This window comes from Massilia putida (genome assembly GCF_001941825.1).
Classification (GTDB): Bacteria; Pseudomonadota; Gammaproteobacteria; order Burkholderiales; family Burkholderiaceae_D; genus Telluria; species Telluria putida.
Map to the genome: position 1 here is coordinate 2,063,497 of NZ_CP019038.1, position 55,873 is coordinate 2,119,369.

The 55,873-nt window shown below is 66.8% G+C and carries 53 protein-coding genes and 4 tRNA genes (2 of these 57 running past the window's edge); 20 read left to right on the forward strand and 37 right to left on the reverse strand.

Annotated features, from left to right (window positions below):
• Positions 1-559, reverse strand: the 5' portion of a protein-coding gene (locus tag BVG12_RS11455) for a uracil-DNA glycosylase family protein (protein ID WP_075792498.1). The gene continues 200 nt to the left of window position 1, outside the view; 559 of the gene's 759 nt are visible here — the first part of the coding sequence; the start codon lies at positions 557-559; its stop codon lies beyond the left edge, outside the window.
• Between the two features lie 164 nt (positions 560-723).
• On the opposite strand from BVG12_RS11455, the gene BVG12_RS11460 reads away from it, so the two are divergent.
• Positions 724-1,182 (forward strand): CBS domain-containing protein, encoded by a 459-nt coding sequence (locus BVG12_RS11460; RefSeq protein WP_075792499.1) that lies wholly within the window; start codon positions 724-726, stop codon positions 1,180-1,182.
• Between the two features lie 51 nt (positions 1,183-1,233).
• Here BVG12_RS11460 and maiA read toward each other — a convergent pair whose 3' ends face one another.
• A complete protein-coding gene (gene maiA, locus BVG12_RS11465; protein ID WP_075792500.1) occupies positions 1,234-1,878 on the reverse strand; it encodes a maleylacetoacetate isomerase in 645 nt (214 codons plus the stop codon).
• Positions 1,875-2,900 (reverse strand): fumarylacetoacetate hydrolase family protein, encoded by a 1,026-nt coding sequence (locus tag BVG12_RS11470; RefSeq protein WP_075792501.1) that lies wholly within the window; start codon positions 2,898-2,900, stop codon positions 1,875-1,877. Before BVG12_RS11470 ends, maiA begins: the two co-directional genes overlap by 4 nt.
• A gap of 90 nt (positions 2,901-2,990) precedes the next feature.
• On the opposite strand from BVG12_RS11470, the gene BVG12_RS35055 reads away from it, so the two are divergent.
• The 5 genes from BVG12_RS35055 to BVG12_RS33495 all read left to right on the forward strand — a co-directional run bounded on the left by BVG12_RS35055 (position 2,991) and on the right by BVG12_RS33495 (position 6,592).
• Positions 2,991-4,043, forward strand: coding sequence for a LysR family transcriptional regulator (locus BVG12_RS35055; RefSeq protein WP_229503860.1), 1,053 nt, complete (start codon positions 2,991-2,993; stop codon positions 4,041-4,043).
• Between the two features lie 33 nt (positions 4,044-4,076).
• A complete protein-coding gene (locus BVG12_RS11485) occupies positions 4,077-4,649 on the forward strand; it encodes a gamma-glutamylcyclotransferase (protein ID WP_075792502.1) in 573 nt (190 codons plus the stop codon).
• A gap of 83 nt (positions 4,650-4,732) precedes the next feature.
• Positions 4,733-5,287 carry an ankyrin repeat domain-containing protein gene (locus tag BVG12_RS11490; protein ID WP_075792503.1) on the forward strand — a complete coding sequence of 185 codons (555 nt, stop codon included), beginning with the start codon at positions 4,733-4,735 and terminating at the stop codon, positions 5,285-5,287.
• 109 nt (positions 5,288-5,396) lie between these two features.
• Positions 5,397-6,131, forward strand: coding sequence for an acyltransferase family protein (locus tag BVG12_RS33490; RefSeq protein ID WP_083684916.1), 735 nt, complete (start codon positions 5,397-5,399; stop codon positions 6,129-6,131).
• Positions 6,132-6,145: 14 nt separating this feature from the next.
• Entirely contained in the window at positions 6,146-6,592 is a 447-nt protein-coding gene (locus BVG12_RS33495; protein WP_156895610.1) for a hypothetical protein, read from the forward strand.
• Here BVG12_RS33495 and BVG12_RS11500 read toward each other — a convergent pair.
• The gene (locus tag BVG12_RS11500) at positions 6,558-7,226 is read right to left on the reverse strand and encodes a PadR family transcriptional regulator (RefSeq protein WP_083684922.1); all 669 of its coding nucleotides are present in this window, start codon (positions 7,224-7,226) and stop codon (positions 6,558-6,560) included. The two genes, BVG12_RS33495 and BVG12_RS11500, sit on opposite strands and share 35 nt — an antisense overlap.
• A 146-nt stretch (positions 7,227-7,372) precedes the next feature.
• Here BVG12_RS11500 and BVG12_RS11505 point away from each other — a divergent pair, with 146 nt between their 5' ends.
• Entirely contained in the window at positions 7,373-8,701 is a 1,329-nt protein-coding gene (locus BVG12_RS11505) for a deoxyguanosinetriphosphate triphosphohydrolase (protein WP_075792504.1), read from the forward strand.
• Positions 8,702-8,716: 15 nt separating this feature from the next.
• Here the strand turns inward: BVG12_RS11505 and BVG12_RS11510 are convergent, their stop codons facing one another.
• The gene (locus tag BVG12_RS11510; protein ID WP_083684928.1) at positions 8,717-9,304 is read right to left on the reverse strand and encodes an AAA family ATPase; all 588 of its coding nucleotides are present in this window, start codon (positions 9,302-9,304) and stop codon (positions 8,717-8,719) included.
• 127 nt (positions 9,305-9,431) lie between these two features.
• Between BVG12_RS11510 and BVG12_RS11515 the strand changes: the two genes are divergently transcribed.
• Entirely contained in the window at positions 9,432-9,974 is a 543-nt protein-coding gene (locus tag BVG12_RS11515; RefSeq protein WP_075792505.1) for a GNAT family N-acetyltransferase, read from the forward strand.
• On the opposite strand, the gene BVG12_RS11520 is transcribed toward BVG12_RS11515, so the two are convergent.
• The 7 genes from BVG12_RS11520 to BVG12_RS11550 all read right to left on the reverse strand — a co-directional run bounded on the left by BVG12_RS11520 (position 9,971) and on the right by BVG12_RS11550 (position 17,195).
• Positions 9,971-11,122, reverse strand: coding sequence for a PA0069 family radical SAM protein (locus BVG12_RS11520; RefSeq protein WP_075796312.1), 1,152 nt, complete (start codon positions 11,120-11,122; stop codon positions 9,971-9,973). The genes BVG12_RS11515 and BVG12_RS11520 overlap by 4 nt on opposite strands.
• 96 nt (positions 11,123-11,218) lie before the next feature.
• On the reverse strand, positions 11,219-11,839 hold the full coding sequence (locus tag BVG12_RS11525; RefSeq protein WP_075792506.1) for a tRNA-uridine aminocarboxypropyltransferase: 621 nt from the start codon (positions 11,837-11,839) through the stop codon (positions 11,219-11,221).
• A gap of 30 nt (positions 11,840-11,869) precedes the next feature.
• On the reverse strand, positions 11,870-12,493 hold the full coding sequence (locus BVG12_RS11530; protein WP_083684931.1) for an NADPH-dependent FMN reductase: 624 nt from the start codon (positions 12,491-12,493) through the stop codon (positions 11,870-11,872).
• A gap of 33 nt (positions 12,494-12,526) precedes the next feature.
• Positions 12,527-13,903, reverse strand: a complete 1,377-nt coding sequence (locus tag BVG12_RS11535; RefSeq protein ID WP_075792507.1) for an efflux transporter outer membrane subunit — start codon at positions 13,901-13,903, stop codon at positions 12,527-12,529.
• Positions 13,900-15,018 (reverse strand): HlyD family secretion protein, encoded by a 1,119-nt coding sequence (locus BVG12_RS11540; RefSeq protein WP_075792508.1) that lies wholly within the window; start codon positions 15,016-15,018, stop codon positions 13,900-13,902. The genes BVG12_RS11535 and BVG12_RS11540 overlap by 4 nt, the downstream gene beginning before the upstream one ends.
• Before the next feature lie 15 nt (positions 15,019-15,033).
• On the reverse strand, positions 15,034-16,770 hold the full coding sequence (locus BVG12_RS11545; protein WP_075792509.1) for an MFS transporter: 1,737 nt from the start codon (positions 16,768-16,770) through the stop codon (positions 15,034-15,036).
• Entirely contained in the window at positions 16,767-17,195 is a 429-nt protein-coding gene (locus BVG12_RS11550; protein ID WP_075792510.1) for a MarR family winged helix-turn-helix transcriptional regulator, read from the reverse strand. The genes BVG12_RS11545 and BVG12_RS11550 overlap by 4 nt, the downstream gene beginning before the upstream one ends.
• 204 nt (positions 17,196-17,399) lie before the next feature.
• On the opposite strand from BVG12_RS11550, the gene BVG12_RS11555 reads away from it, so the two are divergent.
• Together BVG12_RS11555 and BVG12_RS11560 are read left to right on the forward strand one after the other, a co-directional pair.
• Entirely contained in the window at positions 17,400-18,644 is a 1,245-nt protein-coding gene (locus tag BVG12_RS11555; RefSeq protein ID WP_169926807.1) for a dienelactone hydrolase family protein, read from the forward strand.
• Between the two features lie 322 nt (positions 18,645-18,966).
• Positions 18,967-20,166, forward strand: coding sequence for an esterase/lipase family protein (locus BVG12_RS11560; RefSeq protein WP_075792511.1), 1,200 nt, complete (start codon positions 18,967-18,969; stop codon positions 20,164-20,166).
• Here BVG12_RS11560 and BVG12_RS11565 read toward each other — a convergent pair whose 3' ends face one another.
• From BVG12_RS11565 to BVG12_RS11575, 3 genes are all read right to left on the reverse strand, one after another.
• Entirely contained in the window at positions 20,167-22,071 is a 1,905-nt protein-coding gene (locus tag BVG12_RS11565; protein ID WP_075792512.1) for a hybrid sensor histidine kinase/response regulator, read from the reverse strand.
• Between the two features lie 191 nt (positions 22,072-22,262).
• Entirely contained in the window at positions 22,263-23,129 is an 867-nt protein-coding gene (locus BVG12_RS11570) for a helix-turn-helix domain-containing protein (protein ID WP_075792513.1), read from the reverse strand.
• A 28-nt stretch (positions 23,130-23,157) separates the two neighbouring features.
• Positions 23,158-24,006, reverse strand: a complete 849-nt coding sequence (locus BVG12_RS11575) for an alpha/beta fold hydrolase (RefSeq protein WP_083684933.1) — start codon at positions 24,004-24,006, stop codon at positions 23,158-23,160.
• A gap of 254 nt (positions 24,007-24,260) precedes the next feature.
• Here BVG12_RS11575 and BVG12_RS11580 point away from each other — a divergent pair, with 254 nt between their 5' ends.
• Together BVG12_RS11580 and BVG12_RS11585 are read left to right on the forward strand one after the other, a co-directional pair.
• On the forward strand, positions 24,261-26,504 hold the full coding sequence (locus BVG12_RS11580) for an ATP-binding protein (protein ID WP_075792514.1): 2,244 nt from the start codon (positions 24,261-24,263) through the stop codon (positions 26,502-26,504).
• 19 nt (positions 26,505-26,523) lie between these two features.
• On the forward strand, positions 26,524-26,982 hold the full coding sequence (locus BVG12_RS11585) for a response regulator (protein WP_075792515.1): 459 nt from the start codon (positions 26,524-26,526) through the stop codon (positions 26,980-26,982).
• Between the two features lie 2 nt (positions 26,983-26,984).
• On the opposite strand, the gene BVG12_RS11590 is transcribed toward BVG12_RS11585, so the two are convergent.
• The 5 genes from BVG12_RS11590 to BVG12_RS11610 all read right to left on the reverse strand — a co-directional run bounded on the left by BVG12_RS11590 (position 26,985) and on the right by BVG12_RS11610 (position 33,006).
• Positions 26,985-28,595 (reverse strand): response regulator, encoded by a 1,611-nt coding sequence (locus BVG12_RS11590; RefSeq protein ID WP_075792516.1) that lies wholly within the window; start codon positions 28,593-28,595, stop codon positions 26,985-26,987.
• 241 nt (positions 28,596-28,836) lie between these two features.
• Positions 28,837-29,169, reverse strand: coding sequence for an HNH endonuclease (locus BVG12_RS11595; protein ID WP_075792517.1), 333 nt, complete (start codon positions 29,167-29,169; stop codon positions 28,837-28,839).
• A gap of 41 nt (positions 29,170-29,210) precedes the next feature.
• Positions 29,211-30,305, reverse strand: a complete 1,095-nt coding sequence (locus tag BVG12_RS11600) for a tartrate dehydrogenase (RefSeq protein WP_075792518.1) — start codon at positions 30,303-30,305, stop codon at positions 29,211-29,213.
• A 26-nt stretch (positions 30,306-30,331) separates the two neighbouring features.
• Positions 30,332-31,717, reverse strand: coding sequence for an MFS transporter (locus BVG12_RS11605; RefSeq protein WP_075792519.1), 1,386 nt, complete (start codon positions 31,715-31,717; stop codon positions 30,332-30,334).
• Between the two features lie 71 nt (positions 31,718-31,788).
• Positions 31,789-33,006, reverse strand: a complete 1,218-nt coding sequence (locus tag BVG12_RS11610) for a YeeE/YedE family protein (protein ID WP_075792520.1) — start codon at positions 33,004-33,006, stop codon at positions 31,789-31,791.
• Positions 33,007-33,170: 164 nt separating this feature from the next.
• Between BVG12_RS11610 and BVG12_RS11615 the strand changes: the two genes are divergently transcribed.
• Positions 33,171-34,352: a GGDEF domain-containing protein gene (locus tag BVG12_RS11615; protein ID WP_075792521.1), complete on the forward strand. Its 1,182-nt coding sequence runs from the start codon at positions 33,171-33,173 to the stop codon at positions 34,350-34,352.
• A 46-nt stretch (positions 34,353-34,398) separates the two neighbouring features.
• On the opposite strand, the gene BVG12_RS11620 is transcribed toward BVG12_RS11615, so the two are convergent.
• The 3 genes from BVG12_RS11620 to BVG12_RS11630 all read right to left on the reverse strand — a co-directional run bounded on the left by BVG12_RS11620 (position 34,399) and on the right by BVG12_RS11630 (position 35,730).
• Positions 34,399-34,474: transfer RNA gene (locus BVG12_RS11620), tRNA-Asn, on the reverse strand.
• A gap of 22 nt (positions 34,475-34,496) precedes the next feature.
• Complete coding sequence (locus tag BVG12_RS11625) at positions 34,497-35,600, reverse strand: acyl-CoA dehydrogenase family protein (protein WP_075792522.1); 1,104 nt, start codon at positions 35,598-35,600, stop codon at positions 34,497-34,499.
• A 54-nt stretch (positions 35,601-35,654) separates the two neighbouring features.
• A tRNA-Asn gene (locus BVG12_RS11630) sits at positions 35,655-35,730 on the reverse strand.
• Positions 35,731-35,843: 113 nt separating this feature from the next.
• On the opposite strand from BVG12_RS11630, the gene purT reads away from it, so the two are divergent.
• Positions 35,844-37,055 (forward strand): formate-dependent phosphoribosylglycinamide formyltransferase, encoded by a 1,212-nt coding sequence (purT, locus tag BVG12_RS11635; RefSeq protein WP_075792523.1) that lies wholly within the window; start codon positions 35,844-35,846, stop codon positions 37,053-37,055.
• Between the two features lie 42 nt (positions 37,056-37,097).
• Here the strand turns inward: purT and BVG12_RS11640 are convergent.
• The 3 genes from BVG12_RS11640 to BVG12_RS11650 form a co-directional block, all read right to left on the reverse strand.
• Positions 37,098-37,173 (reverse strand) — tRNA-Asn (locus BVG12_RS11640).
• 66 nt (positions 37,174-37,239) lie between these two features.
• Positions 37,240-37,315, reverse strand: a tRNA-Asn gene (locus tag BVG12_RS11645).
• An 88-nt stretch (positions 37,316-37,403) separates the two neighbouring features.
• The gene (locus BVG12_RS11650; RefSeq protein WP_075792524.1) at positions 37,404-38,615 is read right to left on the reverse strand and encodes an amino acid aminotransferase; all 1,212 of its coding nucleotides are present in this window, start codon (positions 38,613-38,615) and stop codon (positions 37,404-37,406) included.
• 108 nt (positions 38,616-38,723) lie between these two features.
• Here BVG12_RS11650 and uvrB point away from each other — a divergent pair, with 108 nt between their 5' ends.
• The 5 genes from uvrB (at position 38,724) to BVG12_RS11665 (ending at position 42,844) form a co-directional block, all read left to right on the forward strand.
• A complete protein-coding gene (gene uvrB / locus BVG12_RS11655) occupies positions 38,724-40,820 on the forward strand; it encodes an excinuclease ABC subunit UvrB (protein ID WP_075792525.1) in 2,097 nt (698 codons plus the stop codon).
• 159 nt (positions 40,821-40,979) lie between these two features.
• On the forward strand, positions 40,980-41,276 hold the full coding sequence (locus BVG12_RS34005; protein ID WP_156895611.1) for a hypothetical protein: 297 nt from the start codon (positions 40,980-40,982) through the stop codon (positions 41,274-41,276).
• A 119-nt stretch (positions 41,277-41,395) separates the two neighbouring features.
• The gene (locus BVG12_RS11660; protein ID WP_169926808.1) at positions 41,396-41,839 is read left to right on the forward strand and encodes a C39 family peptidase; all 444 of its coding nucleotides are present in this window, start codon (positions 41,396-41,398) and stop codon (positions 41,837-41,839) included.
• Positions 41,840-41,855: 16 nt separating this feature from the next.
• The gene (locus BVG12_RS34010; RefSeq protein WP_156895612.1) at positions 41,856-42,005 is read left to right on the forward strand and encodes a hypothetical protein; all 150 of its coding nucleotides are present in this window, start codon (positions 41,856-41,858) and stop codon (positions 42,003-42,005) included.
• Positions 41,987-42,844 carry a hypothetical protein gene (locus tag BVG12_RS11665; protein WP_075792527.1) on the forward strand — a complete coding sequence of 286 codons (858 nt, stop codon included), beginning with the start codon at positions 41,987-41,989 and terminating at the stop codon, positions 42,842-42,844. The genes BVG12_RS34010 and BVG12_RS11665 overlap by 19 nt, the downstream gene beginning before the upstream one ends.
• A gap of 39 nt (positions 42,845-42,883) precedes the next feature.
• Here BVG12_RS11665 and BVG12_RS11670 read toward each other — a convergent pair whose 3' ends face one another.
• Positions 42,884-43,801, reverse strand: a complete 918-nt coding sequence (locus BVG12_RS11670) for a LysR family transcriptional regulator (RefSeq protein ID WP_075792528.1) — start codon at positions 43,799-43,801, stop codon at positions 42,884-42,886.
• Between the two features lie 100 nt (positions 43,802-43,901).
• Between BVG12_RS11670 and BVG12_RS11675 the strand changes: the two genes are divergently transcribed.
• Positions 43,902-45,005, forward strand: a complete 1,104-nt coding sequence (locus BVG12_RS11675; protein ID WP_075792529.1) for an aldo/keto reductase — start codon at positions 43,902-43,904, stop codon at positions 45,003-45,005.
• Here BVG12_RS11675 and BVG12_RS11680 read toward each other — a convergent pair.
• From BVG12_RS11680 to BVG12_RS11725, 10 genes are all read right to left on the reverse strand, one after another.
• The gene (locus BVG12_RS11680) at positions 45,002-45,544 is read right to left on the reverse strand and encodes a PEP-CTERM sorting domain-containing protein (RefSeq protein WP_075792530.1); all 543 of its coding nucleotides are present in this window, start codon (positions 45,542-45,544) and stop codon (positions 45,002-45,004) included. The two genes, BVG12_RS11675 and BVG12_RS11680, sit on opposite strands and share 4 nt — an antisense overlap.
• Before the next feature lie 20 nt (positions 45,545-45,564).
• The gene (locus BVG12_RS11685; protein WP_169926809.1) at positions 45,565-47,454 is read right to left on the reverse strand and encodes a S53 family peptidase; all 1,890 of its coding nucleotides are present in this window, start codon (positions 47,452-47,454) and stop codon (positions 45,565-45,567) included.
• A 337-nt stretch (positions 47,455-47,791) separates the two neighbouring features.
• Positions 47,792-50,047 carry an ATP-binding protein gene (locus BVG12_RS11690; RefSeq protein ID WP_075792531.1) on the reverse strand — a complete coding sequence of 752 codons (2,256 nt, stop codon included), beginning with the start codon at positions 50,045-50,047 and terminating at the stop codon, positions 47,792-47,794.
• A 105-nt stretch (positions 50,048-50,152) separates the two neighbouring features.
• Positions 50,153-51,376: a glycosyltransferase gene (locus BVG12_RS11695; protein WP_075792532.1), complete on the reverse strand. Its 1,224-nt coding sequence runs from the start codon at positions 51,374-51,376 to the stop codon at positions 50,153-50,155.
• A gap of 69 nt (positions 51,377-51,445) precedes the next feature.
• Positions 51,446-52,243, reverse strand: coding sequence for an AraC family transcriptional regulator (locus BVG12_RS11700; protein ID WP_075792533.1), 798 nt, complete (start codon positions 52,241-52,243; stop codon positions 51,446-51,448).
• 22 nt (positions 52,244-52,265) lie between these two features.
• Positions 52,266-52,721, reverse strand: coding sequence for an FKBP-type peptidyl-prolyl cis-trans isomerase (locus BVG12_RS11705; protein ID WP_075792534.1), 456 nt, complete (start codon positions 52,719-52,721; stop codon positions 52,266-52,268).
• 16 nt (positions 52,722-52,737) lie between these two features.
• Complete coding sequence (locus tag BVG12_RS11710) at positions 52,738-53,334, reverse strand: MarC family protein (protein WP_075792535.1); 597 nt, start codon at positions 53,332-53,334, stop codon at positions 52,738-52,740.
• 234 nt (positions 53,335-53,568) lie between these two features.
• A complete protein-coding gene (locus BVG12_RS11715) occupies positions 53,569-54,111 on the reverse strand; it encodes a phosphoribosyltransferase (protein ID WP_075792536.1) in 543 nt (180 codons plus the stop codon).
• A 75-nt stretch (positions 54,112-54,186) separates the two neighbouring features.
• Positions 54,187-55,497 carry an adenylosuccinate synthase gene (locus tag BVG12_RS11720; protein ID WP_075792537.1) on the reverse strand — a complete coding sequence of 437 codons (1,311 nt, stop codon included), beginning with the start codon at positions 55,495-55,497 and terminating at the stop codon, positions 54,187-54,189.
• A 3-nt stretch (positions 55,498-55,500) separates the two neighbouring features.
• Positions 55,501-55,873: the end of an ATP phosphoribosyltransferase regulatory subunit gene (locus BVG12_RS11725; protein WP_075792538.1), read on the reverse strand. It continues 782 nt past the right edge of the window; the window shows 373 of its 1,155 coding nt (coding positions 783-1,155); its start codon lies beyond the right edge, outside the window — the gene reads right to left on this strand; it ends in the stop codon at positions 55,501-55,503.

Genomic DNA, 55,873 nt, shown 5'->3' on the forward strand with positions numbered 1-55,873 from the left:
GCTGGAACGGCACCCACGCGCGCGCTTCCTGTACCGGCGGCACATGCTTGCGGAACACGAGCGCCGCATTCAACAGCAGGAAACCGTGGCCGAGCAGGTTGTCCTGCAGTTCGGCCAGCGTCTGGATCGACCCATTCGCCCGCGCCGCCTTCGCGATCGGAGCCAGCGCCGCGCCGCCCGTGTCATCCGGGCTCAGCTGGCCGTCGGCCACGAGCAGCATCTTCATGAAGTTGCGCAGCGACGTCGCGCGGTTGACGGGCTTCGACAGTCCGGTGTCCGACCACAGCGGTCCGACGGCGCCATCCATGAAGCACACGCCCGTCGCGCTCTCTTCGCGCGGATATGGGCCCTCCCCCACCAGCACATAGCGCACCGCGTCGAACGGTAGAGCAAACGCCGCGAACAGGCGGCCGGCCGTCGGCAGGTAGTGGTCGTTCGCCAGGTCCGGAAGGTAGTCCGGCGTCGCGCGCATCATCGCGTCGAGACCGTCGATGAGATGCGGGCGCCAGGAGGCGTCGGCACGTTGCAGGGCAGCGGCGATGGGCGCGGGAATAGGCATGGCGTCGGTGGAAAGTCGAAGAAGGGCAGATTGTAGCCGAGCCCGGTTCGCACAAGTCCTCGTTACGCGTTGTTCCGCAATTCAACGTAGCGTCCGACATCCGCGAAAGCGTGCATCATGCATCCCCGTTTAACGCCGTGCGAACGTAACGAAGGAGGATCAACATGCAGACCATTCAGGATGTGATGACCCGCGACGTGCAAAGCATTTCGCCGCAGGAAACCGTGCAGCGCGCCGCACAGATGATGGATGAACTGAACGTCGGGGCGATCCCCGTGCTGGACGGCCACAAGCTGGTCGGCATGATCACCGACCGCGACATCACGGTCCGCTCGACCGCGGCCGGCCAGGCGCCCGGACAGACGCGCGTGAGCGACGTGATGAGCACCGACGTGCGCACCTGCGCACCCAACCAGACCGTGGACGAGGTGCTGGGCCAGATGGGCGACGTGCAGATCCGCCGCGTGCCCGTCGTCGACGAGCAATCGCACGAGGTGATCGGCATCGTCTCGCTGGGCGATATGGCGGCCAAGCATTCGGCCGGCATCGATCACACGCTGGAAGAGATCTCGACGCCGGCCGAGCCGGACCGCTCGGGCATGGCGTCGCAGACGCGGCACTGACAGCGGCCGTCGACCACGCGGCGGGTGCGCCGCCGCGTGCCCCGCCCGGGGTTATTCCGCGTCCGGCTGGTTGGACGGATGCGCCGCCACGAAGGCCGGGATCTCGACGCAGGCCGCGTTGATGCGTGCGATGTTCGGATACACCGAGATATCGATGCCCTGGCGCTGCGCATTGAACACCTGCGGTACGAGGAAGCAGTCGGCGATGGTCGGCAGATAGCCGTGACACAGCGGACCCGCGCTGGGATCGCGCGCCAGGTGTTTTTCCAGCACGTCGAGGCCGCCCAGCAGCCAGTGGCGATACCACTGCGTCTTGACCTCTTCCGACAAGCCGAGCTCGTTCACGAGATAGCGCAGCACGCGCAGATTGTTCACCGGATGGATGTCGCAGGCAACGATCTGCGCCAGCTCGCGCACGCGCGCCCGCCCGGCGGCATCCTTCGGCAGCAGCGGGACTTCCGGGTACTCGTCTTCCAGGTACTCGAGGATGGCCATCGACTGCGTCAGCGTAATGTAGTCGTCCTGGAAGGTGGGGACGAGGCCGCTGGGATTCATCTTGATGTAGTTCGCCTGCAGCTGCTCGCCGCCACCGCGCAAAAGGTGCACCGGGACCGCATCGTACTGGAGCCCCTTGAGGTTGAGCGCGATACGCACCCGGTACGCGGCCGAACTGCGGAAATAGGTATAAAGCTTCATTCCTTCCTCCCGTGATAGTGTGCAACCTCCTGGTCGATGGCGCCGAAAATGCTGGCGCCGTCGGCATCGAACATCTCGATACGGACAGTATCGCCGAAGCGCAGGAAAGGCGTGCTGGGCGCCCCTTGCTCGATCGTCTCGTACATACGCAGCTCGGCCAGGCAGCAATAGCCGACGCCGCCGTTGGCGATGCTCGAACCGTGCAAGCTGCCCTGCTTGTTCGACACCGTGCCGGAACCGATGATGGAACCGGCGCCGAGCTCGCGCGTCTTCGCGGCGTGCGCGATCAATTGCGCGAAGCTGAACGTCATGTCGTCGCCCGCGTTCGGACGGCCGAACGGCTGGTCGTTCAACGTCACCTGCAACGGCAGGCACAGCTTGCTGTCACGCCAGGCGTCGCCGAGCTCGTCCGGTGTCACGGCCACCGGAGAGAACGCGCTGGCCGGCTTCGACTGGAAGAATCCGAAGCCTTTTTCCAGTTCCTTCGGGATCAGGTTGCGCAGCGACACATCGTTGACCAGCATGACGAGGCGGACGGCCTGCGCCGCCTGTTCGATGCTCGCGCCCATCGGCACGTCGCCGGTGACGACGGCCACCTCGGCCTCCAGGTCGACGCCCCACTCCTCGGACAGCACGGCGATCGGGTCGCACGGGCCGACGAAGGAATCCGAACCGCCCTGGTACATCAGCGGATCCGTATAGAACGACGGCGGCACCTGGGCGCCGCGCGCCTTGCGCACGAGTTCCACGTGGTTGATGTACGCCGATCCGTCGGCCCACTGGAAAGCCCGCGGCAGCGGTGAGGCGCACTCTTCCTCGATGAAGGATTCGGCCCCGGCCGCCGTGCCGGCATTCAGCCGGTCGTAGACCTGGCGCAGCCGCGGCGCGACGTGATCCCACTCGTCCAGCGCCTGCTGCAGGGTGCGGGCGATCTTGGGGACGGCCTGGCAGGTGACCAGGTCCCGGCTGACGACGACGAGCGTACCGTCGCGGCCGCCCGACTTCAGGGTAGCGAGTTTCATGGCGTTTCCTTTAACAATGTTTCCGCCATTAAAAAGTAAAACGGACTATCATACAAACAATATTTTTCGCTCTATTTATCGGACTTTCTGATGAATCCTACCCTGCGCCAGATGCGCGCCTTCGTTGCCCTGGCAAAGACCGGTAACTTTACGCTTGCCGCGCAGTACATGCACGTTACACAGTCCGCTTTGTCCGGTTTGATCAAAGAGTTGGAGCAAACTCTCGGCGTCCGTGTCGTCGACCGCAATACGCGGCGCATCGCACTCACCGAAACGGGTAACGAGCTGTATCCCCTATTCAGCCAGATGATCGACGACCTCGACCGTGCGCTTGCGAACATTGCGGACCAGGCGCAACTCAGGAAAGGCATCGTGCGCGTGGCCGTGCCTCAATTGATGGCGTGCACCCTACTGCCGCAAGTGATCGCGGCATGGCGCGCGCGTTACCCGGACATCGGCATCAGCCTGTCCGATTCGCCGGTGGAAGCGGTGACGACGCGCGTGCTGTCCGGCGAGACGGATTTCGGCATCGGTCCCGAACGCGACGGCGCCCCGCAACTGGAAGCGCGCGAATTGATGGAGATGCCGTTCGAGGCCGTCGTCCCGCCGGATCATCCGCTGGCGCAGCACAGCCGGCTCGGCTGGAGCGACCTGGCCGCGCATCCGCTGATCTCGCTGCGGGGCCAGTTCACGGAGCGGCTGCTGGCCGACATGGGACGCGGACATGACCGCAAGGAGGACGGTGCGCGCGACGGCGAACGCAGCGCAGAACGCGGCACAACGCGCGGCACAACGCGCGACTCAAAAGGGGACTCAAAAGGCGCCGCGAAAGGCGACGCCCGGGGCGACAGCCTGCGCGAGGTCGCGCTTAGGCCGGCGCACGAGGTCACGTACATGACCACCGCGCTGGCCATGGTCGCGTCCGGTCTCGGCGTCACGGTGTGCATGCCGTATGCCGCACCGCTCGTGCGTCTGCACGGCCTGCACATGCTGCCACTCGACACGCCGGTCTTGACGCGCCGCTTCTTCGTGTACACGCGCGAGCAGCGGTCGCTGTCGCCGGCCGCGGCCGCGTTCATTGCGTTCCTGTACGAATGGGTCGGCGCCGACGACAACCCAGCGGGCGCGTTGCGGCCGCGCTAGAATGCAAATCCTTTACGCAACCTCCTGTCATCGATGTCCCACAACACCATTGCTATCAACGAGCGCATGGACAAGTTCGACAACCACGCCAGCGTCTGGCTGTTCGGCTACGGCTCGCTCATCTTCAAGGCCGATTTTCCCTACCTCGAGCGCCGCCCCGCCAGCATAGCCGGCTGGACCCGGCGCTTCTGGCAGGGCTCGCACGACCACCGCGGTACGGAGACGGCGCCGGGCCGGGTCGTGACGCTCGTGCCGGACCCGAGCGCGACCTGCCACGGCATGGCTTACCTCGTCACGCCCGAGGAATTCGCCCACCTCGATTACCGCGAAAAGAACGGCTACCTGCGCCTGGCCACCGACATCCGTTTCGACGATGGCGGCGGCACCGAAGGCCTTGTCTACATCGCCACGCACGAAAACGCGGCCTACCTCGGCCCGGCGAGTGAGCGCGACATTGCGCTGCAGATCGCCACCGCGCGTGGCCCGAGCGGGCCGAACAGCGAATACCTGCTGGAACTGGCCAAGGCCTTGCGCGCACTCGGCAAGCCCGACCCGCATGTGTTTGAGATCGAACGGCACCTGAAAGAGTTCCAACGCCGGGTCTGATCAGGCGCGAATCCTGCGCTGCCGTGCGCGGCGCGGCATTGTGTTCTAATCCTGTCGAGCCATACGCCGATCAGGAGATCACGATGCAGGAGCCGCAACAGCAACAGCCACCACCACGCCCGCCGTCGGCCAGCGAACTCGACGACGACACGCTGGCCTTCGTGCGCAAGGTCTTCCACTTCGCGCGCACCGGAGAGGCCGGCGAACTCGCGACGTTGCTGGACCAGGGCTTGCCGCCCAACCTGCGCAACGAACGCGGCGACAGCCTGCTGATGCTGGCCTGCTACCACGGCCATGCGGACGCCGCCCGGGTGCTGCTGGAACACGGCGCCGATCCCGAAATCATGAACGACGCCGGCCAGACCCCGCTCGCCGGCGCCGCCTTCAAGGGCGATATGTCGATCGCGACCCTGCTGCTGGGCCACGGCGCGGAGGTCGACAACGCGGGCCCGAACGGCAAGACGGCGCTGATGTTCGCCGCCATGTTCAATCGGGTGGACATCGCCCGCCTGCTGCTGGCGCGCGGCGCCGACCCGTTCCGCCTGGACGCGGACGGGAACGCGATCCTCGACGCGGCGCGCAGGATGGGCGCGGTGGACACGGCCGAACTGCTGGCGGCCGTGACCAACGAGCGCTGAGCACTGACGTGGCAGTCGATGGCGGCCGCGATCGCGCAGGTAGCGCGACGCCGGCCTCGGTGACAATGCTTGAGCTTTGACGTCCGACGGTCGGGTAGACTGGCGCGCCATGAATCCCTCGCCCGTCCAGAATCCGCCCGCGCCGTCGTCCCGCGCACCCGGCCTCGACCTGCTGCGTGCCGTCGCGATTGTCGTCGTCATGCTGTACCACCTGTCCAGCCACGGCATCGATATCGCGTGCGCCGGACGGCATGGGTGGATGGGCGTGGACCTGTTCTTCGTGCTCAGCGGCTATCTGATCGGTTGGCAATTGCTGCGCGACGTCGCGGCGGGACGTATGCCGGACTGGACCGGATTCATCCTCGGCCGGGCGTGGCGCATCCTCCCGGCTTATCTCGCCGTGCTCGCGCTGTATCTTGCGCTGCCGACTTGGCGCGAGGCCGAGGCCATGCCACCGGTCTGGCAATTTCTCACGTTCACGATGAACGTGCTGCCCGACCACCTCACGCAGCGGGCGTATTCACACGCGTGGTCGCTGTGTGTCGAGGAACACTTTTATCTGCTGTTGCCGCTGGCCGTCTGGCTGCTCGGGCGCAGGCCAGACGTACTCGCGACGGCCGCCGGCGCGGCCGTGCTGTTCGGTGGCGGCATGCTGCTGCGCGACTGGCAATGGCGGCATGCGGTCGCACCGCATATGGCGCCCGGTGGAGACATGGCGCGCGCGATCGCGGGCTATGTCGGCTCGATCTACAGTCCGACCTGGACGCGTCTCGACGGCCTGCTGCCGGCGTGCTGCTGGCGGCCCTGCGCGCCTTCCGGCCGGCATGGTGGACGCGCCTGCTGAGTCATGGCTGGACGTTGCTGGGCGCTGGCATCGCGCTGCTCGGTGCGGCGACGCAGATCGATGCACTCGGCCACACAGGGGCCGTGTTCCTGTTTCCGCTCGTCGCACTCGGCTGTGCGTGCCTGCTGTCCGGGGCGCTGAGTCCGCACACGCCGCTCGGCCGCCAAGCGCTGCCGGGTGCGCGTGCCCTCGCCCTGCTGGCCTTCAGCCTGTACCTGACCCATCGCCAGGTCTATGCCTGGCTCGACGGCGCGCTGGGCGACAGCGCGGCGGGCGGCCTCACGGTGGACGTGCCCGCCGCCGGGTTCGTCCTGTACAACGCGGCGGCGTTGTCCGTGGCTGCGCTGCTGTATACGGCAGTCGAGCGTCCGGGCTTGAAGCTGCGTGCGCGGACGCTCGCCATGCGCGAAGACGGCATGCTGCCGCTCAGCTCCCGGTCGAGCCAGGCTGGCCGCCGCTAGCCGGCCCCTGCTCGATCTCGGCCGCCGCCCGCGCCAGGATCGCGGCGATACGCCGCTGCTCGTCGACGGATGCGCCGGCGCGCGTCATCAGCGCACGCTTGAGCGCGTGACGCGCGTCGGCCAGTTCCGCGGACCAGGCACCCCGTCCGCCCACGCCCTCCTCGCCTTCGGCGAGCGCGCTGCGCATCAAGTCCATCTTGTGCGCGGCCTGCTGCAGCCGGGCGAGGAGCATGTCGACGCGTTCGCGGTTGGCGTCCAGGTGGGCGCGGCCTTCGTCGGACAGCGCGTACCGCTTGCGCGTGCCTTCGAGCTGGATGGTGACCCAGCCCAGGTCTTCCATGCATGCCAGCGCCGGGTACATCATGCCCGGGCTCGGCGCATAAAAACCGTTCGATCGCGTCTCCAGCGCCTTGATGAGTTCATAGCCGTGGCTGGGCTGCTCGGCGATCAGCGCCAGCAGCAGCAATTGCAAGTCATCCGACGACAGCTTGCGTCCGCGCGGCAGGCCGCCGTCGTCCGAGAAGCCGAAGCCGCCCGGCCGGCCGTCGCGGCCCGGATGTCCGCCATGGCCGCCGTGCCCGTGGCGTGGGGAGAATACGGGATGGTGGGGGTGCATATGGTGTCGCATCTTCATTCCATTATATCGTAAGATACATCGTAAGATACATCGTAAGATAGTCGACAAAGTTGATACAGTCAACCATTTTTTGACGCTACCCGGCAGCGGAAAGGGACGGTGTACACTGGCGCACACCTTTTTGAGAGCGGGGAACGATGTCGATGGAATGGGAACGCCTGGTGTCGACGATGCGCCTGGGCCGCGAGGATGACCGGGGCGACGGCGGCAGCCGTACGGAGTACATGCGCGATTGGGACCGGCTCGTGTATTCGAGCGCGTTCCGGCGCCTGCAGGACAAGACGCAAGTGTTTCCGCTGTCGGACAGCGATTACGTGCGCACGCGCCTCACGCACAGCATCGAGGTGTCGTCGGTCGGCCGCTCGCTGGGCATGCTGTGCGGCGAATTCATCAAGGAACGCGTGCCGGCATTGTCGATGGCGCCGCAGGACTTCGGCAGCATCGTCGCCGCCGCCTGTCTCGCCCACGACATCGGCAACCCGCCGTTCGGCCATTCCGGCGAAGCCGCGATCCAGTCATGGTTCGCCGAGCATGCAGACCGCTGGCTCGCCGGCCTCGCCGAACGCGAGCGCCAGGACTTCCTGCGCTTCGAGGGCAATGCCCAGGGCTTCCGCCTCGTCACGCGGCTGCAGAACGCCGTCGACAACGGCGGCTTCCAGCTGACCTATGCCGTGCTGGCCGCGTTCATGAAATACCCGCGCGCATCCGACCTGCCGCGGGCGAAGGACAAGATCAGCGAAAAGAAATTCGGCTATTTCGCGGACGATGCCGCGACGGCCGAGCGCGTCGCCAGCCAGGTCGGGCTCGTGCGCAAGGGACCGGGCGCATGGGCACGCCATCCGCTCGCGTTCGTGATGGAGGCGGCGGACGACATCTGCTATGGCATCGTCGACCTGGAAGATGGCCACCGCCTCGGCCGCGTCTCGTTCGACGAAGCGCGCGGCCTGCTGTGGCCCATCGCCTTTCCGGGTGGCGCGACCGAGAGTCCGTCTTACCGGCAATTGGCCGACGACACGGGCCGCGTGGAGTACCTCCGTGCCCGCGCCATCGGCCATCTCGTGGCGGCCGCGCTGGACGTGTTCCGCGCGCACTACGATGCCATCATGGACGGCCGCTTCGAACAAGACCTCGTCAGCGCGTCGCGCTTCGCGCCCGAGCTCGCGGCGATCGCCACGCTGTCGCGCGAACGCATCTATGCCACGCCGTCGGTGCTGCAGATCGAGGCCGCCGGCTTCGACATCCTCGGCGGCCTGCTGGGCAAGATCGTCCCGGCACTCGTCAAGCCGGAACCGGACCGCACGCCAGCGGACCGCAAGATCGCGCAAATCATTCCCCAGCAATTCAGCCGCGGCACGACACCGTACGAGCGCCTGCTCGGCGCGACCGACTATATTTCCGGGATGACGGACAGTTTTGCGTTGAAGCTGTTCCGGCGCCTGCACGGCATCGAGTTGCCGGGCACGATCGTCTAGGCGCGCCGCGCGCAGCTAGCGGGCGGCGCCATCGAGCACGCGCCGCACCTGGCGTGCCCGCTCCTCCACACTGCCGTGCACGACGGTGTACGGGATGCCGCGCGCGTCGAGGTCCTGTACGACCAGTTGCTGGATGCGTCCGCGCCAGGCCTCGTTTTCGCGCACGTCCTGTTCCTCGTACGGAATGTCGTCGGCGCATACGAACGTGTGGGCATAGCGTGCGCGGCAATCGTCGGCGCAGCGCAGCAGTTCGGCAGGCGGCGGATCGCCGACCTGGTGGAACTCGATGCCCAGCAGCAGTGTCGTCAATGCATTCGTGTCGACGAACAACCAGCGCCGCGCCTGCGCCATGGCCTTGTCCTCGGCCGCGCGGTGCTTGACGGCGATCTCGACATAATCGTCCGGTCCCAGCCGGCCGTGCTTTTCTTCCCAGATGAAGCGGCCGATCTCGGGCACGGCGACGGTGTGGTAGACGTGCGCCAGATAGTTGGACAACGTCGATTTGCCGGTCGACTCCGCGCCGACGAAGACGACCCGCTGCACATCGTTCGCTGCCTTGCCGTTCGCTGCCTTGTCGTTCGCTGCCTTGTCCTGCTCCGCCATGTTCCCGCCTGCCAGTCATGCTGAAGAGCGCAATCGTAGCCCAGAGCATGTGTACTCACAACCCGCCGGCGTTGGCGCGGCGCGTCCTGCCCGTTAAGATGTCGACATCCCACCCCGAACGGACGACATGACAGAGCCTCTTCTTGCCGGCGACTATCTGCTTCGCCCCCTGGTCCCGACCGATGCCCCGGCGATGGCGGCCGCCGTCCGTGAATCGATGGCGAGCCTGGTCCAGTGGATGCCCTGGGCCCACGCCGCCTACGACGAGGCCGATGCACTGGCCTGGATCGCGGCCTGCGCCACCGCACGTGCGCACGCCACCGCGCACGAGTTCGGCATTTTCGACCGGGACGGCCAGCACTACGTGGGCGCGGCCGGCCTGAACCAGTTCAATCGCGCCAACGGCTTCTGCAACCTCGGCTACTGGGTCCGCGCAGCGGCCCGGCGGCAGGGTGCGGGATTGGCGGCCATCCGCGCGCTGGCGCGCTTCGCCTTCGATGGCCTCGGCCAGACGCGCGTCGAGATCGTCGTGGCCGACGGCAACCTGTCCAGCCTCGCCCTCGCCCGCAAAGCCGGCGCCGTCCACGAATGCCTGGCGCGCAACCGGCTCAGTCTGCACGGACGGCCCGTCCCCGCACACGTCCTGTCGCTGGTGCCGGCGACGTCTTAAAACAGATCCATCTGCGCCGCCGCCGCACTGGTCGGCTTGACGACCGATTTCGGTACCACCAGCGGACGCCGGAACTGCGACGGATCGCACGTGTTGAAACGGCTCATGCGGCCTTCGAGCCCAAGACGCTTGACGGCCTTCGTGAAGCGCTGGCGGATCAGGTCGGCCCAGATGCCTTCCCCGGTCATGCGCTTGCTGAAGTCGCTGTCGTAATCCTTGCCGCCGCGCATGTCGCGGATGCGGTTCATCACGCGCTGGGCGCGGTCGGGGAAGTGGGCGTGCAGCCATTGCTGGAACAGCGGGTTCACTTCCCACGGCATGCGCAGCACCGTGTAGTGGGCGCCGACGGCGCCGGCGTCCTTCGCGGCTTCCAGGATGCGCTCGATTTCCGGTTCCGTGACGAACGGGATGATCGGCGCGACGCTCACGCTGACGGGGATGCCGGCTTCCGTCAGCGTGCGGATCGCGCGCAGGCGGCGGGCGGGCGCGGCCGCGCGCGGTTCGAGCGTGCGCGAGATCTCGCCGTCCAGCGTGGTCAGCGTGATGGCGGCGCAGGCCAGGCCCTTTTCGGCCATCGGCGCGATCAGGTCGATGTCGCGCTCGATCAGCGCCGACTTCGTGATCAGGCCGTACGGGTGCTGGCATTCGGACAGCACTTCCAGCACCTCTCGCGTGAGGCGGCGGTCGCGTTCGCAGGGTTGATACGCGTCCGTGTTGACGCCGATGGCGATGTTTTCCGGGACATAGCCCGGACGCGCCAGCTCGCGCCGCAGCAGGTCGGCCGCGTTCACCTTGGCGAAGAGACGGCTTTCGAAGTCCAGGCCGGGCGACAGCCCAAGATAGGCGTGCGTGGGCCGCGCGAAGCAGTAGATGCAGCCGTGCTCGCAGCCCCGGTACGGATTCAGCGAGACGCTGAACGGGATGTCCGGCGACGTGTTGCGGCTGAGGATCGACTTAGCGATCTCGTCCGTGACGATCGTCTTGAGGGGCGCCGGCGCCTCGTCCTTCGCGCCCGGCACGGTCCAGCCGTCGTCGAACCGCTCGCGGCCGTTCACTTCGTAGCGGCCTTGAATATTGGTGACGGCGCCACGACCTTTCAAAGGCCCGTTGATGGGCACGACCTCGGCGGACTTTTGCGGGAACGGCAACACCACCTGGCTGACCGCCCGACTTGCGTTTGCTTTGACCCGATTCACACGGCGCTCCTTAAGTACTGTATGTTTATACAGTATAGTACGCCGATCTCAGGATGGGTTCAAGCGCGAAAAAAGAGCAGCTTGTTGTTGCACAAAACCGTCAAACGCCTGCAGCAGAGGCCGGTATCGGTCGGCGTCGCCTTCCAGCTGGGCCAGCGCCAGCGCGGCGGCTTCCAGGGTCGACAGCTGGTGCGACGCGTGCGCCTTGCGAATCCGATAAGCCGACACGGGCACGTCATGCAGCGCCAGCCGTGGCAGTCCTTGCAGCTCGGGATTTACGTGGAGCATCTTGCGGCTCTTGCGCCAAGTGGCGTCGAGCACGACGAGCCGCAGCCGCTCCGGCTGCGACATCGACCCGCCATCGAGGACGGGTGGCGCCGAGCCCGGCGTCGACGGATACAGCAGCACCGGCACGCGCCCGTCCGCGTGCAGCAACGCGCGCAAGCCGGACGCGTCAAACGCCTCGCCCACTTCCAGCCGGCTGCCGGACAAGCACAAGTGCAGCAGGCGCGCGCTGTTCTTGGCGTTGCGCACCTCGAGCGGATGTTGCAGGATCAACAGGTCGGCGCGGCTGGACAGCGGCCGCACCCAGTGGCAGATGCAGGCGCTCTGCGCGCGCAGGCAGGCGGCGCAGGTGGCGCGCCGGGTGGGAGAAGATAAACCGGTCATAGGCGGCGATTGTAGCGCCGCCCGGGAAGATCACTGGCTGCCCATGCGCTGGCCGGCCTGCGGCGCGTCCGCAGAAGCGGCGTGCCCGTCGGGCGCGTCCGGCCGCAGGGTCTTGAGCGCGCGGCTCCACGCCACGACCTGGTCGAGCATGGTGTCCACGGATTGCTCGTGATGCTCGGCCGGGTTGAACGTCGTGTAATTCTCGAAGTCGGTGCGCAGCGACAGCATCACCTGCGCGCGCACGTCCGCGACCATCAATTCGCCCATCACGAGGCGCAGGCTCTCGATGGCGCGCGCACCGCCCGCGCTGCCGTAGCCGACGAAGCCGGCGGCCTTGTTGTTCCATTCCTTGTACAGGAAGTCGATCGCGTTCTTCAGCGCGCCCGACGGGCCGTGGTTGTACTCGGGCGTGACGAAGACGAATCCGTCGAAGCCGGCGATGGCGGCGGCCCACGCCTTCGTGTGCGGCTGCGCGTACATGCCCAGCGACGGGGGTACGGGCTCGTCCAGCAGCGGCAGGTTGAAATCCTGGATGTCGACCAGCTCGAACACGGCGTCCGCGCGCATGCCGGCGATATCCAGCACCCAGCGCGCCACATCCAGTGCCTTGCGGCCGGGCCGGGTGCTCCCGACGATGATCCCGATCTTGATCATGTTCTCCCCTCCTTCATGGTGATGTGAACGATTCTAGCGGGCGGGCGCCCAGCCGCCGCCCAGCGCACGATACAAGTCGACGTGGGCCTGCAGCCAGGCGGCGCGCAGCTGCAGGGCGCCGGTCTCGGCGCTGAAGGCGTTGCGCTGGGCATCCAGCTCTTCCAGGTAGGACGAATAGCCGTTGCGATAACGGTTGTGGGCGATGCGCAGCACTTCGGCCGCCGCCACGCGGCGTGCCTCGGCCTGGTCCAGCTGTTCGCGCAGGCGCTGCACGGCCGTCAAGGCGTTGTCCGTGTCGGCGAACGCGTTGCGCACGGCCGCTTCGTACGCGAACACGGCGCGGTCGCGCAGCGATGCCGTGATCTCGGCCTGGGCCCGCAGACGGCCCCCGTCGAACAGCGGCGCCAGCACGCTGCCGCCCACGCTCCACAACCTCGTCGGCGACGACAGCAGGTCCGGCAGGCTGGTCGCATAAGCGCCCAGCGACGCCGTCAGGCGCAGCGACGGCAGCATCTGGTCGCGCGCGGCGGCGAGGTTCGCGTCGGCCGCGGCGACCGCGCGCTCGGCCGATGCGACGTCGGGCCGCCTGCGCAGCAATTCCGACGGCAGGCCGGGCTGGATCGCGGGCGCGTTCAGGCTGCCCAGCTCCGCGCCCCGGGCCACCGGTCCGGGATTGGCGCCGGCGAGGATGTCGAGGGCGTTCTCCTGCTGCGCGATCGCCCGTTCCAGCTGGGGCACGGCGGCGGCCGTCGCGCGGTACTCGGCCTCGGCCTGCGACAATTCCAGGCGCGAGCTGTAACCGACCTCGAACTGGCGCCGCGCCAGTTCCAGCGAGCGCTGGCGCGACGCGAGCGTCGCGTGCGCGAGGGCCAGCTGGGCGTCGAGGCCGCGCAGGTTCAGGTAGCCGGACGCCGCGTTCGCCGCCACCGACAGCGCCGTCGCATCCGCCGCCGCCTGCTGGGCCGCGTAGTCGAGGCGCGCCGCTTCCGTCAGGCTGGCCGTGCGGCCGAACGGATCGAGTTCGTAGGCGGCCTGGAACGCGCCCTGCATCGCCGTCGAATAGATCGGCGTGCCGAACGGCCCGATCACGCGCGCCCGCGTGGGTGTGAAGCCGACCGACAGGCTGGGCTCCTCGGCCGCATGCGCCACCTGGATGCGCGCCCGGTATTCGCGCAGCCGCGCCTGCGCCGTGCGCACGTCGTTGTTGCGTGTCAAGGCCTGGGCGACGAGACGGTCCAGCACGGGATCGCCGAACGCCCGCCACCAGTCGCGTTCGACCGGCGCGCCCGGTCCGACCCGGCCCCGCCACGTGGATGGCACGACGAGCGTCGTCTGCGGCGGCGGCTGCACGGGGATGCGGCAGCCGGCCAGCAGCGCCGCGCAGGCGCCCAGCATCAGGCGGCGCCTCATCGCGCCTGCCCCGGTCCCGGCGGTATGCGTCCGCCGGCCTTCGTGTCGATACTCGCCACCACCGACATCCCCGGCCGCAGCCGCGCGGCCAGTTCCTGGTTCGGGTCGATGCTGATGCGGACCGGGATCCGCTGCGCGATCTTGACGAAGTTGCCCGTCGCATTGTCCGGCACGATCACGGAGAACTCGGAACCGGTGGCGGGCGAGATCTGCTCGACGTGGCCGCGCAGCGTGGCGTGGTTGAGCGCGTCGACGGTGAACGTGACGGGCTGGCCGAGGCGCACGTCGGCCATCTGCGTTTCCTTCATGTTGGCGATGACCCACATCGTCTGCGGCACGAGCGCCGTCAGCTGGGCGCCCGCGTTGACGAACGCGCCCAGGCGCACGCCGACCTGCCCCAGCTGGCCGTCGCGCGGCGCCGTGATCCGCGTGTTGGACAGGTCGATCTCGGCCAGCCGCACGGCCGCCTCGGCGTTCGCGACGGCCGCTTCCAGCGAAGCGTGGTTGACCTCCACCGTGCGCAGGTTCTGGCGCGAAATTTCCAGCGCGGCGCGCGCCTGCTCGGCCGCGGCGACGGTCTGCGCGCGGGCGGCGCGGGCGGCGTCCCGTTCGCGCGCGGAGAGCGAGCCGTCGGCCGCCAGTTCTTCCACGCGGCGCAGGTCGGCGTTGGCGCGCTGGGCCTGCGCGGCGGCGTTGGCGACGGCGGCCTGGTTCTGGGCGATGGTGGCGCTGGCCGTCTTGCGGCTCTGCTCGAAGTTGGCGAGCGCCGCGCGCTGCGTCGCGAGCTGGGCCTTCGCCTGGTCCAGGCGCTGCTGGTAGATGCGGTCGTCGATGCGCATCAGGAGCTGGCCCTGGCGCACCATCTGGTAATCCTGCACGTCGACCTCGACGACGTAGCCGGACAGCTGCGGGCTGATGATCGTCACCTGCCCCCGCACGAGGGCGTTTTCCGTCGTCTGCAGCGCGCTGTGGAACGGCGGCAGGCGCCAGGCATACAGCACGATCAGCACGCCGATCAGGGCGATGAGCGCAAACAGCACGCCGCTGGCGATGACGTTGCGGTTCGACTTCTGCTGCGTCGTGGTGGTCGTCGTGGTGGTTGTCGTTTCCGGCATGGCAGAGGGCTCGGGTCAGGTTGGGACGGCCGGCGTCGGCATGGGCGGACGCGGCGCCGTGCGGCGGTCGCCGGACGGCACGGCGATCGGCGAATCGGTCGGATCGGGCGGCGCCGGGACCGGCGCCGGCGCCGGCGGTGGCGGCGACACGTATTTCAGCCACAGCGAGCGGCCGAAGATCCAGGCGGCCAGCAGGGTGGCGATGATGGCGATCAGCAGGAACACGTCGTTGTAGGCGAGGATGTTGGCTTCACGCGCCGCCGCCTGGCTCAGCACGGCGATGCCCTGGCGCGTGCGCGCGGCCGGGTCGGCGAGCACGCGCGCGTACGCGGCCCCGCCCTGCTGGATGCGCGCGGCGACGAGCGGATCGAGCGAACTCAAGTGCTCGGCCAGCACGGACGAATGGTATTTTTCGCGCATCACCTGGAACGTACCCAGCAGCGAGGAGCCGATCAGGCCGCCGAGGTTCTGCGTCAGGCCGAACAGCACGGAAAAGCTGATCAGGTTCGCGGGATTGGCGATCACGGCTCCGAGCAGGGTCAACAGCAGCGGCCCGAGGAACATCACGCCGCCGAACGCCAGCAAGCCCTGGCTCACGTACATCTGCGCGGGCCGCGTGACGTTGGTCGCGTTCGAATCGATCCACGCGCCCAGCGCCATGATCAGCAGTGACACGACCTGCGGCGCCATCAGGTGCGGCGGCCGGATGATCAGCACGGACACCGCGATCCCGAGGATGGTGGAAAGCAGGATGACGAGGAACAGCGTGTGCATCTCGTCGTTGTTCAAGCCGACGAGGCGCAGGAAGCCGACGGCGCCCACGCTCTGTTCCGACAGCACGACGCGCACGAGCATCAGCGCGATGGACAGGCGCACGATCATGCCGTTGGTCAGCCAGCGGATGTTCAGCAAGGGATTGTCGCGGTTGTGCTCGACGCAGATCGCGGCCAGCAGCAGCACGATGGACACGGCCAGCGCGATGCCCACCCACGCATTCTCCGTCCACCACAGCACGCGGCCGAACGTCAGCGCCGCGCACAGCAGCGCCATGCCGGGCGCGAACAGGGAAAACGTGAGGAAGTCCGTGGGCCGGAACGCCTTGAAGCGGTCGCCCGGCGGCAGTTTCAGCCACAGCACGGCGGCCAGGGTGACCAGCGTCAGGCCCAGCTCGAACAGATACAGGCCGCGCCATTCCGCGAACTGCAGCAGGTTGCGCGAAAAAATATAGGCGATCGGCTGCGCCAGCTGCGCGATGCCGGTCGAGATCACGATCCCGCGCGGCCGCCATTCCTTTTTAAACGCCTGCAAGGTGTAGTACAGGCCCAACGTGGACAGCGCCGCGCCCACCATGCCGTGGGCCGCGCGCACGGCGATGGCCGAGCCGAGGTCGCCCACGAACAGGTGGCCGAACGTGACGAGCGCGTACAACACGAGGAAGAACTCGGTGAATGCGCGCAGGCCGAATTGCTGGCGGAATTTCACCAGCAGCAAATTCATCGAGACATTGGTCATCACATAGGCCGTCGGCAGCCAGTTGGCCTCGGCCGAGAACACGCCGAGCGTGCCCTGCAGGTTGACGAGGTTGACGGTGACGAGCGCGTTGCCCAGGCCGCCGGTCAGGGTCACCAGGGTGCCGATCAGGAAAAAGGCGATGCGCCGCGGCGTCGAGTGCTTGGGAAACGACGGACCGCCCGGCATGGTGGGGCGTTCGTCCGGGTGCCACTGGCGCGGCGCGTAGTCGGCGTCGCTCATGCGCGCTCCAGTAGCCGTTGCAGTTCGTCCAGCACGGCCGCCGCGGCCACCATCGCCGCCTCGTCGAGCCGCGCGACCGTCGCGCGCCGCAGCGCGGCCGCTTCCGCATGGACCTGTCGCGCGACCGCGTCGCCATGCGGCGTCAGCGCGATGCGCTTGACGCGGCGGTCGCCCGGTTCCGCGTCGCGCCGCACGAGGCCGCTTGCGACGAGCCGGTCGAGCGTCGTCACGAGCGTGGCGCCGTCCACGCCCAGCCGGCGCGCCAGTTCCCGCTGCGACGGCGGCGCCGGGCTGTCCGCCACGGCGGTCAACGCGTTCCAGCCGGCGCTCGTCAGCCCGTGCGCCTTGAGGTGGCGTTCGAGCGCGAGACGCCACGCGCGCGCGCCGCCTTGCAGGGCTTGCAGGAAACGGTCGTCGGTATTCATGTCAGTTAAACATGGCTATTCCAATCGTTGGCCCTGCGGATTATCTGCCTGTTATGGCAAATGTGGCCACACACGAAGATTTAGTTGGAGAATTGGTTAATTGGGCATTGCTCTGGAAAATCACCGTGCTTAAAATCAACTTATTCCGCGAGGCAATCAGTTCTCGGGGAAAAGTGCAAACCCGGTGTCGTTCCAGAGTTTTCCATGCTTAAAGTCCGCCCTTCCGTTCGCCAACTGACGTCCGCCTTCCTCGCCGCCCTGGCCTTCCTGCCCGGCCTGGCGATCGAACAAGAGTTGCAGCTCGACTACCGGATCAATGAACACATCGTCCTGATCCCGGCCGGCCAGGACCACGAGGCACGCCTGGAGACGACCGTGTTCCAGCCGAACGGTCCGGGCCCGTTCCCGCTCATCATCATCAACCACGGCAAGGACCCGGGCCATCCGAACCTGCAGCCGCGCGACCGCTTCTACCACATGGCGCACGCCTTCGTGGAGCGCGGCTATGCCGTGATGGTGCCGATGCGCCAGGGCTTCGCCAACTCGACGGGCCATTACCGCGACCACGGCTGCGACATGACCGCCAACGGTTACACGCAGGCCGAGGACATCAAGGACACCCTCGCCTATGCCCGCGACCAGAAATGGGTCGACACGGACCACATCGTCGTCGCCGGCCAGTCGTACGGCGGCCTCGCGACGATGGCGCTGGGCACCGAAGACCTGCCGGGCGTGCGCGGCCTGATCAACTTCGCCGGCGGCCTGCGCGACGACAGCAACGGCTGCGGCTGGCGCTCGGCGCTCGTCTCGGCCTTCGCCGAATACGGTGCGCAGAACAAGGTGCCGAGCCTGTGGATGTACGGCCAGAACGATTCGCTGTTCTCGCCGGAACTCGTGGCGCGCATGCACGACGCGTTCGAACAGGCCGGCGGCCACGCCCAGCTCGTCGAATACGCCCCGTTCAAGCGGGATTCGCACGGCATGCTCGCCAGCCGCGACGGCCAAAACGTATGGCTGGCCGATACGATGAAATTCCTGCAGCAGGTCGGCATGCCGACCAGGATCGTGTACAAGGTGCCGGAACCGCCGCAGCCGCAGGCGACCAATTTCGCCGGCGTGGACGACGTCGACGCCGTGCCCTTCCTCAGCGAGAACGGCAAGCGCGCCTACCGCGAATATCTGACCAAGATGACGCCGCGCGCGTTCGCCGTGTCGCCCAGCGGCGCGTGGTGCTGGGCCGAGGAAGGCGAGGATCCGGACGCCAGAGCCCTGGCCACCTGCTCGGCCAAGAGCGACAAGCCGTGCCGCCTGTATTCGGTGGACGAGAACGTCGTGTGGAACCCCGACCTGGCCGAGAAGGCCGCCGTCACGGCATCGAACACGCCGACACCCGCCGGTCCGGGCGATCGCGCGGTGGGCAATGCGGCCGGGATGACGGTGGCGAACTGATCGCCTCGTTGCACGAACAAAACGGCCGCTGGACGGCCGTTTTTTTTTCGCTCTGCACCATGACGGTAGCGTGGGGTATATGTGAGGCCGGTGGCCGCACATACGAACGTGCCCACGCGTGACATGTGCGGTTTGTTGGCGTCACGCGTGGGCGGCGGCCGCCCGCCCTACGCACAACGAACCCGGGCGTAGTGCGCACAAGCAACACCGGTGCGGATGTGTTGCGTCGCAGCAGCCGTTTCGCCGTCCCGGTCGAGGCAGCGCAAATGTCGCGCCGCATATCAAACCGACAATGGGCTCGCCACGTCCAATGGAGAGCCACATGTTGCGACTGACAAAAACCTGCGCCTGCGCGCTGCTGGCGCTCGCGCCATTGCTGTGCGCGCCCGTCCGCGCCGCGAATAACGATCCCGTCGTGCTCGTGCACGGCGTACTCGGCTTCGGCCCCGAATCGCACCCGCTCGGCAGCTTCCTCTACTGGGGCGGCTACGGCAACATCGCCGCGCACCTGGCCGTCTACCACGGCCCGCATACCATCTTCACGGCCCAGGTCGGCGCGATCGCATCGAACTGGGACCGCGCCGCCGAGCTGTATGCCCAGATCAAGGGCGGCTGCGTCGACTACGGCGCCCACCACGTGGCGCGCTACGGCTATCCGGGCCAGCCGCAAAAGCCGGCCGGCAAGTGCTGGGCGGCCGATCCCGCCAACAATCCCGAGAATTACCCGCTCGCGTTCTACCCGCAATGGGATGCCGCGCACCCGGTCCACATGATCGGCCACAGCCAGGGCGGCACGACGATCCGCGCCCTGATCCAGTTGCTGGAGCACGGCTCGCCGGACGGCGACGAGGGCGGCGGCGAACTCTACAAGGGCGGCAAGGTCGGCTGGATCAAGAGCGTCGTCACGATCTCGGCGCCGCACGATGGCACCACGTTGCGCGACGCCGTGCTGGACGTGCTGCCGAACCTGCGCAGCCCCTTGCGCGACATCCTCGACAACGAACTGGCCCACTGGGAACTGGCGCCCGACGGCGCGCGCGAATTCAACCGCTGGGCACTGACTTCACCCTCGGTCTATTACTTTTCGGTGGGCACGCTGGCCACGGAGGCCGGCGCGTGGTGCTGCAACGGGACGGACCGTATCCTCGCGCCGGTACAGAACACGGCGTTCCAGTATCCGCGGGCCGACATGATTCCGTACTTCAAGCTGTTCGCCGGCGAATGGATCGTCGGCTCGCTGGCCCAGCCGGGCATGGGCTCGTACACGCAGTACGCGCCGGGCCGGGTGCGCATCGACAGCGCGTGGTTCCCGAACGACGGCGTCGTCAACACAGTGAGCATGCGCGCGCCCAGCGGGCATCCGGTGCGCGATTACGACGGCAAGGCCGTGCGCGGGATGTGGAATTTCCTCGGCAATTACCGGGGCTACGACCATTTCGATATCTTGAACTGGCCGAACAACGGGCCGTCCGCCGACCCGATCTACGAACGGATCAGCGACATCATCTTCAATCTCGATTGATCACATCGCCGTGCGCAAGGTCCGCGCCAGGTCCGACAAGCGGTATGGCTTGTTGACGAACGCGAACTCGTTGAGGTCGACGCCGTGCCGCTGCTTGAGCGCCGGCAGCGGGTAACCGGACGCGAGCATGATCTTTGTGCGCGGATAATGCTCGCGCGTAAAGCTGGCCAGTTCGATGCCGTTCATCCCGTTCGGCATCACGACGTCGGTGAACAGGATGTCGACGTCGCCCTGCTCCATCACGTCGATCGCTTCCTGGCCGCTGGCCGCCGTGACGACGTCGTAGCCCATGCTGGTGAACAGCGACGCGGCCACGTCCATCAGGTCCGGCTCGTCCTCGACGATCAGCACGCGCTCCGTATGCTCGGCGCGCGCCTCCTCGATGGTGTTCACCGCCGCCGGCAGGTAGATGGAGATGGTCGTGCCCTCGCCCGGCTTGCTGTCGATGGCGACCTCGCCGCCCGACTGCTTGATGAAGCCGTACACCTGCGACAGGCCCAGGCCCGTGCCCTTGCCGACCTCCTTCGTCGTGAAGAACGGCTCGAAGGCGCGCGCCACCACCTCGGGCGGCATGCCGGTGCCCGTGTCGCTCACCGTCACGCGCACGTATTCGCCCGGCGCGAGGCCGACCGGCTGCTGGCCGTCGGCCACGACGTTGGCCGTCGCGATCGTCAGGCGGCCGCCGTCGGGCATCGCGTCGCGCGCGTTGACGACGAGGTTCAACAATGCCGATTCGAAACGCGCGCTGTCGATCATGGCGCTGTGGGCCTTGCGGTCCAGGTCGATCACGAAGTCGATGCTCGGGTTGCCGGCGCGGCGCAGCACGGTCTCGAAGCCGCGGATGATGCCGTTGAGGTTGCGCGCCTCGGCCTGCAGCGGCTGCTGGCGCGCGAACGCGAGCAGCTGCTGGGTCAGGCGCGCGCCGCGGTCGATCGCGCGGCGCATCGATTCCAGCGTGCGCGTATCGCCGTCGCCCCGCTGCAGGCTCAGCACTTCCAGGCCGCTCGACAGCACCGACAGCAGGTTGTTGAAGTCGTGCGCGACGCCGCCCGTGAGCTGGCCGATCGATTCCATCTTCTGCGCCTGGTACAGCGCGATATTGGCTTTTTCCAGGGCCTCGTCGGCCTTCTTTTTCTCCGTCAGGTCACGCGTGATCTTGGCGAAGCCGAGCAGTTCGCCGTCGTCGCCGCGGATCGCGTCGAGCACGGCATGGGCCCAGAAACGCGAGCCGTCCTTGCGTACGCGCCAGCCCTCGGATTCGTAGCGGCCCGCCGTGGCGGCCGTCTCCAGCGCATGCCTGGGCGCGCCCGTGGCCTGGTCTTCCGGCGTGTAGAAGCGCGAGAAATGGCTGCCGATGATCTCGAACTGGCTGTAACCCTTGATGCGCTCGGCGCCCGGGTTCCAGTTGGTGACGGTGCCTTCCGGCGACAGCATGAACAGCGCGTAGTCGGTCACGCCGTTCACCAGCAGGCGGAACCGCTGCTCGCTCTCGCGCAGCGCATCTTCGGCGCGCTTGCGCTCGGTGACGTCGCGCGTGACTTTCGCAAAACCCAGCAGGACGCCTTCCTCGTTGTAGATCGGATCGATGACGACGTGGGCCCAGAAGCGCGAGCCGTCCTTGCGCACGCGCCAGCCTTCGGCCTCGTACTTGCCCTCCGCCAGCGCGATCGACAGCGCCCGCGCGGGCTTGCCCGCTTCGCGATCTTCCGGCGTGTAGAAGCGCGAGAAGTGTTCGCCCAGGATCTCCTGGGCGACATAGCCCTTGAAACGGTTGGCGCCGGCATTCCAGCTGCTGACGTAGCCGTTCGGGTCGAGCATGTAGATGGCGTAGTCACTGATCCCGGAGATCAGGTACTGGTAGCGCCGCTCGTCGGGCCAGGGTTGCGTATTGGTCAGGTCGTTCATTACTGCGGTTATCGTGGGCCGAAAGGTGGAGGAAACCAGCCCATCATACACCCCAGGAAAAATGCCTGCGCGCGTTGCAATTAACGAATTTTACATTGTCAATTTTCGACATTCAAATCATCAAAATGGCGGCGTTCTTCGTACATAGTCACAAAAAACCACTAGAATTGATGAGCCAAATACCGCGTGCGTCATGTTGCCGCGCTGAACCGTTCGTGGAACCACGCCGCCGTCGCGTTGTCAGCAGGAAAGAACGATTCCAGGCGCAACTCGTGCACGGTGACGTCGTGCGGGGTGCCGAGCGTCGTGATGGTCGTGAACAGGTTCAGTTCCGCGCCCTCGTGCGCGATCGTCAGCGGCAGGAACGGCAGCGCACGCCGGTCGAGGTTCGGCACCGGGCTTTCCGCGGCGGCCGCCATCCCCGGCAAGGCGGACAACTCGGCCAGCAGCTTTGTCGCCTCGCTGCCCGGGCCGTCGGCCATGGCTTCGCGCTGGATCCACAAGAGGCTGTCGGCGCACACGGCCTGCCAGTTGACGAGGCGCGGCCGCAAACCGGCGGGGTCGAGCATCAGGCGCAGCACGTTGATGGAGCCGTCGCGCGGGATGGCCGCATCAAGAGGCAGGCCGAGCAGCCACCTCATGAAACCGGCGGCGGGCTCGTTGAACCTCACGAGATTCCACAACCGGTCCACGACGAGGGCGGGAAACGGCGCCTGCTGGCGCAGCATGAAGTCGAGCGCCCGCATGACGGACGACAGCTCCGGGTCGGACAGGCTGCGCTCCTGGTAGGCGGGCGCGAAGCCGGCCGCCAGCAGCATCGCGTTGCGCTGGCGCAGCGGCACGTCGAGGACGAGGCCGAGCTTGAGGACCAGGTCGCGGCTCGGCTGGGCGCGTCCGCTTTCCAGGAAGCTCAGGTGGCGCTGCGACACGCCGCCGTCCACGGCCAGCCGCAGCTGGCTGTAGCCGCGCCGGGTGCGCCAGTAGCGCAGTGCGGAGCCGAAGTCGCTGAAGTACCCGTCGCCGCGCGCCTGCGTCGCGTCCGCGTGTCCGTCCTGCATGGCGCCTCCTTGATGTAAAGGCATCAATTTAGACCTCGGCGCGGATGAACTCAAGCAACTCGCCGTTGACCTGCTCCACATGGGTGAGGAACATGCCGTGCGCCGCGTCTTCGTAGATGACGAGGCGGCAGTCTGGCACGAGGGCGTTTGTCCTGCGGGCCGTCAGGTCGAGCGGCGCGGTCACGTCGAGGGCACCGGCGATCAACAGGACTGGCACGTCGACCGCTTCCAGCTCCGCCCCCATGTCGGACGCCTGCACGGCCACGTGGCAGTCGTGCAGAGCCTGCAGCGAACATTGCAGGGCCATCTGCGCGAGCCAATCCCGCATGCGCGGGCCGGCGCCGGGGACGAACGGCTCGACGTTCTCGTCGATCCAGCGCGGGAAGTCGTGCAGCAGCTGCGTGCTGCGGAACTGTTCCAGCAGGGCCGGGTCGACCCCGTTCGGATTCGATGCGGACAGCGCGATCCCCGGCGTCATCGGCCCGAGCAGCGCCACCTGCCGCACCCGCGCGCTGCCGTGGCGCGTGAGGTAGCGCACGATCTCGTTGCAGCCCATCGAGTGGCCGACCAGCACGACGTCGCGCAGGTCGAGCGCTTCGACGACGGCCGCGATGTCGTCGGCCAGCGTGTCGATGTCGTAGCCGCCGCCCGGGTCGGACGAGCGGCCGTGGCCACGCCGGTCGAAGGCGATGCAGCGCAGGCCCCGGCGCGCCAGCGCCATCATCTGGTAGCTCCAGGAATCGGAGCACAGCGACCAGGCGGACACGAACAGCACGGGACGGCCCCTGCCCCAGTCGCGGTAGTACAGGTTGACGTCGCCGGCGATGATGGTGTTCGGCGCGCTCGTATAGGCACGGGTGTGGCGGGAGGTGGTCATGGTCGTTTCCTTCGGTGGGTTGACGATGGGACCAGTGTGCCCGCCGGCGCGCAGCGCGGCGATTACCTCCCAGGTAATGACGGCAGCATCATGCGTGAGCGCAATTCGCCGGATTCGCGCCCAAATCGACGAGGTATCGTTGCAATATTGCCGCATTCACCCCGCATACTCAAATACCGGAAATAATTGACGTTTGACTTTTCTTGTAAAATGCATGGCTTGTAACCCGACGTTTCGATCCCTGTTCCCGATCCATGACCCAGGCCGTCACCGCACCCGTACTCGACCTGTCGACCTGCGACAAGGAACCGATCCGCACGCCCGGCAGCATCCAGCCGCATGGTTTCCTGCTGACCCTGGCGCCCGACCTGACCGTGCTGCAGGCGAGCGCCAATCTGGGCGACTGGTCCGGCGTGCCGGCGAACGCCGCCATCGGCCGTCCGCTGGCGGACGCGATCGGCGAGGAGGCCGCGCGGCGCCTCGCGCCCGAGCTCGCGGCCGACCTGGGCCAGCGGCCGTTCTACGTGGGCACGGTCACGACGGGCAACGACCGCCACTTCGACGTGCTCGCCCACCAATGGGACGGCGTCATCAATGCCGAATTCGAAGCGGTCGACCGCGCGGAACCGGCCGATTTCCGCCATCTGTATCCGCTGATCGGCGACTTCCTGCACAAGGTGAACGACTCGAGCAGCATCGAATCGCTGGCGGCCCTCGCGTGCCAGCACGTGCGCTCGGTGACGGGCTTCGGGCGCGTACTCGTGTACCGGTTCGACGCCGACGGCCACGGCCACGTGATGGCGGAAGCGCGCGACGAACGCTACCACTCGTACATGGGGCAGCACTTTCCGGCGTCGGACATCCCGGTCCAGGCGCGCGAGCTGTACAAGCTGTCGCGCATCCGCCTGATCCAGGATGCCACCTACACGCCGGCGCCGCTGGTGCCGCCGCTGAACCCCGTCACGGGCAAGCCCAACGACCTGTCGTTCGCCGCGCTGCGCAGCGTCTCGCCCGTGCATTTGCAGTACATGCGGAACATGAACACGCTGGCGTCGATGTCCGTGTCGCTGATGGTCAGGGGCGAGCTGTGGGGCCTGATCTCGTGCCACAACGAAGGCCCGACGCCGGTCGCGTTCGAGAAGCGCACGGCGTGCGAGCAGCTGGGCCAGATCCTCGCGCTGTGCATCGAGTCGCGCGAGGACGCGGCCGACCTGCAGTTCCGCCTCGAAGTGCGGCGCACGATGGTGTCGATGCTGGCCGGCCTGACGCAGGGCAGCGACTTCATCGAGAACCTGTCCAGCGTCTTCCCCGACCTGCTGCGCTTCGCGCGCGCGTCGGGGGTGGCGATCATGGTCGACGACCGCATCCTGACGTATGGCGACACGCCGGAACAGGACGACATCCTGGCCCTCGTCAACTGGCTGACGCTGCACGACCACGGCGACGTGTTCCACACGGATAAGCTGTCGGCGCTGTACCCGCCGGCGGAACGCATGATCCGCAACGCCAGCGGCCTGCTCGCGATGCCTATTTCGCGCATCCACAAGCACTACCTGCTGTGGTTCCGTCCGGAGTGGGTGCACACCATCGAGTGGGCCGGCAATCCGCATTCCAAAGCGCCGGCGCCCGGCGCGCCGACGCAGCTGTCGCCGCGCACGAGCTTTGCCGCGTGGCGCGAGACGATCCACGGCACGAGCCTGCCGTGGCACGGGGGCGAGATCGAAATGGCGCTGGAATTCCGCACCGCCCTGCTCGGCATCGCACTGGAACGCGCCGAGCAGATGGCCGAACTGGCCGAGGAACTGGGGCGCGCCAACAAGGAACTGGAAGCGTTCTCGTACTCGGTGTCGCACGACCTGCGCGCGCCGCTGCGCCACATCGTCGGATTCGCCGACCTGCTGCTCGAATCGGCCGGCAGCGAAGACGCCCAGCAGCGCCAGCGCTTCCTTAAAAACATCAAGGATGCGGCGCGCCTGGCCGGCAAGCTCGTCGACGACCTGCTGTCGTTCTCGCAGATGGGCCGGGCCTCGCTGCGCCCGACGACGGTCGACATGAACGACCTGGTGGCGGCCTGCCTCGACAAGCTGGCGCTGGAAACGCGCGGCCGCAACATTGAGTGGGACATCGGCCCGCTGCCCACGATCTGCGCCGACCCGACGTTCCTGCACCTGGCCATGTTCAACCTGCTGTCGAACGCCGTCAAGTTCACGGGCCAGCGCGATCCGGCCGTGATCCGCGTAGTCGCCGAAGACCATCCGATGGAAACGGTCTTCCACGTGGCGGACAACGGCGCCGGCTTCAATATGGAATACGTCCACAAGCTGTTCGGCGTATTCCAGCGCCTGCACCGGATGGAAGACTTCCAGGGCACGGGCATCGGCCTGGCCAACGTGCGCCGCATCGTCGAGCGCCACAACGGCCGCGTCTGGGCCCATGCCGTGCAGGGCGAAGGCGCGACGTTCTCGTTCGCGCTCCCGAAACAGCATCCCCAACATTGAACGTTATTCAAAAGTACTCATGCTTAAGCCCATCTTGCTGGTCGAAGACAACCCGAACGATCTCGAACTCACGCTGATCGCACTGTCCAAGAGCCAGCTCGCCAACCAGGTCATCATCGTGCGCGACGGCGCCGAGGCGCTGGACTACCTGCACCGCCGCGGCGACTACGCGTCGCGCCCGGCCGGCAACCCGGCCGTCGTGCTGCTCGACCTGAAATTGCCGAAAGTGGACGGCCTCGAAGTCCTGCGCGAAATCCGCAGTACGGACGGCCTCAAGCCGCTGCCGGTCGTGATGCTCACCTCGTCGAAGGAAGAACAGGATCTGGTGCGCAGCTATGAACTGGGCGTGAACGCCTATGTGGTGAAGCCCGTCGATTTCACGGAATTCGTGCGCGCGATCGCGGACCTGGGCATCTTCTGGGCCGTGCTGAACGAACCGCCGCCGGGGTCGCAGCGCTACATCAAGCCCAGCAAATAATCCTAGATGGTGGCGGCCTGCCGCCGCCGCAGCAAATGCCGGATGCGCGCGCTGAGCGCATCCGGGTGATACGGCTTCTGCAGCAGATTCACGGACGCCTCGAGCTTCCCTTCGTGCGCCAGCACGCCCTCCGCGTAACCCGACGTGTACAGGATCTGCGCCTGCGGCAACCGTGCCCGCACCACTTCGCCCAGCTGCAGGCTGCTCACCGGCCCGGGCATGATCACGTCCGTGAACACGAGGTCGATGTGCTGTCCGCTCTCGACCAGCTCGACGGCTTTCGCCGCATCCGGCGCTTCCAGCACCCGATAGCCGAGCGCGGACAGGATGCCGCACGTCGTGCTGCGCACGTCTTCCTCGTCCTCGACGACGAGGATCGTCTCGACCCCGCCCAGCAGCGGCCCCGCGGACATCTGCTCCGCGCGCACGGGCTCGGCCTCGCTGCGCGGCAGGTAGATGCGCACGCTCGTACCCTTGCCCGGCTCGCTGCGCAGAACGATCTCGCCGCCGGATTGCTTGACGAACCCGTACGCCATCGACAACCCCAGGCCCGTCGCCTGCCCCGTCGGCTTGGTCGTGAAGAACGGTTCGAACGCGCGTTCCAGCACTTCGGGCGGCATGCCTTTGCCGGTGTCCTTCACTTCGATCAGCACATAATCGCCGAACGGCACTTCCGACGGCAACGGACCATCCGGCCCGACGTTGGCCGCGCGGATCGTCAGCGTGCCGCCGCCGGCCATCGCATCGCGCGCATTGATCGCAAGGTTCAGCAGCACATTGTTGAGCTGGTTGGGATCGACGAGCGTGCTGCCCAGGCCGGCCTCGATCTCGGTCACGACGCGCGCGCGCGGGCCGAGCACGCGGCGCATCATGTCGTCCATCTCGCGCAGCAGGTGCCCCGGATTGATCACGACCGCCTGCAACGGCTGGCGGCGCGCGAAGGCGAGCAGGTGCGACGACAGCTTGGCGCCCCGTTCGACGCCGGCCAGCGCCATGTCCACGCGCGCCCTGCCGGCATCGTTCAGATTGCCCACCAGCTTGAGCAGCTGGAGATTGCCGCCGATGATCTGCAAGACATTGTTGAAGTCGTGCGCGACGCCGCCCGTCAGCTGGCCGATCGCCTCCATCTTCTGCGCCTGGTGCAGCGCCGACTGGCTGGCGGCCAATTGCTCCTGGCTGTGGCGCAGCGACACGAACGCGGCATCGCGCTGGCGCCGCGCGATGCAGGCATCGCTGTGGTAGCGCACGCGGGCGACGAGCTCGCGCGGATCGGGCCACTTGACGAGGTAATCGTTGGCGCCGACGGCGAAGGCCTTCGCCTTGATTTCCGGATCTTCCTCGGACGACAGCATGACGACGGGAACGTATTCCGTGTCCTTGTCGGCACGCAGGCGACGCGTGACCTCGAACCCGTCGATCTCGGGCATGCGCAAATCGACGAGCACGACCGTCGCACCGACTTCCTTGGCCAGCTCGACCGCCATGCCGGGGTCACGGGCATAACGCAGCGCGTACGACGCGCACCCCTTCAGGCCGTGGGAAATGATGTCCTCGGCAAAGGGTTCATCGTCGATGAGGAGAACCGAGCAGGCGCTTGCGTCGTCTTGGTTCATTGCAGCTGCGGAGCGGTCGGCATTGAAAACAGGAACTAGAATTGCAAAAAAGTAAGCTTTGATTTTACACGAAGGGCGGCTGAGGTGTAATTCGATTCAATCGTGCGACGGTCGCGATATTGCTCAGATATCGCGGGCCTTGATGCTTAAAGTATCAACACGCGAACAAGGTCGCATGACATGGATGCCAAGCGTCCGCGTGGTCGTACGGGCGGCCCCGATTGGAACGCCGCAAGCGGGCTCAGTGACTCTTCTTTTTATTCGACGTAAACGTCCGCGCATAAAACCCCGGCGGCTTCTTCGCCACCCAGTCGATAAAGGCCCGGATATCGTCATCGCTCCGCAGCGCTTCCCACGTGTGATAGGCGCGCAGCAATTCGCGTTCCGAAAACGTCGCGTGGATCTTGCGATGGCAGATCTTGTGGATCGGGAATTGCTCCCTGCCCTTCAGCGACTTCGGGATCAGGTGATGGCGGTCGATGTTGACCGTGCCCAGCGGCCGGCCGCACAGCGGACAGGGATGGTCCGTCGCGGGCGGTGCGGGGAGGTCGGGGAAAGAGGAACGGCGCGCCATAATCCTGATATCGAGGCGGCCGCCGCCGTTTCAAAGTGCCTTCAGCCGCGCACGCGCGCCGCGATGGCGTCGCCGACCTCGACCGTCGTCGCCGCGCCGCCCAGGTCGCCCGTGCGCGGGCCGGTCCTCAGCACGTCCTCGATCGCGGCCACGATCGCGTCGTGCGCTTCGCCACAGCGCGGGTCGGCGTCCGGGCCGGCCGCGAGGAACGCCAGCATCATCGCGCCCGACCAGATCATCGCGATGGGGTTGGCGATGCCCTTGCCGGCGATGTCTGGCGCGGAGCCGTGCACGGGCTCGAACAGCGACGGGAACGTGCGGTCCGGGTTCAGGTTGCCGGACGGCGCCAGGCCGATCGTGCCCGTGCAGGCCGGGCCGAGGTCGGACAGGATGTCGCCGAACAGGTTCGATGCCACGACGACGTCGAAGCGGTCGGGCTGCAGCACGAAGCGGGCCGTCAGGATGTCGATGTGCTGCTTGTCGACCGTCACGTGCGGGTAGTCGGCGTGGATCGCGTCCGCGCGGCCGTCCCACCACGGCATGCTGATGGCGATGCCGTTCGACTTCGTCGCGACGGTGAGATGACGGCGGCGGCGCGCGCTGGCCAATTCGAACGCGTAGCGCAGCACGCGGTCGGTGCCGTGGCGCGTGAACACGGATTCCTGGATCACCATTTCGCGCTCCGTGCCCGCGAACATCACGCCGCCGAGGTTCGTGTACTCGCCTTCCGTGTTTTCGCGTACGACGAAGAAGTCGATGTCGCCCGGCTTGCGGCCGGCCAGCGGGCACGGCACGCCTTCGAACAGGCGCACCGGGCGCAGGTTGATGTACTGGTCGAATTCGCGCCGGAACTTGAGCAGCGAGCCCCACAGCGAGATGTGGTCCGGCACCAGCGCCGGCCAGCCGACGGCGCCGAAATAGATGGCGTCCATCGCGGCCAATTGTTCCTTCCAGTCCGGCGGCATCATCTCGCCGTGCTGGATGTACCAGTCGCAGCTGGCCCACGGAAAATGCGTGAAGTCCAGCTGCAGGCCGAAGCGTTCGGCCGCGGCCGCCAGTACTTTCAAACCCTCGGGCAGGACTTCCTTGCCGATGCCGTCGCCGGCAATCGCGGCGATCTTGAAACGTCGTGTCATGGGTAGTCTTTCTTGATGGGTACGACTCAAACGGCCGGCGCCGCGACGACGAGACGCGAAAAACTGGCCACGCTGGCCGCGAACGAGAACGCGGCGGCGATGCCGAGCGCGAACCACGGTCCGCGCACGTGGGAAATGGTAAGGCAGAACGCGACCAGGGCGGCGCCCGTTGCCTGCCCCGTCAGGCGCGCGGTCGCGACCATGCCGCTGGCGCTGCCGGCGCGCGATGCCGGCGCGCTGCCCATGATCGCCTTCACGTTGGGTGCCTGGAAGAAGCCGAAGCCGATGCCGCACACCGCCATGCGCCAGCCGATGGCGAGGGCGGACGGCGCCGCCGGCAGACTCATCATCGTGACCAGGCCCACCGCGAGGATCAGCAGACCGATGCCGCCCAGGAGGCCCGGCGAATAGCGGTCGCTCAAGCGCCCCGCCACGGGCGCCATCACGCCGACGAGCACGGGCCACGGCGTCATCAGGAAGCCCGTCTCGACGGGGGAACGGCCCAAGGTGGTCTCGAAAAAGAACGGCAGCGCGACGAACGCGAGCGCCTGCGCGGCGAAGGTGCAGACCGCGGTGATGGTCGACAGCGCGAACAAGGGCCGGCGGAACAGGTCGACGGGAAGCAACGGCGCCGGATGCCCGCGCTCGCGGCGCAGCAGCAGGCCGAAGAACACGAGCGCGATCAGCGCCTCGGGCAGCAACGTCTTCATACCCACGCGGTGCGCGGCATCGCCCAGCGCCAGCACGGCCATCGAAAAAGCGACGACGTTATAGATGCCCGCCAGGCCGTCGACGCGGTGGCTGGCGCGGCGCGTTTCCGGCAGTACCTTGCGCGCCATAAAAAAGGCGACGATGCCAGGCAACACGTTAATACCAAACAGCCATTGCCACGACGACGTGGCAAGGATGACGGAGGCAAGGCTCGGTCCGAGCGCGAAGCCGATCGCGACGACGAGCGCGTTGTTGCCGAAGCCGCGTCCCTGCAGCTTGGCCGGATACGTGGCACGCAGCAGCGCCGTGTTGACGCCCATGATGGCGCTGGCGCCGACGCCCTGGAACAGCCGCGCGACGATCAGCGCGGGCAGCGACCAGGCGAGCGCGCACGCGAGCGACGCCAGCGTGAACAAGGCCATCCCGGCGACGTAGACGCGGCGGTAGCCGATCGTTTCGCCCAGCGCCGCGATGGGCAGCAAGGTCGCGACCATGGCCAGCTGGTAGGCATTCACGATCCAGACCGAGTCGGCCGGCGTCGCGTGCAACTGTTGCGCCATCGCGGGCAGCGCGGTGTTGGCGATGGCGGTATCGAGCGACGACATGCCCACGCCGAGCGCGAGGGCGATGATGGCCAACGCGCGGGGTCCCGGCGGGAGGCCGTCCTGTTCGAGGGGTGTTGTATTGACTGTTGCTTGCATGCTCGATCCTGACGGCAAAGGATCGATTGTAGGCCGGTTGGCAGAAGCTTGCAGAACCGGCCCGCGAGCGGTCAGCAGCCGCTTGGTTTCACGCGTTCGACGTCGAGTCCGAACAGCGGCCGCAGGCGCGTGCCGAAGACATTGCCCGTGAACGCGGCCACGAGCCACAGCCAGCCGTGCAGGCTGCCCGACACGATGCCGCTGAAGTAGGCGCCGATATTGCAGCCGTAGGCGAGCCGCGCGCCATAGCCCAGCATCAGTCCGCCGACGACGGCCGCGATGAGCGAGCGCAGCGGCACGCGCCACACGGGCGCGTAACGGCCCGCGAGCGCCGCCGCGAGCATCGCGCCCAGCACGATGCCGATGTCCATCACGGACGTCACGTCGTGCGACACGGGCGCGGCCAGCGCGGCGGCATTGGCTTTCGTCGACCAGTACGTCCAGCTCGCCGTGTCGATGCCGATCACCTGCGCGGCCTTGGCGCCCCACAGCGCGAATGCCGACGTCACGCCCCACGGCCGGCCCGACAGCGCGAGCGTGGCAAAGTTCAGCACGACGAGCGCGATGGCGCCGGCCACCAGCGGCCACGGCCCGTGCAACCACGGCGACGCGTGCGCGGGCCGCAAGTCGGGCGCGACGAGACGGCCGTGGCGGCGCTTCTCGACGACCACGGTGATGCATGCGATCAGCGCGAACACGATCCAGTTGAGCAGCAGCGCCGGCGCGAGGCCCAGGGTCTTCACGAGCGAGATCGGCTTGAGCTGCGGCAGCGACGTCCAGAACGGCATGTGCGCGGTGGCGATGACGGACCCGGCAATGAACGCGAGCAAGGTCACGATCATGCGCGTGCTGCCGCCGCCGACGGTGTAGAGCGTGCCCGACGCGCAACCGCCGCCCAGCTGCATGCCGATGCCGAACATGAAGGCGCCGACGATCACGGACGTGCCCGCGGGCGACACGAGGCCCGTGACGGGATTGCCGAACAACGTGCCGGCCGACAGTGCCGGGAAAAACAAGGCGACACCGACGGCGAGCATGATCATCTGCGCGCGCAGGCCGGCGCCGCGCCCGTCGGCGATGAAGACGCGCCACGCGGACGTGAAGCCGAACGCGGCGTGGTACAGCGCCAGGCCGAGCAGCGCGCCCACGACGAACAGCGCGGCGTGTTTCGCATCGACGGTCTGCGCGAGATACCAGGCGCCGAGGATGATGAGCAAGAGCGAGACGCCGAGTGGTTTCGGGTTGATGGCCGCGCCGCGGGGGAATGTTGGAGAAACTGCAGTAGACATTGGAAAACGCTCTCGGGATAACGTAAGTCGTTATTTTCGCTCGTTTTTTTGTTTCCTGCTGGCGGCGGGTCGGACATGCCCTGAGACAATTGGTGATATTTAATCAAGGCGGCGCACCTATAATGTCGTGATCGAATTCAATTCACGGCGCTCGCGAAGACAACATGGATGCGTTCACACTCGTCGTGGTTTCCGCGCTCGCAAGCGTCGTCATGGCCGCCAGCATGGCCCTGCTGTACCGGGCCGCCCCGCACCAGACCTGCCTGCGCGACTGGGCGTTGACCGGGGTGTTTTTTACTTGCAATAGCGTTCTCGCCGCGTTCGCCTTCAAGTTCCATCTCGCGTCTTTCCTCGTTCCCGGCATCGCCAACGCCCTGTACGTCGCCGGCCATTTCGGCGTCCTCGCCGGCCTGCGCCGGCACCTCGGACTGGTGCCGGGCTGGCCGCTGATGGTGGCCGTCGTGCCGCTGGTGCTGGCATTGCACGCCGTGCCGGCGCTGCAGGCGTCCGTGGCGCACAGGTTGCTTGTGTTCACGCCGCTGATCGCCGCCATCAACCTCGGCGTCGGCCTGACGTTGCGCGGCCGCATCCGGCCCGACGAATGGCCGACCTACCTGCCGCTCGTCGCCATGGAATGCGTCTTCATGCTCCAGCAGAGCATGCGCACGATCTACCTGGTCGCGAGCAGGGACCATGCGTTGACCTTCATGGGCAGCCAGTTCTTCCAGACGTCCGGCTCGCTGTTCCTGCTCCTGTTCCTGTCGGTGATTCCGATGAGCTACGCCCTGATCGTCGCCCATCGGCAGGCGCAGGACTTGCGCCGCGCCTCGCTGACCGATACCCTCACCGGCTGGCTGAACCGCCGCGCATTGCAGAACACCGCCGATGTCGCATTCAGCCGCTGCCGGCGCGACGGATCGGGCATGTTCTTCATCATGTTCGACATCGACCATTTCAAGGCGATCAACGACCGCCACGGCCACGGCGTGGGCGATGCGGCGATCCGGCACGTGACGGACTGCGCGGGCGACGTCCTGCACGGGCATGACGCGCTGTTTCGCATCGGCGGCGAGGAATTCGCGGTGCTGCTGGCCGGCCAGCGGCTGCACGACGTGCGCGGCATCGCCGAGCGCCTGCGCGAACGCATCGCCGCCACCCCTTTGCGGACGGAGGGGCTCGTCGTGCCGATGACGGTCAGCGTCGGGGTGGCCGCGTACAGTCAGCATGACGAGCATTGGGAAGCCGTCCTGCGCCGCGCCGACGAGGCGTTGTACCGGGCGAAGGTGCACGGCCGCAATCGGGTCGACGTCTGCAACCGCGCCATGGCGGCGAACGTGGGCACATGACAAAAAGGCCGCGTACTGCGAAACAGTACGCGGCCTTTTCAGATTCTGGCTCCCCGACCTGGACTCGAACCAGGGACCTGCGGATTAACAGTCCGTCGCTCTACCGACTGAGCTATCAGGGAAAGGAGGCCGCATTATAGCGGCTCAGTTCTGAGGCAGCAAGAGCGCATGTTGCGACGCCGTGTGGAAGTCGCGCCAGACGCGGTTGATGTCGCTGTCCGCGCTTGCCGCGACGAGTCCGCAGTACGGGTACAGCGTGTCGACCGCGTACCGCGACGCCGCCACCCATTCCTGCGCGAGCGCCTGCATCCGCGCAGCCTGTGCGTCCGCAACCTCGCTGCCCGCGGCGACGTCGGCCCAGCAGGCATCGAGCAGCGCATAAAACCGGGTGCGCACGTCATCGAGGCGGCCACAGGCGCCGTCCAGCGCCGCGCGCACGGCCGGCGCCTCGATCAGCGGTTCGTTCCGCCCGCCGAACCGGTTGCGCCGGCGCGCGATGCAGCCGGCCGCGAGGTCGACGAAGTGCGACGCCATCCCGGCCACATTGGCCGCCAGCGTGACGAAGGCGAACGGCAGGAACGGGAAACGGTACAGCGGCCCCCGGGCGCGCGCCGCGGCCGGATCGATGACGAAGCCGTGGTCCGCGTGGACCCACGCGCCGCGGATGCGGTAGGCGTGCGAGGCGGTGGCGCGCAGGCCGATGCTGCGCCAGCGCGGCACGATCTCGACGATGTCCTTGGGGACGACGAACGCCTGCATGCGCGGCTGGCCGTCCGCACCCCGCAGCGGCTGGCCGTCCTCGCGCAGCCAGGCGTTGAACGTGAAGTGGGTCGCCATCGGCGCGCCGCTCGCGTAGTCCCATTCGCCTTCGATGCGCCAGCCGTCGCCCTCGCGGTCCGCGTGGCCGGTCGGGGCCCCGCTGCCGGCGAGGCAGGCGCGCGGCGTCGCGAGGATGTCGCGCGCCAGGTGCGGCGGCAGGAAGCCCGCGAACCAGCCGGCGCCGGCGCACAGGGTGACGGTCCAGCCGACGCTGCCGTCGACGCGCGCGATGGCCTCTTCCAGCCGCACGACGTCCGGCAGCGGGCGCTCTTCCCCGCCGACGGCGCGCGGCGCCAGCATGCGCAGCCAGCCGCGGCGGTGGATCAGGGCCTGGTGGACCGGATGCAGCCAGCCGTCCATGTCGGCGGAGGCGGCGTAGCGGGCGATACGGGCGGCGTCGCGCGCCGCGAGTGGAGAAAGGGTCGGCATCTGGATGCGGAAACGAAAAAGGCCGCGTATCGATAACGCGGCCTTTTGGAATTCTGGCTCCCCGACCTGGACTCGAACCAGGGACCTGCGGATTAACAGTCCGTCGCTCTACCGACTGAGCTATCAGGGAATTGAGGCAATATTATAGCAGGTATCCGGGAATTGACAAATATTGCCCGCGGCGTGCGTCCGGCGACGCTGTTTGCTATAGTCGCCCTCTTCCCGACCTGTCCCTCCTGATCAATGACCACTGTACGCACCCTCGGCACGCCCCTCTCCCCTTCCGCAACGAAAGTCATGCTGCTCGGCTCCGGCGAGCTCGGCAAGGAAGTCATCATCTCCCTGCAACGCCTCGGCGTCGAAGTGATCGCCGTCGACCGCTACCCGAACGCGCCGGGCCACCAGGTCGCGCACCGCGCGCACGTCATCGACATGACGGACGGCGACGCGCTGGCCGCGTTGATCGCGCGCGAGCAGCCGGACCTCGTCGTGCCCGAGATCGAGGCGATCGCCACCGCCAAGCTGGCCGAGCTGGAAGCGGCGGGCACCATCACCTGCATCCCGACCGCGCGCGCCGCGCAGCTGACGATGAACCGCGAAGGCATCCGCCGCCTCGCCGCCGAGGAACTGGGCCTCGCGACGTCGCCCTACCGCTTCGCGTCCAGCCTCGACGAGCTGAAAGCCGCGTGCGCCGAGATCGGCTTTCCGAACGTCGTGAAACCCGTGATGTCGTCGTCGGGCAAGGGCCAGTCGAAGCTGGACGGCGCGGACGACGTCGAGAACGCGTGGCACTACGCCGCGTCCGGCGGACGTGTGGATGCGGGCCGCGTGATCGTCGAGGGCTTCGTCGACTTCGATTACGAGATCACGCTGCTGACCGTGCGCGCGATCGGCGCGGACGGCGCCGTCGAGACGCAGTTCTGCGAACCGATCGGCCACAAGCAGGTGCATGGCGACTACGTCGAATCGTGGCAGCCGCAGCCGATGGCGCCGCTGGCGCTGCAGCGCGCGCAGGAGATCGCGGAGAAAGTGACCGCGAACCTGGGCGGCCAGGGCGTGTTCGGCGTCGAGCTGTTCGTCAAGGGCGACATGGTGTGGTTCTCGGAAGTGAGCCCGCGTCCGCACGACACGGGCATGGTGACGATGGCCACGCAGGTGCAGAGCGAATTCGAACTGCACGCGAAGGCCATCCTCGGCCTGCCCGTGAATACGGCGCTGCGCGCGCCGGGGGCGTCGGCCGTCATCTATGGCCAGCTCGAGGCAGCGGGCATCGCGTTCGAAGGCGTGGCCGACGCGTTGCGCGTGCCGGGCAGCTACATCCGCCTGTTCGGCAAGCCGGAGTCGTTCCCCCGCCGCCGCATGGGGGTGGCGCTGGCGACGGCGGATGACGTGGACACGGCGCGGGCGCGGGCGCTGGAGGCGGCGGGCAAAGTGAAGCCGGTCTCCGGGAAATAACGAAAAAGGGGCATCGATCGCTCGATGCCCCTTTTGAAATTCTGGCTCCCCGACCTGGACTCGAACCAGGGACCTGCGGATTAACAGTCCGTCGCTCTACCGACTGAGCTATCAGGGAATAGGTGTTCGTATTATAGCCGCTCACCAACGGCTTGCACAGGCTGGACGCTACCGTGCGGAAATCTGGCTCCCCGACCTGGACTCGAACCAGGGACCTGCGGATTAACAGTCCGTCGCTCTACCGACTGAGCTATCAGGGAATTGGTGGGGGCCTGAATAACCTGCTGCGCGACGGTTCTTCAGAGCCCCGATACGCTAACAATGATTGCTTAGCGGAAGGCCGCGATTTTAGAGAACTTTTGCGATGGCGTCAACGACGGTATCGATGTTCTTCGAGTTCAGCGCGGCCACGCAGATGCGGCCGGTGTCCACGGCGTAGATCGATTCGCCGCGCAGCTTCTCGACCTGCTCCTTGGTCAGGCCCGAGTACGAGAACATGCCGACCTGCTGGCGCACGAACGAGAAATCCGTGCCCGGGGCTTTTTCGGCCAGCTTTTTCACCAGCTCGTCGCGCATCTGCTTGATGCGGACGCGCATCGCGGCCAGTTCGTCTTCCCACAGCTGGCGCAGCTCCGGGGTCGACAGGACGGTCGCGACGACCTTGCCGCCGTGCGTCGGCGGGTTCGAGTAGTTGGTGCGGACGATGCGCTTCAGCTGCGACAGCAGGCGGGCGGCTTCTTCCGTGGTCGACGCGACGACGGACAGCGCGCCCACGCGCTCGCCGTACAGCGAGAACGACTTCGAGAACGAGTTCGAGATCAGCAGCGGACCGGCCGTTTCGGTGAAGCGGCGGACGACGGCGCCGTCTTCGGCGATGCCGTCACCGAAGCCCTGGTAGGCCATGTCGAGGAACGGGATCAGGTTGTTGTCGCGCACGACCTGGATCACCTGGCCCCACTGGTCGGCGTTCAGCTCGGCGCCGGTCGGGTTGTGGCAGCAGGCGTGCAGCAGGACGATGGCGCCTTCCGGCATCGCCTTCAGGTCGGCCAGCATGCCTGCGAAATTGACGCCCTTGGTGGCCGGGTCGTAGTAGGCATATGTGTTGACGGTGAAGCCGGCGCTTTCGAACAGGGCGCGGTGGTTTTCCCAGCTCGGGTCGCTGATGTAGACTTGCGAATCCGGCGAGAAGCGCTTCAGGAAGTCGGCGCCGATTTTCAGCGCGCCGGTACCGCCCAGGGCTTGCACCGTGACGGCACGTTTCTCTTGAATTACCGCGCTGTCGGCACCAAATACGAGTTCTTGCACAGCCTTGTCGTACGCACCCAGGCCCTCGATCGGCAGATAGGTACGCGGCGTCGGTTGTTCCATCAACATCGCTTCCGCTTTGCGTACGCAATTCAGCAGCGGCACTTTCCCGTTGTCATCGTAGTACACGCCCACGCCCAGATTGATCTTGGCGGGGTTGGTGTCTGCATTGAAGGCTTCGGTGATGCCGAGGATGGGATCGCGCGGGGCCATGGCGATGGCGCTGAAGATGCTGGCAGGAGCTGGGGAATTCATCGTGATAAACTTGGTTTGTCGGCTGGGTTTCGCAGCGGTTGTATAGACAGCGACCTCGATAAATGCTTGGTCGCAGGCGGATTCTCATTCTAGCAAAGGTCTGATCCAATGGCAGATTTATCGGTTGCAAATTCACCAGCACCCACCGTCATCACGTTCCCGAATTCCCCGTTCAAGCTGCACCAGCCCTTCCCGCCGGCCGGCGACCAGCCGACCGCGATCGAGGGCCTGATCGAGGGCATCGAGGACGGCTTGATGTACCAGACGCTGCTCGGCGTGACCGGTTCCGGCAAGACTTATACGATGGCCAACGTGATCGCCCGGGCCGGCCGGCCGGCCATCGTGTTCGCCCCGAACAAGACGCTTGCGGCCCAGCTGTATGCGGAATTCCGCGAATTCTTCCCGCAGAATGCCGTCGAGTATTTCGTTTCCTACTACGATTACTACCAGCCCGAAGCGTACGTGCCGCAGCGCGACCTGTTCATCGAAAAGGACTCGTCGATCAACGAGCACATCGAGCAGATGCGCCTGTCGTGCACGAAGTCGCTGATGGAACGGCGCGACGTCGTCATCGTCGCGACCGTGTCGGCCATCTACGGTATCGGTAATCCGAACGAATACCACAAGATGATTCTGACGTTGCGCACGGGCGACAAGGTCGCGCAGCGCGACGTCATCGCGCGCCTGATCCAGATGCAGTACACGCGCAACGAAATGGACTTCGCGCGCGGCACGTTCCGCGTGCGCGGCGACACCATCGACATCTTCCCGGCCGAACACGCCGAGCTCGCGATCCGCGTCGAGATGTTCGACGACGAAATCGAATCCCTGCAATTGTTCGACCCGCTGACCGGCAAAGTGCGCCAGAAGATCCCGCGCTTCACCGTGTACCCGGGCTCGCACTACGTCACCGGCCGCGCCACCGTCCTGAAGGCCGTCGACTCCATCAAGGCCGAGCTGCGCGACCGCCTCGAGGAATTCCGCCAGCAGGGCAAGCTGCTGGAAGAACAGCGCCTCGAGCAGCGCACCCGTTTCGACCTCGAGATGCTGGCCGAAGTCGGCTTCACGAAGGGCATCGAGAACTATTCGCGCCACCTGTCCGGTTCGATGCCGGGCGAACCGCCGCCCACGCTGATCGACTATCTGCCCAAGGACGCGCTGATGTTCATGGACGAGTCGCACGTGATGATCGGCCAGCTGAACGCCATGTACAACGGCGACCGTTCGCGCAAGGTGAACCTCGTCGACTACGGCTTCCGCCTGCCGTCCGCGCTCGACAACCGGCCGCTGAAATTCTCGGAATTCGAGAGCAAGATGCGCCAGTGCATCTTCGTGTCCGCGACGCCGGCCGATTACGAAAAGGAACATGCCGACAACGTCGTCGAGCAGGTGGTGCGTCCGACGGGCCTCGTCGACCCGCAGGTCATCGTGAAACCCGCGCGTTCGCAGGTGGACGACCTGATGGGCGAGATCACCGACCGCATCAAGAAGGACGAGCGCGTGCTCGTCACCACGCTGACCAAGCGCATGGCCGAGCAGCTGACGGAATACCTGTCGGACCACGGCATCAAGGTGCGCTACTTGCACAGCGACATCGATACGGTGGAGCGCGTGGAAATCCTGCGCGACCTGCGCCTGGGCACGTTCGACGTCGTCGTCGGCATCAACCTGCTGCGCGAGGGCCTCGACCTGCCGGAAGTGTCGCTGGTGGCCGTGCTCGACGCCGACAAGGAAGGCTTCCTGCGTTCGGAACGCTCGCTGATCCAGACCATCGGCCGCGCGGCGCGCAACCTGAACGGCGTCGCGATTTTGTACGCGGACCAGATCACCGATTCGATGAAGCGCGCGATCGACGAAACGGAACGCCGCCGCGCCAAGCAGATCGCGTTCAACGAGGCGAACGGCATCACCCCGAAGGGCGTGCAGAAGAAGATCAAGGAAATGATCGACGGCGTGTACAGCGCGGCCGCGCAGAAGGCCATGCTGAACGACAACGGCTTGGCGGAGGACGCGGCCAAGGTCGAGGGCATGAGCGAGAAGCAGATTTCGAAAGAGATCAAGCGCCTCGAAAAGCTCATGGTCGACCACGCCAAGAACCTCGAGTTCGAAAAGGCGGCCCAGGTGCGCGATCAGTTGCACGTCCTTAAGCAGCAGGCGTTTGGGGCGCCGGGGGCGGATAACGTGGTGTCGATTCTGGGCAAGTAACACGCATCAGTGACCGGGCGCCGTTGGCACCTCAATCCATGTGTCCGGCACGATAAGTCCCTCGCAATCCCGTTCCGTTTGAGCACAATCAAATAAGAAGCCGTCGCAGGCCGCATCGTGAACCCCTCGCTTCGGCGATTTTCTGAAGGAGGGTGAATCATGCTGAAACAACTTACCGCAGGAATGGCACTCGCGTCACTCGTGGCCCTGCCAGCCATGGCTGCACCTGAAACAATGACGAGCGGACAACTGGACGAGGTGGTGGCCGGTACCGACTCCTGCTGCTGCCCGCCGCCTACCACGCAAAAGGGCAATAATGGTTGGGGCAACGGTGCCGACCCGAGCAATCCGGGCAGCGACCATGGCCTGACGGCGCCGTCGAAAACGAACAATCTGAACCTGCCGCCGGGACAGAACCGGCCGAATACCAACCCCACGGGGTCAACCGGGCGATGATCGCTTTTTATGGGGGCAGGTCACGGATCTGCCCTTTCACGGCCTCGCAGTCTCTCCGGCCGTTGTTCCTGATGCTGGCCTGTCAGCTGTACGCAGCGCCAGCTTGGTCCGAGCGGCCGGTGCGCTCGTTGCTCGAGATCCGACACGAGGCGCTCATCACGCAACGCTGGGACAACAGTTGCGGCGCGGCCACCTTGGCGACAGTACTGCGTTACTACAAGGGTGTACCGACCGATGAGGAAACCGTAGCGCGCGGGATGCTGCGCCAGACAGATCCATTGCGCGTACGCGTGCGTGGAGGCTTTTCCTTGCTGGACATGCAGCGTTACCTTGCACGGATCGGCTTCCGCGGAGACGGCTATGCGCACATGACGGTGGCTGACCTTGCCCAGCGCGCGCCAATGATCGTGCCCCTCACCCTTCACGGCTATCCTCACTTCGTCGTCGTCCGCGGGGTGACCGCGACAGTCGTCAATATCGGCGACCCCAGTTTCGGGAATTACGAGATGGAACAATCTGCCTTCAGCGCAAAGTGGAAAGGCGTGGGATTCGACATCAAATAAAGCGGTTAGCCACGATATGAAAGAACTGACAACCGGTGCGGTCTTGTTCGGCGTCGTGATGAGCTGCAACGCGCAGAACAATGAAGAAATGCAACGCAAGATCGCGGAACAGGCGCGACGATCGAGCGTCTCCAACAGCGCATCCAGTTGCTGGAGCGCGAACTGACACCGGCACGGATAGGGACCGACACAATTGCCGATCCGGCGCAGCAAGACGCATCTACCGACAGCAATCGTGCACTCGAGCGTGCCCTCGTCAGAGAACGCGCACTGCTGCTTTCGCCCCGATCGACCGAAGTCGAGCCGAATTTCGTGGCCTCGCACAGCTCGGGCGACGGCGGGTTTCGCCGCACGTCTTTCGGTCCGGGCGTGACGGTGCGGCTGGGCCTGCCGAGACAATGGCAGATAGAAGGCACGCTGCCGTATGTGTTTGAAACAATCAGGAGCGGGACCCAATCAACCCATGCCAACGGCGTCGGTGACCTGTCGGTGGCTGCCTCGCATCAGTTCATCGCCGAGATTGACAGACTTCCGAGCGTCATAGGCAGTCTCAGCTATCAGGCCGCAACTGGCCGTAACACAAGCTACGAACGACGCCCATTGGTTGCGCTCGGTGGAGGCTTTCCTTCACTGCAAGCCTCAGTTAACGCGATCAAGCGCGTTGATCCGCTGGTGTTTTTCGGCAGCTTGTCGGCAACCCGATTCCAGGCGCGCGACAAGGGCACTGCCCGCGTTCAACCCGGAAACATCTACGGCCTGCGCTTTGGTACGGCGTTAGCAACGGCACCCGCAACTTCGCTGCGCGCCGCTCTCAGCCTCAACCTGCTCAACAAGACGCGGATTGACAACGCCCCCGTTCCTACCACCAACATGAACGCTTTTCTTGAGCTGGGCGGGTCAGCCGTGTTAACCCCGTCCACGGCCATCGATATCCTGATCGCCGCGGGACTGACGCGCGACACGCCCGACTTTCGCCTGATAGTCTCCGTACCGACACGGTTTTGACCAGTGCAGGCAATAGCCCTGAAACGTCGAGGTCCAACCTCATTGTTCATCCACCGCCGCGCCCCCCAACCGTTCCCCGCAGTAATCAATGAACGCCCGCAGCTTCGCCGGCAAATGCCGCCGCGTCGGATAGTAGAGATGAAAGCCCGACTGTGTCGACCAGCAGTCCGGCAGCACCGGCACCAGCCGCCCCGCCGCAAGGTCCGCTTCGACCTGCCGCAGAAAGACGTGGCCGATGCCGATGCCGTCGCGCGCGGCGTCCGCCATCGACGCGCTGTTCGTCACGATCAGCGGCCCGTCGACCTCCACATCGACGAGGCGGCCGTCGCGCAGGAGTTCCCAGCGGTAGATCGCATTGTTCTTGCGAAACCGGTAGCGGATGCAATCGTGCTGCTGCAATTCCTCGATGGTGCGCGGCAGGCCGCGCCGCGCCGCATAGTCCGGCGACGCCACCATGCACAGCCGTTCCTGACGCGTGAGCGGCACGGCCACCATGTCGAGCTGGACGGATTCGCCGAGGCGCACGCCGGCATCGAAGCCGCTGGCGACGATGTCCACGAAGCCTTCGTCGAAGCCGAGTTCGACCTTGATGCCGGGATACCTGGCGAGAAAGCCGGGCAGCAAGGGGCGCAGCCAGACGGCATACACGATGTTCGCCATGTTCAGCCGCAATGTGCCGCCGGGTCCGCTGCGGAACGCGTCCAGCTCGGCCGCCGCCTGGGTGAGCTCCGCCACGGCCGGCGCCACGCGCGCAAGAAATTGCTCCCCGGCTTCCGTCAGGCTCACGCTGCGGGTGCTCCGGTGCAGCAGGCGCACGCCCAGCCGCTCCTCGAGTTGCCGGACTGTCTGGCTGACGGCCGACGGCGTCACTTCCAGCACCGCCGCGGCGGTCGTAAAGCTGCCGCGCTCGGCCACAGTCGCGAATGCCAGCAGCCCATCCAGTTGGCTCAGTTTCATTATTAAGCAGCTCTTAATAGGGACTCAAGATTATCCCAGTTTTTCTTTCTTATCGCGCCGATTATGCTGACGTTCATCCAACCAGACAAGGAGAAACGTCATGCAACAACCCGTCTACTACACGCTCGGCCGCACGGGCCTGCGCGTCAGCCGCCTGTCGCTGGGCGCCATGACCTTCGGCACGGAATGGGGCTGGGGTTCCGACAAGGCGGCGGCCGAGCGCGTGTTCAACCTGTATCGCGACCACGGCGGCAACTTCATCGATACCGCCGACGTGTACACGAACGGCACCAGCGAGACCTGGTTGGGGGAATTCATCCAGTCCGGCAAATCGCGCGACGCACTCGTCCTCGCCAGCAAGTACACGTTCAACCTGGCCGCGGCGAACCCTAACGGCGGGGGCAATGGCCGCAAGAACCTGATGCGCGCCGTCGAAGGGTCGCTGAAGCGCCTGCAGACGGATTACCTGGACATGTTTTACGTGCACGCCTGGGATCAATTGACGCCCGTGGAAGAAGTGATGCGCACCCTGGACGATCTCGTGCGTGCCGGTAAGGTCCGTCACATCGGCTTGTCGGACGTGCCCGCCTGGTATGCGGCGCGCGCCCAGACGCTGGCCGAGTGGCGCGGTTATGAACCGGTGTCGGCGCTGCAGATGCAGTATTCGCTCGTCGAGCGCAACATCGAACACGAATACCAGCGCCTGGCCACCGAACTCGGCATGGGCATCACCGTCTGGAGCCCGCTGGCCAGTGGCTTGTTGGCCGGCCGCTATCGCCGCGACGGGGCCGCGGAAGGCCGTCTCGCGGCCATGCAGGGGAATGGCAATCCGGCGTTCCAGCATCTGTCGGAGCGCAATTTCCAGATCGTCGATGAACTGGAAAGAGTGGCGGACGAGGTTGGCCGGCCGATGGCGCAGGTTGCCCTCAACTGGGTGGCGAACCGCCCGGGCGTGGCCAGCGTGATCGTCGGCGCGTCGCGGCCGGAACAGCTGACGACGAACCTCGGCGCGCTCGAGTTCGAGCTCCCGCTCGAACTCGTCCGCCGCCTGGACGAGGCGAGCCGGCCCGCGACGCCGTTCCCCTACTATTTCTTCACGAATGCGATGCAGGGCATGATGTACGGCGGCGCCCGGGTCGGCGACAAGCCGGCGGGCTATCGCGCGCCGGTGCTCGTCGAAGGGTCGGGCAGCGGCGTCGGCTAAGCCTGCTCGGCCGCAGCAAGCGCCTTGCGGCGGCGCGCGCCCACCATGCCCGCCAGGCCCGCGCCGATCAGCGCCAGGCTCACCGGCTCCGGGACGTCGGAGAACGCCTGCCCCGTGAAGCCGGCGCCGTCGGCAAGGAACGTCCCGGCCAGCCGCAGGTCATACGTGCCGCTCGTGATGCCGCCCTGGCCGCTGGCCAGTTCGCTGGCCAGCGACAGGGTCAGCGCGTCGATCGGCGTCACGAAGTCGCCGGCGAAGAAGCCGAGGTCGGTGAAGGCCAGCGAACCGGCAACGTCCGGGAACACGGCGAATTTGAACCAGGCGGGTTCCGGCGGCGTGTTGAACAGGAAGTCGTAGAGGAACGTGTCGCCCGGATGGGCGCCCGTCTCCGCGATGCCGAAATTCCAGGTCTGCGTCGTGGTCGGCCCGATATCGGGCGCGACGAAGAAACTGTCGCTGAACGTCGGCGTGGCGGAGGCGTCGAAGACGGCGCAGGTTGCAAGAACGAGGCCGAACAGGATGTGTTTGATCGATTTCATCGTCGTCTTTCGTATCGGATTCACAGGTTCACGCCGAGGGCGCGGGCGAGGTTCGTCACGTCGAGCGAGCCGAGGCCGGTCGCCGGATTGAACGTGTTCGTGCTCTTGTAGTAGAGGTTCGTCCCGGCCGTGATCGCGCGGAACGGCGATTTGGCGCCGTAGCCGTAGGTCTTGAACGCGCCGTACAGTTGCTGATGCAATGCGCCCAGACGGCTGTTCCTGCCGGCCGCGATCAGGGTGAAGATGCCGTTCAACTGCGGCGCCACGAAACTCGTCCCGCCGTTGCCCGCGCCCCACTGCCCTTCGAAGTACACGAGGTAGCCGCTGTACGGGTCGGCGTTCAGCGACACGTCCGGCAGATTGCGTCCCGGGACGGCCGGCGGCAGGTCGATCAGGCCTTCGTAGCCCGTGCCCGGATCGCCCAGGAAGGAGGCCTTGCAGTACAGGCTCTGCGCGGCGGCGCTCGCCGATGCGCCGGCGAGGTTGTTCTGGTACGACGGCCGGGCGAAGTCCACGCTGACGCCGCCGCCGCCGCCCACCGGGAAATAATCGGTGTAGTACCGCGTCTGGCCGTAATACGTCGTGATGTAGCCGCGCAGATAGTCCCAGGCCCAGGCGCGCTCGGTCGGGATCGTGATGCTGCCGTATTTGTGGACCTGCGTGTGCGGCAGGGTCGTGCCGCCGGCCGCCAGGACGGCCGTGTCGGACGCCGGGTGGTCCGCCGTCAGCAGGGTCGTGCAGGTGGGATACGGGAAGATGCTGTTGATGTCGAAGGCGCCGGCGTCGCCCGACGCCGCGATCACGGGAATGCCCTGCAGCGCGGCCTGGACGAAGACGGCGTGGTACGCGGCGAGGTCGTCGGGGCCGTTGAAGATCTCGGCGGCGCCCCAGCTCACGGACAGCGTGTCGACGATGTTCTCGTCGACGGCGGTGGCGAACACGTCCAGGAAGCCATTGCCGGAGTTCGGCGCCAGGTAGACGCGGATGTCGGCGCCGGGCGCCACGCCGCCCGACTGCTCGATATCGAGCGTGGTTTCGCCGGCGCCGCCGCTGCCCGGACCGTCGCGCCCCAGCGGCCCGCCGTCGACCAGCACGTCGGTGATGCGGTTCGGCGCCACGCTCAGGCCCAGCGCACTCCAGTAGGCGTACGCATCGGACTGGCGATAGCCGGCCAGCGTGGCGATGCCGATGGTCTTGCCGGCGCCCGTCACGCCGGCCGAGTACAGCGGCGTGACGTTGTACTTGGCGGCGAAGTCCAGCACCGTGTACTCGCCCGGCAGCGATGCGGCCGCGGCGTTCGGGGTCGGGATGCGGCTGGGCACCAGCTTCGATTCACCGGTGGCCACGCCCGACGCCGGCTGCCGCATAATATTGCTGCGGAACAGCGGGCGGCCGTTCAAGCCGTGCACGGACTTGACGATGCCGGCCAGGTTGGCCGGGATCGCGGTGGCGCCGGCCGGCGCCTCGTAGGTGCTGCCCAGCGTCTGGTATGCGTGGATCGGTCTGCCGAACACGGCCGCGAGCTGGGCGTTCGTGCCCGTCGCGGAAATCATCAGGTTGTTCGCATAGACTTTCGTGACCGTCAAGCCGTTCGCCTTGAGAAAATTGACCACCTGGGCGATGGATGTCGCGTCCTGGCCGTACAGGCTGCCGACCTGGGCCGGCGTCAGGAAGGCGCGGTAGTTCGGGCTCGTCGGGTCGACGACCGCCGCGGCATGGGCTTCCATGGCCGCGAGGTTCTTGACGGCCAGCGACAACGTGATCCGGCGGACTTCAGCCTGGGGCGCGAGGCCGAGATCGACGATGCGCGCGTCCTTCTCGAGGTGAAACTGGGTGGAGGTCGTGGCGCCGTACGCCAGTGAAGTGGTCAACACCCCGATGGCAACGGTGATTGCGGTGAGCGTTTTCAATGCGGACTCCCTGAAGATTGTTGAGGGACCTGCCGGCACGCGGCAGAGCATTCACGTCGCAAGCAATCCGTATGCCATTTACTGTAACCAAGAGTTATTTCTCCAATTAATCAAAAACTTGTCATCGATCCGTCATATTCTTGTGTCTTAAATTTTGTTTTTATGTAAACTTTTTCGACACACAATTATTTGAGGGCAATCAAATGGGCGCCGCCGTACCGTGCTACCAGGCGTGCATGAACCGCGCTGCTGTTCACGCGGAGTGTGTAGACAGGCTCCAGGCGGACGCCAGGCGGGCCATGTGTGGCGCAGCGATGTGATGCCGGACAGGTAGCCGTCAAACGGGCGGCGCCGCGTTCTCGGTCCGGCAGCGCGCGACGAAGGCCGTCAACTCCTTCGAATGGTAGCCCTGTGCCAGCGCGTCCAGGCGATCGGCGAACGGCCCATAGGCCGGATCGAGCGCCTGCAGGTAGCTGGCCCGTTCCCGGATCATGCGCATGTTCCCGATCCGTGCCAGTTGCCAGAGCACCTCAATCTCCTCGGCGGGAGGCGCCACCAGGGCAGCGTCGTCGCCTGACCGTGCCGGGCCCGGCACCGGTTGCCGGGTGATCCAGTCCAGCGCCAACAGCGTACCGACGGTGCGGAGCAGGACATCGTGGTCGACCGGCTTGGGGAGGAAGGCGTCGGCGCCGGCGGCGCGGCAGCGCGCTTCGTCGTCGATGCTGGCGCCGGCGGTGACCGCGATGATCGGGACCTTGCCCCATGCCGGCATGCGCCGGATGCGCCGTGTCGTCTCGTTGCCGTCGATCACGGGCATCATGACGTCCATCACGATCAGGTCGGGCTTGAAGCTGTCGAGCAGGACCAGGCACTCCAGGCCGTCCTCCGCCGCGGCGACGACGAATCCGACCGCCTGCAGCACGTCCACCAGCATCGCGCGGTTCTGCGGCACGTCGTCGACGATCAGCACCCGCTTGGGTTCGCCCGCATAACCGACGATGGCGGGCGCGGACGACAGGCTGGCCGGGCTGCCGGCGGCGACCGGCACGGCCAGTTCGAAACAGAACGTGCTGCCCGCGCCCGGTTCGCTGGCGACGGCGATGCTGCCGCCCATGAGGCGCACCAGCTGCTGGCTGATGGCCAGGCCCAGGCCGGTGCCGCCTTCGCGCCGCGGCATGTCGGCGACCTGTTCGAACGGGTGGAAAATGCGGCCGAGCTGTCGCGCGCTCATGCCGATACCGGTGTCGGCCACTTCGAAGCGCAGCGTGACGGCCTCGCCATCCGCGCCGCCCGCCCCCCGCAGTACCCGCAACGAAACCGTGCCCCGGTCGGTGAATTTCACCGCATTGCCCAGCAGGTTGAGCAGCACCTGGCGCAGGCGCGTTTCGTCGATCGTCACCGCGGCCGGCAGGTCGGGCGCGAGCGCGTAATGGAACGACAGGCCTTTTTCTTCGGCCTTGACACGCATGATGTCGACGACCACCTGCAGGAAACCGCCGAGATGGACGGCGGCAGGATACAGCACCATTTTGCCGGCCTCGACACGGGCCAGGTCCAGGATGTCGTTGATGAGCGTGAGCAGATGCTGGCCGCTTTCGTGGATGGTGGCCAGGCCGACGGCCTGCTGTTCGGTCAGCTGGTGCCGGTCGCGCTTCAGCAGCTGGGCATAGCCGATGATGGCGTTGAGCGGGGTGCGCAATTCATGGCTCATCTGGGCGAGAAAATTGCTGCGCTGGCGCGCGAGGCCGATGGCCTCGGCCAGCGCCGCCTCGCGCGCGGCCTCGGCCGTCTTGCGTTCGCGGTCGACGGCGGCCAGCTGTTCCAGGCGAGACGTGGTGGCCGACAGGCTGGCGCGAAAGTGCCGCAGGCCCAGCGACAGGCCGAGGATGCCGCACCCGATCCACGCCGACACGAGGCCCATCAGGAGCGCCGTCTTCGACATCCATTTGCCGCTGAACCGGATGGACCGCACCTCGATGGTGATCGTTTGCCCCGGCGGCACGGCGCCCGTCGAGATCTCCACGGCCGTCACGCGGTCGAGCCGGGCATAGCTCTTGGACAGCGGAATCTTGTGCGTACTGCGCCACCAGTCCGCGGTGCGCAGCACGTTCATCGGAATCGTGAAGGCGGCTTGCTGCGGCAATTCGATCTCGGCCTCGTTGAAGCGCTGCGAGTTCCAGTCGCCGGGCGTGGAAAACTCCGGTTCGAAATTCATCAGGTGCAGCTTGATGAGGTGCGGCGGCCGCCCCGTGTAGCGCAGGTCGAAATCGATACTGTCGAACCCGGACAAGTCGATCCCCTTGCCGGGTTGGCCCAGCAGGAACTGCATCTTGCAGAAGGGGTAAGGCGCGACCGAGCGCAGCTCACAATGCATGGTGATGGCATCGCGGGTGCGCTCCAGCGTGGCGACCGAATTGCCGTGCAGTTCGCGCCGGTCGTCGGCGACCATGGCGCCGTGCGGCTGGCTGGGCGAGATCTCGATCGTCCGGATCATCCCGAAGTGCTGCCACACCAGCAAGGCCGGCGTCGCCAGCAGCAGGACGATCACCAGGAAGTAACTGATCGTCGTCGGGCGGGAAAGCGACTGGTTCATGTGTGGGCGCACGGATTCCTGGGCTGGACATCGGGCAACGTCGATCCAGTATACCCGGGAAGTCTGCGGTGGCCCACCGCCCTTCAGCCGCCCTTCAGCCGCCCTTCAGCCGCCCAGCAGCCGGTCGACGGCCGTGCGCACGCCGTCTTCCGCCGCCATCGCCTGCGCGGCTTGCCGCGCGTTGTCGCGCAGCGCGGGCGTCGACGCCACGTCCACCGCCTGCACGAGACGATCGCCATCGATCCCGGCCGCCGGACAGGTCACCGCGATCCCCCGCTCCGCCATGCGGCGTGCCCAGAAAAACTGGTCGCCGGCGAACGGCACGACGACGGACGGCACGCCCGCGCGCGCGGCCGCGTGGCTCGTGCCCGCCCCGCCGTGATGCACGACGAGCGCCATGCGCGGGAACAGCCAGTCGTGCGGCGTGTCGCCCAGCACGACTACCCCGGGCGGCAGCCGCGCCGGATCGATGCCGCTCCAGCCCGGGTGGAACAGCACGCGCCGCCGCGCGGCGACGGCGCTGACGGCATCGATCAATGTCGCCTGGGCGATGCCGGCCATGCTGCCGAAGCCGATATACACGGGGGCCGGACCGGCGGCCAGGAAGTCCGACAAGGCCTGCGGCGGTTGCCAGTCCTGCTGCACCGGCAATGGCCAGGCGCCCGTGATCTCGACGTCCGCCCGCCAGTCGGCCGGGCGCGCCAGCAATGTCGGGGAGCAGCCGTACAGCATAGCCACGTCCCGCCACGGGCGGCGCCGCGCCGGCGCCCCGAACACGTCGCGTCGCGCGCGGTTCAACTCGGGACCGAACATCGACCACGCCATGCGCTCGAACGCGCGATGCGCCAGCAGGTTGGCCCATCCCGGCAGGCGATACAGCGGCAGGAACGGCGGCGCGAAGGCGCGCGTGGGTGTCATCGGCCACATGGCGGCGCCGATGCACGGGATGCGCAGCGCTTCCGCCACGGCGAGGCCGACGAAGCCGGCCAGGCCCGAATACACGATGGCGTCGCTCCCCTGCGCGACGGCGCGCGCCGCTTCCATCCACGGCCGCGTGTTGTCGCGGGCGAGCGCCGCGCAGGCGCGCGTGAGGCGCGTCATGCTGGCGCCGTCCTTCAGCAGCGCGCCGAACGCGCCACCGGGGCGGAACGCGGCCCGCATGTCGCCCGCGAGCGCCGTGAAGGGAATGCCGAGGGCGCGCGCGTGCTGCGCGCCCGCCACGTCGGCCAGCACGTGCGCGGCATGGCCGCGCGCGATGACTTCATGCGCCAGGGCGAGCAAAGGCCGCGTATCGCCGTCGGTGCCGTAGGTGAGAAAGGTGATCTTCATGGTCGTGCCTCCTTCTGGAAGGCACGATTGTGGCCGCGGGAGTCGTCGCGGGCTTGAATAAACCCGACATCAAAGCCGGTACGGCCAGTACTCGCGGTCGGTGTCGATGTGGGTTTCCAGGCGCGAGGGCGGCAGGCCAGCGAGCTGGCGCAGTTCGCGCGCCATGTGGGCCTGGTCGGCATAGCCCAGCTCCGCGGCGAGGTCGGCCAAGGTGCGTGCCGGCGCATCGGGGTCGCGCAGTGCGTAGACGGCCGCGTTCATGCGCTGCAGGCGACGCGCCTGCGCCGGGCTCAGGCCGACGCGGGCGCGGTACTGGCGCTGCGTCTGGCGCGCGCCGACGCCCAGCTCGGGCACGGTGGCGGCGATATTGCGCAGGCTCGCGCCGAGGTGCGCGTCCCAGCGTCCGCGCGCGGCGTGCCAGCGCGCGCCCAGCCGGGCTTCGATCCACGCCAGTTGCGCGGCCTCGTCGCCGCAGGCGCGCAGCGCTTGCGGCCAGTCCGCCCAGCTGGCGTCGAGGAGGCCGTCGGCGGGGTCGTTGCGGTCCTGCAGGGCCGCCGGCGCGAGGCCCGTCAACAGCGCGAACGCATCCGGATACAGCACGACGCCCACCGTGCGCAGCGGCGCCAGCGTGAGCGACGCGACGGGCCGCGTGCGCGGTCCGGACACGACCCAGTCGGACAAGGCGCGCAATTTGCCGCCGTCGTCGGGCAGCGCGACGGCGCCTTCGGTGAACAAGTTCAGGCCGCAGTACACCATCGCCGGGAAGCGGTTCAGCTGGGGCCGCGCCGGCGGCCAGGGCTCGTCCACGGTCGAATAGAAGCCGATGCCGTGCACGGCCTCGGCCAGCTCGCCCTGCGGGGTGTGCATCCAGGCCTTCACGGCGCGGCGCTTACTGCACGTCGAGCAGTTCGACGTCGAAGATCAGGTTGGCGTTCGGCGGGATCGGGCCGGCGCCGTCCGCGCCATAGCCCAGCGCTGCCGGGATGACGAGCGTGCGCCTGCCGCCCACCTTCATGCCCTCGACGCCCTGGTCCCAGCCGGGGATCACGCCGCCGCTGCCGAGGCGGAACGTGAACGGCTTGCGGCCGATGGAGGTGTCGAACTGCTCGCCGTGGTGCTGGGGCGCATCCGGCAGGTACAGCCACCCGGTGTAGTGCACGGTGACGTGCTTGCCGGCCGTCGCGACGGCGCCGGTGCCGACCGTCGTGTCGATTTTCTGGAAGGCGACCGGCGACGAGTCGGCCTTCAACGGTGCGGGTGGTGGCGCGTCGTCCCTGCGCTTGCAGGCGGCCAGGGACAGCGTGAGCGCGAGGCCGAGGGCGCAGGCGCGGATCATCGGGGTCATGGTGGAGTCCTTGTGGTTAGAGGGTCTTGACGAAGGCGCGCACGCCGCCCAGCAGCATCTCGATCGACATCGCCGTCAGGATCAGGCCCATGAGGCGCTCGAACGCCGTCATGACCTGCGTGCCCAGCACCTGTTGCAGGCGTTCGGCGCCGAGGAAGACGGCGAGCCAGATCACGGCGACCGCCGCCAGCGCGGCCACGTGAACCAGCACTTCCTCGACCGAGCCGGACGTGAACAGCAGCACCGTCGCCAGCGCCGACGGCCCGGCCAGCGCGGGGATCGCCAGCGGCACGATGAACGGCTCGCCGCCCTCGCTGCGGCCCAGCACGCCGTCGGGATGCGGGAAGATCATGCGGATGGCGATGATCAGGAGGATGACGCTGCCGCCGATGCGCAGCGAGATGTCGGTCAGCTGCAGCGCGGCCAGGAAGTGGCGGCCGAAGAACATGAACAGCAGCAGCAGGAGAAAGGCGATGGCGCATTCGCGGATCACGATGCGCGGGCGGCGGGCCGGGTTGACGTCCTTCAGCGCCGTCACGAACAGGGGGACGTTGCCGAAGGGGTCGGTGACCAGCAACAGGAGGATGAAGGTTTGAAAGAAGCTCTGGGTCATGGGGCGTTGTTATTGTTATGGCAGGTACGATCTTAACCGATCTACGCAAACCTCAACATCGTCGTTCCCGCGAAAGCGGGAACCCATGCTGATTTACCGAAGTCGTATTGCCCGCGCCGTTGCTCCGATTTGATCACCATAGCGGGAAGTCATTTCCGCCAGTGCCGGGAGTGACAGCAAAATAAAAAAGGGCGGCACCGTGGTGTCGCCCTTCCCTTAAGCATCCGCTTCGGATCAGTTCTGCTCGAACTTCTTCAGCCACGAGGCCAGCTGATGCGGCCGCAGGCCGTCGTAATCCTCGAACGGCTGGTGGATCCACGGATTGTGCGGCAGGTCGACCAGGTGGTAATCCGGCTTGATCGACGACGTGCCCTTGACCCAGATGACGGCCGAACGCACTTCGGTGACGTCGCTGTAATTGTCCTTGAGGTGCTCGCGCACGCGCATCAGCGTGACGCCGGAGTCGGCCAGGTCGTCGACCAGCAGGATGCGGCCGGCCAGCGGGCCCTTGGTCATCGTCATGTACTTGGCGATGTCCAGGTCGCCCTGCTTCGTGCCCGCTTCTTCGCGGTAGGAGCTGGTCGACAGGATCGCCAGCGGCACGTCGAAGATGCGCGAGATCGCGTCGCCCGGGCGCACGCCGCCGCGCGCGAGGCACAGCACCATGTCGAACTTCCAGTTCGATTCGTACACCTTGAGCGCCAGGCGCTCGATCAGGCGGTTGTATTCATCCCAGGAGACCCACAGGTCCTTGTCGGTCGATGGAGGCGTCGTCATTTCAGATTGTCCTAGTTTCTGCTTGTGGCTGACGTCCCTGCCCCGCGGGTGGCGCGGCAGGGACCATGCTTCATATCAGGCCGCGAACGGATGGCGCAGCACGATGGTTTCTTCGCGGTCCGGACCGGTCGACACCATGTCCACCGGAATACCGACCAGTTCTTCGATGCGCTTGATGTAGGCGCGGGCGTTGGCCGGCAGGTCGTCCATCGACTTGGCGCCGACGGTGGTGCCCGTCCAGCCCGGCATCTCTTCGTACACCGGCACGCAGGCAGCGGCTTCTTCGGCGCCGACCGGGAAGATGTCGACGTCGCGGCCGTCGATCTTGTAGCCGGTGCACAGCTTGAGCGATTCCAGGCCGTCCAGCACGTCCAGCTTGGTCAGGCACATGCCGGTCACGCCGTTGATCTGCACGGAACGGCGCAGCAGCGCGGCGTCGAACCAGCCGCAGCGGCGGGCGCGGCCCGTCACGGTGCCGAACTCGTGGCCGATGCGCGACAAGTGTTCGCCGACGCCGGCGTCCGTCGGCAGCTCGGACGGGAACGGGCCCGAACCCACGCGGGTCGTGTAGGCCTTGGTGATGCCCATGACGTAGTGCAGCATGCTGGGCCCGACGCCCGCACCGGCGGCGGCATTGCCGGCCACGCAGTTCGACGAGGTGACGAACGGGTACGTGCCGTGGTCGACGTCCAGCAGCGAGCCTTGCGCGCCTTCGAACAGCAGGCTGCCGCCGGCTTTATGGGCGGCGTACAGCGCGGACGACACGTCGCCCACCATCGGACGCAGGCGCGGCACGAGGGCCATCGCGTCGTCGAACACTTTTTGGAAGTCCAGCGCCTGGCCGCCGAGGAAGCCGGTCAGCACGAAGTTGTGGTACTCCAGGTTCTCGCGCAGCTTCTCGGCGAAACGGGTCTCGTTCAGCAGGTCGGCGATGCGGATCGCGCGGCGCGCGACCTTGTCTTCGTAGGCCGGGCCGATGCCCTTGCCCGTCGTGCCGATCTTGTTCACGCCGCGGCGGGCTTCGCGCGCGACGTCGATCGCGACGTGGTAAGGCAGGATGACCGGGCAGGCTTCCGAGATCTTCAGGCGCGACGCGACTTCGATGCCGGCGGCTTCCAGTTTGTCGATCTCGCGCATCACGTCCGGGACGGAGACGACGACGCCGTTGCCGATGTAGCAGGCGACGCCTTCGCGCATGATGCCCGACGGGATCAGTTGGAGTGCCGTCTTCTGGCCCTTGATCACCAGCGTGTGGCCGGCGTTGTGGCCGCCCTGGAAACGCACCACGCCGGCGGCATGGTCGGTCAGCCAGTCGACGATCTTACCCTTGCCCTCATCGCCCCACTGGGTGCCGATGACAACGACGTTCTTAGCAGTATTTGACATCACTTAACCTAAGTTTTTGAGAATCCAATTTCCTTGTTCGAGGACGAGCACGCGGTCGCACTCGAACTCGTCCTGTACATTGTCGTGACCCGGCATGGACTGGATCACCACTTCGCCGCTCTTGCGCAGTTCGGCGATTTTTTCGCGCAGCTCGGGCGCGTTGCCCCACGGGGCACGAATGGAGTGCTTGCGCTCGGCCGTCGGCAGCAGACGGGCCAGTTCGCGCAGGTCGAGCGAGAAGCCGGTCGCGGGACGGGCGCGGCCGAACGCTTCGCCGACGTGATCGTAGCGGCCGCCGCGCGCGACGGCGTTCGGCAGGCCCGGCACGTACAGCGCGAACATGGCGCCGCTTTCGTACTGGTAGCCGCGCAGGTCG

What these genes read in the sequence shown, in the direction of transcription:
- BVG12_RS11460 (WP_075792499.1), top strand. Translation starts at nt 724, where the DNA reads ATGCAGACCATTCAGGATGTGATGACCCGCGACGTGCAAAGCATTTCG.
- maiA (WP_075792500.1), bottom strand. Translation starts at nt 1,878, where the DNA reads ATGAAGCTTTATACCTATTTCCGCAGTTCGGCCGCGTACCGGGTGCGT.
- BVG12_RS11470 (WP_075792501.1), bottom strand. Translation starts at nt 2,900, where the DNA reads ATGAAACTCGCTACCCTGAAGTCGGGCGGCCGCGACGGTACGCTCGTC.
- BVG12_RS35055 (WP_229503860.1), top strand. Translation starts at nt 2,991, where the DNA reads ATGAATCCTACCCTGCGCCAGATGCGCGCCTTCGTTGCCCTGGCAAAG.
- BVG12_RS11485 (WP_075792502.1), top strand. Translation starts at nt 4,077, where the DNA reads ATGTCCCACAACACCATTGCTATCAACGAGCGCATGGACAAGTTCGAC.
- BVG12_RS11490 (WP_075792503.1), top strand. Translation starts at nt 4,733, where the DNA reads ATGCAGGAGCCGCAACAGCAACAGCCACCACCACGCCCGCCGTCGGCC.
- BVG12_RS33490 (WP_083684916.1), top strand. Translation starts at nt 5,397, where the DNA reads ATGAATCCCTCGCCCGTCCAGAATCCGCCCGCGCCGTCGTCCCGCGCA.
- BVG12_RS11500 (WP_083684922.1), bottom strand. Translation starts at nt 7,226, where the DNA reads ATGAAGATGCGACACCATATGCACCCCCACCATCCCGTATTCTCCCCA.
- BVG12_RS11505 (WP_075792504.1), top strand. Translation starts at nt 7,373, where the DNA reads ATGGAATGGGAACGCCTGGTGTCGACGATGCGCCTGGGCCGCGAGGAT.
- BVG12_RS11510 (WP_083684928.1), bottom strand. Translation starts at nt 9,304, where the DNA reads ATGGCGGAGCAGGACAAGGCAGCGAACGACAAGGCAGCGAACGGCAAG.
- BVG12_RS11515 (WP_075792505.1), top strand. Translation starts at nt 9,432, where the DNA reads ATGACAGAGCCTCTTCTTGCCGGCGACTATCTGCTTCGCCCCCTGGTC.
- BVG12_RS11525 (WP_075792506.1), bottom strand. Translation starts at nt 11,839, where the DNA reads ATGACCGGTTTATCTTCTCCCACCCGGCGCGCCACCTGCGCCGCCTGC.
- BVG12_RS11530 (WP_083684931.1), bottom strand. Translation starts at nt 12,493, where the DNA reads ATGATCAAGATCGGGATCATCGTCGGGAGCACCCGGCCCGGCCGCAAG.
- BVG12_RS11535 (WP_075792507.1), bottom strand. Translation starts at nt 13,903, where the DNA reads ATGAGGCGCCGCCTGATGCTGGGCGCCTGCGCGGCGCTGCTGGCCGGC.
- BVG12_RS11540 (WP_075792508.1), bottom strand. Translation starts at nt 15,018, where the DNA reads ATGCCGGAAACGACAACCACCACGACGACCACCACGACGCAGCAGAAG.
- BVG12_RS11545 (WP_075792509.1), bottom strand. Translation starts at nt 16,770, where the DNA reads ATGAGCGACGCCGACTACGCGCCGCGCCAGTGGCACCCGGACGAACGC.
- BVG12_RS11550 (WP_075792510.1), bottom strand. Translation starts at nt 17,195, where the DNA reads ATGAATACCGACGACCGTTTCCTGCAAGCCCTGCAAGGCGGCGCGCGC.
- BVG12_RS11555 (WP_169926807.1), top strand. Translation starts at nt 17,400, where the DNA reads ATGCTTAAAGTCCGCCCTTCCGTTCGCCAACTGACGTCCGCCTTCCTC.
- BVG12_RS11560 (WP_075792511.1), top strand. Translation starts at nt 18,967, where the DNA reads ATGTTGCGACTGACAAAAACCTGCGCCTGCGCGCTGCTGGCGCTCGCG.
- BVG12_RS11565 (WP_075792512.1), bottom strand. Translation starts at nt 22,071, where the DNA reads ATGAACGACCTGACCAATACGCAACCCTGGCCCGACGAGCGGCGCTAC.
- BVG12_RS11570 (WP_075792513.1), bottom strand. Translation starts at nt 23,129, where the DNA reads ATGCAGGACGGACACGCGGACGCGACGCAGGCGCGCGGCGACGGGTAC.
- BVG12_RS11575 (WP_083684933.1), bottom strand. Translation starts at nt 24,006, where the DNA reads ATGACCACCTCCCGCCACACCCGTGCCTATACGAGCGCGCCGAACACC.
- BVG12_RS11580 (WP_075792514.1), top strand. Translation starts at nt 24,261, where the DNA reads ATGACCCAGGCCGTCACCGCACCCGTACTCGACCTGTCGACCTGCGAC.
- BVG12_RS11585 (WP_075792515.1), top strand. Translation starts at nt 26,524, where the DNA reads ATGCTTAAGCCCATCTTGCTGGTCGAAGACAACCCGAACGATCTCGAA.
- BVG12_RS11590 (WP_075792516.1), bottom strand. Translation starts at nt 28,595, where the DNA reads ATGAACCAAGACGACGCAAGCGCCTGCTCGGTTCTCCTCATCGACGAT.
- BVG12_RS11595 (WP_075792517.1), bottom strand. Translation starts at nt 29,169, where the DNA reads ATGGCGCGCCGTTCCTCTTTCCCCGACCTCCCCGCACCGCCCGCGACG.
- BVG12_RS11600 (WP_075792518.1), bottom strand. Translation starts at nt 30,305, where the DNA reads ATGACACGACGTTTCAAGATCGCCGCGATTGCCGGCGACGGCATCGGC.
- BVG12_RS11605 (WP_075792519.1), bottom strand. Translation starts at nt 31,717, where the DNA reads ATGCAAGCAACAGTCAATACAACACCCCTCGAACAGGACGGCCTCCCG.
- BVG12_RS11610 (WP_075792520.1), bottom strand. Translation starts at nt 33,006, where the DNA reads ATGTCTACTGCAGTTTCTCCAACATTCCCCCGCGGCGCGGCCATCAAC.
- BVG12_RS11615 (WP_075792521.1), top strand. Translation starts at nt 33,171, where the DNA reads ATGGATGCGTTCACACTCGTCGTGGTTTCCGCGCTCGCAAGCGTCGTC.
- BVG12_RS11625 (WP_075792522.1), bottom strand. Translation starts at nt 35,600, where the DNA reads ATGCCGACCCTTTCTCCACTCGCGGCGCGCGACGCCGCCCGTATCGCC.
- purT (WP_075792523.1), top strand. Translation starts at nt 35,844, where the DNA reads ATGACCACTGTACGCACCCTCGGCACGCCCCTCTCCCCTTCCGCAACG.
- BVG12_RS11650 (WP_075792524.1), bottom strand. Translation starts at nt 38,615, where the DNA reads ATGAATTCCCCAGCTCCTGCCAGCATCTTCAGCGCCATCGCCATGGCC.
- uvrB (WP_075792525.1), top strand. Translation starts at nt 38,724, where the DNA reads ATGGCAGATTTATCGGTTGCAAATTCACCAGCACCCACCGTCATCACG.
- BVG12_RS34005 (WP_156895611.1), top strand. Translation starts at nt 40,980, where the DNA reads ATGCTGAAACAACTTACCGCAGGAATGGCACTCGCGTCACTCGTGGCC.
- BVG12_RS34010 (WP_156895612.1), top strand. Translation starts at nt 41,856, where the DNA reads ATGAAAGAACTGACAACCGGTGCGGTCTTGTTCGGCGTCGTGATGAGC.
- BVG12_RS11670 (WP_075792528.1), bottom strand. Translation starts at nt 43,801, where the DNA reads ATGAAACTGAGCCAACTGGATGGGCTGCTGGCATTCGCGACTGTGGCC.
- BVG12_RS11675 (WP_075792529.1), top strand. Translation starts at nt 43,902, where the DNA reads ATGCAACAACCCGTCTACTACACGCTCGGCCGCACGGGCCTGCGCGTC.
- BVG12_RS11680 (WP_075792530.1), bottom strand. Translation starts at nt 45,544, where the DNA reads ATGAAATCGATCAAACACATCCTGTTCGGCCTCGTTCTTGCAACCTGC.
- BVG12_RS11690 (WP_075792531.1), bottom strand. Translation starts at nt 50,047, where the DNA reads ATGAACCAGTCGCTTTCCCGCCCGACGACGATCAGTTACTTCCTGGTG.
- BVG12_RS11695 (WP_075792532.1), bottom strand. Translation starts at nt 51,376, where the DNA reads ATGAAGATCACCTTTCTCACCTACGGCACCGACGGCGATACGCGGCCT.
- BVG12_RS11700 (WP_075792533.1), bottom strand. Translation starts at nt 52,243, where the DNA reads ATGCACACCCCGCAGGGCGAGCTGGCCGAGGCCGTGCACGGCATCGGC.
- BVG12_RS11705 (WP_075792534.1), bottom strand. Translation starts at nt 52,721, where the DNA reads ATGACCCCGATGATCCGCGCCTGCGCCCTCGGCCTCGCGCTCACGCTG.
- BVG12_RS11710 (WP_075792535.1), bottom strand. Translation starts at nt 53,334, where the DNA reads ATGACCCAGAGCTTCTTTCAAACCTTCATCCTCCTGTTGCTGGTCACC.
- BVG12_RS11715 (WP_075792536.1), bottom strand. Translation starts at nt 54,111, where the DNA reads ATGACGACGCCTCCATCGACCGACAAGGACCTGTGGGTCTCCTGGGAT.
- BVG12_RS11720 (WP_075792537.1), bottom strand. Translation starts at nt 55,497, where the DNA reads ATGTCAAATACTGCTAAGAACGTCGTTGTCATCGGCACCCAGTGGGGC.